The following is a 57,671-nucleotide window of genomic DNA, read 5'->3' as shown; positions in this document are numbered from 1 at the left end:
CAAAAAAGTTGCGGGAATTTCCGGGCTGATGTCGCCTTGAACAGTTCTTATTATGACATCGGCTTTATTTTGGCCCCAAGCCATCAAAATAATTCTTTTGGATTTAAGAATCGTAGAAACGCCCATCGTAATGGCTCTTTTAGGAACGTTTTCAATGCCATTAAAATCAGAAGAAGCATCGACTCTGGTAATATAATCCAGTGTAATTATTCGGGTTCCAGAATTAATGTGGGAACCTGGTTCATTGAACCCAACGTGACCCGTGCGACCAATTCCTAACAATTGAAAATCAAGTCCGCCAGCATTTTTTATTTTATTTTCATAATCAATACAATATTGTTTTAGTACATCAATAGGCACTGTTCCATCAGGAATATTAATGTTTTCTGGTTTAATATTTACATGATTGAACAAATGCTCGTGCATGAAATAATGATAGCTGTGGTGGTTCTCTTTTGTCATCGGATAATATTCATCCAGATTAAAAGTGACTACATTGCTAAAACTAAGTCCGTCTTCTTTATGCATTCGGACCAATTCTTCATATACTTTTATAGGTGACGAGCCCGTGGCCAAGCCAAGGATACAAACTTTGTTTTCAGCTTGTTTAGATAGAATCAATTGTGCGATTTCCCGAGCAACTAATAGAGACGGCTCTGAAGCATTTTTGAAAATTTTATTATGAATTTTTTCAAATCGTGTTTCTTCAAATTTACCGACACTTTCATAACTGATATCTTTTTTTCTTTCTAAATCACTTTTCATATCGTATTTTTTATACTGAATTATAAAGATAGTTTTTTTTAAAAGAGTAAGAAAAATAAAAAATAACATAAATTAGATTGCTCCGAGTATCCAAAAAAATGGAGATTATGAAAATCTTAAACTATTTCTATACATAAAGTACATTTAATCCCAATTTCAAAGTTACCGTCATTTTAGAATTAGCAAAAAGGTTGAAAAAAAAGCAGGTATTTTAAACAAAAAATGGTGATTCAATAATTTTAACAATATTTAGTCTAAATTATTTTTTTTTAATTTACTTAACAAATATATTTACGGTCTTACAGCTACAAAAGTATTTAGTTTTAATCATTAATCAATGTATACTTATGAATTCAGAACAAACAAAGTCTAACAATTCCGCGCTTTACACGCTCATAACCGTATTTTTCTTTTGGGGTTTTATTGGAGCATCAAACGGAATTTTTATTCCATTTTGCAAAGCTAAATTTGGCTTAGACCAATTTCAAAGTCAACTTATCGATTTTGCTTTTTATGGGGCTTATTATATCGGTGCATTATTGCTTTTTATTTTTAGCAGTATCGCCAAAAAAGATATTTTAAACGGTTGGGGATTCAAAAAAGGAATTATTTACGGATTATTGATAAGTACGTTTGGAGCTCTGCTTATGATTTTAGCGGTAACACAAGGAAGTTATTTGTTTATTCTTGGTGCATTATTCATTGTAGCACTTGGTTTCTCATTACAACAAACATCGGCACAGCCGTTTGCCGCTTCACTTGGTGAACCACATTCAGCATCAAGCAGACTAAATCTTGCCGGAGGGATTAACTCATTGGGTACCACAATAGGACCGATAGTGGTTTCTATCGCCTTGTTTGGTGTTATTGCAGGAGTTAATATCGAAGAATTTGCTCAAAAACCAGATTCATTAGATTCTATGAGAATCCTTTATGTATTTGTTGGAGGACTCTTTTTATTGGCAGCAGCCTTATTCCATTTTTCTAAAAAGTTACCGGCTGGAAAAAGTGATTCTACTTTTGAAACGGCGAATAAAGCAATGAAAACGCTAATTGCAATCACTGTAATTTTGGTTGCCATTTTTGCTTATATCTTTTCTCGTTATGAAGATGCTGAATTTATTACTCGTTTTATCGAGAACAAAGAAAAAGATTACTTAGGATTAGCCTTAACGGTTTCTACACTTTTAGTGGTTGTTATTGGATTGTTTTTCGCTAATACTACAGCACAAAAAAATCCTGAAGGATGGGGAGCCATGAAATACCCACAATTAGTTTTGGGAATGCTTGCCCTTTTCGCCTATGTAGGTGTCGAAGTAACCATTGGAAGTAACCTTGGTGAATTATTGGTGACTGCGGATTTTGGTTCTATAGCTGGACCTGCTTTAGCGCCATATATGTCTATGTATTGGGGAAGTTTAATGATTGGACGTTGGGCAGGAGCCATTACGGTTTTCAACCCGTCATCACAATTAAAGAAAATTTTACTTATCGTCGTTCCTTACATAGCTTTTGGAGTCGTATTAGCCGCTAACGCTATTTCCGGACAAGATGTAACACCTTTATATGCTTATGCATTTGTAATTTTGTTCCAAATCGCTGGTTTCTTTTTAGGTAAAGACCAACCATCAAGAACTCTTATGATTTTTGGTTTAATGGGAATGACAGCCATGCTTATTGGTTTATTCACTACAGGTACAATCGCTATTTTTGCTTTCATGAGCGGTGGTTTGTTCTTAAGTATCATGTGGCCATCTATCTTCTCATTAGCAATTGCAGGTCTAGGAAAATATACCTCTCAAGGTTCAGCCTTCTTGGTGATGATGATTTTAGGTGGTGGTATCATTCCACCATTACAAGGAAAACTAGCAGATATTATTGGCATTCATACTTCTTACTTCATTCCTGTTTTATGTTTCGCATTCATCGCATTCTACGGATGGAAAGTAATTGGAATTTTGGAAAAACAAGGAATCGGAAAAGAAGTAGAAGTTGGTGGCGGACACTAATCAAAAATATAATACCAAACCATATTGAAACCAAACCAATAAAAAAAATCCCATTTCAAATTTGAAATGGGATTTTTTTATTCAATTCGCTGAGACTCAAAATGGCTCACCGAGCATTTTTTATTTATTTCCTTTCTCGAAATCAGCCACAAACTGCGCCAATCCAATATCCGTCAATGGGTGTTTCAATAAGCCGTATATAGCAGATAATGGTCCGGTCATTACATCAGCACCAATTTTTGCACAGTTTACAATGTGCATCGTGTGACGTACTGAAGCAGCCAGAATTTGAGTTTCGTAGCCATAATTATCATAAATCAATCTGATTTCTTCAATCAAAGCCAAACCGTCTGTAGATACATCGTCTAAACGACCAATAAAAGGAGAAACGTAAGTAGCTCCCGCTTTTGCAGCCAATAAAGCCTGTCCAGCCGAGAATACTAATGTTACATTCGTTTTAATTCCTTTATCCGAAAAGTATTTAGCGGCCATAACTCCTTCTTTAGTCAAAGGAACTTTTACCACGATTTGCTCATGTAAATCCGCTAATTCTTCTCCTTCTTTAATCATTCCGTCGTAATCCAACGCATTTACTTCGGCACTTACATCGCCTTCAACTAGATTACAAATGTCAACATAATGCTTCAAAATGTTGTTTTTTCCTATAATTCCCTCTTTGGCCATCAATGATGGATTTGTTGTAACGCCATCCAAAACGCCTAATGCCTGTGCCTCCTTAATCTGAGCTAAATTAGCCGTGTCAATAAAAAATTTCATATTATATAATTTAATTGTGTGTTTTTAATTCTTTGGGCGTGACCCAAGGGTCGGGCTTTCCGCTTCAATCTTTCTAGTACTGAAACAAGTTCAGGACTAGAAAGGATTTTCACTGCAAATGAAATTCACTGAACTCCGATGAAGATAAACGATAAGTGAAGCAATCCCTCTCGCTAATAATTTCGGTGCAAAATTACAAATTATAATGGCTCATCAGCATTTTTTCATATACTTTATCTGGTAAAATTCTTTTCAAAACAATTGAAAATTTTTGCAAAAAAACGCCCACTTTATAATGAATTTTAGGTTCCGGAGTTTGGATAATCTGATAGACCGCTTCGGCCATTTTATTTGGATTACTGCCGCTATCCACATGTTCATCCATCGTTTTCAAGGTGTTTCCGTACTGAGCTTCGTAAGCGGAACCCCTTAGTACCGGGGCATGAAAACGTCCCGAAGCAATATTTGTCGCAAAATCTCCCGGAGCTACATTCGTAATATGAACGCCAAAGGATTTCACTTCCATTCGCAACGCTTCAGTGATGAGTTCAAGGGCACCCTTTGAAGCAGAATAAACACTTCGATACGGCAAACCCATATATCCCGCAATAGAAGTCACATTGATGATTAATCCTGATTGCTGTGTACGCATTTGTGGTAACACTGCTTTCATTACCTCAATTGGGCCAAAAAGATTAGTCTCAAAATTATTCTTAATTTCATGTGTCGGAATTTCTTCCAATGGTCCCGTAATCCCAACACCAGCGTTGTTAATGACAACATCAAGCCTTCCGGAGGTCGCAATCACTTTGGCTACAGCTGCCTGAATCGAATCCGAATCCCGAACATCTAAAGCAATTAGAGGAAAAATAGAATTTAAAATTCGTTCCGGATTTCTACTAGTTCCGTACACAACAAAACCTTTATGGTGTAAAAACTCGCCAATAGATTTCCCTATTCCTGAAGAACCGCCTGTTATTAAAACTACTTTATTCATGATTACTGATGTTTGCTGTACGAAAGGTTCAAAAATAAAAAAATCCTCCCGAAGGAAGACTACTTATCTGTGTGAATTTAGAAAAGAATCTGAAATAAATTCAGATTAAAAAAATGGCAAGCGACCTACATCGCACCGCTCAACCACGTACCCTTGCTATGTTCCCATCCTGGGGGAGTCTGCAGGAGCTGGTCGTGTAGGACTTGCCGGTGCAAAGATACAATCTTTTTATATTTTCACAAGAGCTTTAATCATTAAAAAATAACGTTATATTGGGGGTATCAAAAATTCAAACAATGAAAAATTATAACTTCCTATCTATCATTTTATTAGGAATCACTTTAGCAAGTTGCAACGAGGGAAAAAAAGGCGAAAACACTTTATTTACCTTTGATAATTCTAAATTTTCAGCATTATACACCCCACAAGAAGTCCTTTCTTTAGCGATTTTGAATCCCAATTCAAAAAAAGTAGATAGCATTATTTACTACGTCAATGATAAAAAAATTGCTTCTAAGAAAGGTCTTGATAAACTATCATTGGAATTAAAAGATCAAAAATTAGGAAACCAAGACCTGAAAGCTCTTGTTTATTATGAAGGACAAACCGCTGAGGCTACTGGAAGAGTAGAATTAGTTTCCGGCATTCAACCAAAACTATTAAAATATACCATTGTAAATACCTATCCGCACGACATTCAAGCCTACACGCAAGGATTAGAGTTTTACCGTGACACGCTGTATGAAGGAACTGGAAACGGTTCTGGAAACAGTTCTGGAATAAAAGGGATTTCGAGTTTAAGAAAAACAAACTATAAAACTGGAGAAGTATATAAAAAAGTAGAACTGGCTGACAATTATTTTGGGGAAGGAATTACGATTCTCAACAACAAAGTATACCAACTGACCTGGCAAAACAATGAAGGATATGTGTATAATGCTGATACTTTCAAAAAAGAAAAAACGTTCCCCTATTTCAAATCAATTGAAGGTTGGGGATTAACAAATGACGGAACTTATTTATACCAATCAGACGGAACCGAAAAAATTTGGATCATTGATCCAACCACATTCAAAGAAGTAGATTACTTGAACGTATATTCCTTTGAAACAAAAATAAAAGCAATCAATGAACTCGAATGGATTGATGGTAAAATTTATGGAAATGTGTACCAGAAAGATGCCATTGCAGTCATCAATCCTAAAAATGGAGCCGTTGAAGCAATTATCAATCTTGCTGATTTGAAGAAAAAAATTACCCAATTACCTGATACAGATGTCCTAAACGGAATTGCCTACAACCCAAAAACCAAAACCATTTTTGTGACCGGAAAAAACTGGGATAAAATGTTTGAAATCAAAGTTTCTGAATAATTTTATATAAAATGACAACGCTACTTATCAATATCAAAGAATTACTCCAGATTAGGGAAACTGCTATTGCTAAAGTTTCCGGTGCTGAAATGGCAATTCTTCCCACCATCAAAAATGCCTTTTTGGTCATTAGAGACAACCTGATTGCTGATTTTGGATCAATGGTTAATTTGCCGGAATTACATGCTGACAAAATAATTGATGCCACTGGCAAAATAGTTTTACCTTCATGGTGTGACAGTCACACGCACATTGTGTATGCGGGAAATAGAGAACAGGAATTTGTAGATCGGATTAATGGCTTGACGTATGAAGAAATCTCCAATTGTGGTGGTGGAATTTTAAATTCAGCTACAAAACTCAACGAAACTCCCGAAGATGAAATTTATAACCAATCCAAGTTGCGTCTGGAGGAAGTCATGCAACTGGGAACCGGAGCTGTAGAAATCAAATCAGGATATGGCTTGACGCTGGATGGAGAATTGAAAATGCTTCGAGTGGTTCAGCGGCTATCAAAAAATTATCCCATTACTATAAAAGCAACTTTTCTGGGTGCTCACGCTTTTCCATTGGAATATGCAACAAACCATCAAGGTTATATCGATTTAATTATCAACGATATGCTTCCTGAAATTGCCAAAAACAAACTGGCAGATTTCATCGATGTGTTTTGTGAAGCGGGTTATTTTACTGTTGAAGAAACCCGAAAAATTATGGAAGCCGGAATTAAATTTGGCTTAAAGCCAAAAATTCACGTCAATCAGTTCAACTCAATTGGCGGAATTCAAGCAGGAATTGAATACAACGCGTTATCAGTAGATCATTTAGAGGTTATGAAACCGGAAGATATCAAAGCGTTAAAAAATACCGACACAATGCCTGTTGCATTGCCTTCTTGCTCATATTTTTTAAGCATTCCCTACACTCCCGCACGAGCAATGATCGCGGCAGGACTTCCTATTGCCCTTGCAACGGATTACAATCCGGGCTCTACTCCTTCAGGAAATATGAATTTTGTTGTAGCAACGGCATGCATCAAAATGAAAATGACTCCCGAAGAAGCCATCAATGCTGCCACAATAAATGGAGCTTACGCCATGGGAATTTCTGAAACTCATGGAAGCATTACTATTGGCAAAAAAGCAAATCTAATTATTACAAAACCCATTACATCCTATTACCAGCTTCCATACGCTTTTGGCAGTACTCTAATTGAAACGGTACTGATTGAAGGTGAAATTATTTCATAAAAAAAGAGGAATAGCACGTTCCTCTTTCTTAATTATTTCAATTTTTGATTATCTCAACACAAAACTTGTTTTTGAAACTAAAACATCTTTATTAAAAATATTGATAAAATACGTTCCTTTAGCAAAATCTTTCCCTTTTAAATCCTCAGAAACTAGAATTGTTTTGTTTTCATATTTCACATTAGTTGCAAAACTGTATGTTAACGTATTTTCACCAAAATTTTCCGTTTTCTTGTCTCCTAATACATTATTTTTGCTGTCAATTACTTGTACGTAATACATTTTGTCACCGGACATAGCAATTTGATTTTCAGCAATCGTAAAATTAACTCTTAAAACATCGGCTCTACTTGCTTTGTCTGTCTCAATTTGTTTTCCAGAACTTCTTAATTTAAAAGCTGTTCCTCTAGTATTTAAAACCGTTAATTTAGATCCTTTTTCAACCGCTTTAGATAATTCTTCGTTTTGTCCAACTAATACTTCGTTGTATTTTTTAGATTCTCCCAAGACCACTACAGTACTGTCCCGTTGTGTAGTTAAGGTTGTGTTTTCTTTTTTCAACCCTTCATTTTCAGCCATTAAAACTTTCATATTTCCCTGCAAAGCATTGAATTGAGTTCTGTATTTAGATAATGAAGCTACATCCCCTTTGGATTTACTCAAATCATTCATCAAGTTTACTACTTTATCTCTTTCTTGAATTAACTCATCAGACATGGATGTGTTTTCAGCAATTGCGGCATCATACGTTGATTTTAATTCCTGCAAATCTTTCATAACCGATTCTTTTTCGGTCAATGTAGTTTTCAATTCTGTTTTAACGGTATCTGCGTCGGAAGTCATTTTAAAAATGTAAACCAAACTCCCCACTAATAAAATAGCCAACACTGCTATAACCGCCTTAAGACTTGAACTGCTTTTTTGATTTTCCATCTTTTAATTAATTTAATTTTTACAAATTTAACAATATATAACTAATGAATAACGCAAGTTGATACATTTATATTATTTTTGGGAAAAAATATTTTTTTTAATGGAAAAAATTATACGCTTTACAATTCATGATCTTGCAAAAATTACGAACCACAGAAGTGGCGAGATAAAGTTTGGAGAAAAAATGATAACCATCCCAAAAGATGTTGATTCAATTGATTTTCTAACAACCTGTGAGGCTAAATATGTATTATTTGGTATTCCCGAAGACATTGGAATAAGAGCTAATTTTGGCCGACCGGGGGCGGCTTCAGCTTGGGACAGTGCCATAAAAAGTATTGCTAATATTCAGCACAATCGTTTTTGTAAAGGAAGTCAGTTAATTATTTTAGGGCAATTAGACGTAAGTGACAAAATGCAGGAAGTAGAACACCTTGATTTTAATGATATTGATGATCGGTTTAAATTAAGCCAATTAGTTGAAAAAATAGACAAAGATGTCTCTCATATCATTTTTAACATTATAAAATCAGGTAAAACTCCAATAATCATTGGTGGCGGACACAATAATTCATACGGAAATATAAAAGGAACTGCACTCGCCAAAGGCAAACCTATTAATGCAATCAATTTTGATGCGCATTCTGATTTTAGGATTATAGAAGGACGTCACAGTGGCAATGGTTTTTCGTATGCTTATGAAGAAGGTTTTTTGAAAAAATATTTTATTTTTGGACTACATGAAAACTACACTTCAAAAAGTGTGTTGGATATCATTAAGAAAATAGAGGATCGAGTTCGTTTTAACACCTATGATAGTGTAAGTATTAGAAGAGAAAAAAACTTTGATCAGGAAATGGCGCTCGCTTCGGAATTTATAAATGACGATTTTTTTGGAATAGAGATCGACTTGGATGCGATTCCTAATATTGCCTGTAGTGCCATGACTATGAGTGGATACTCTGTGGAGCAACTTCGGCAATTTATATACTATTTTGCCAAAAATAAAAATGCTGCCTATTTACACATTTGTGAAGGCGCACCGGATTTAGGCGAAGAAAAAAACAATCATTTAATAGGTAAACTGATAGGCTATCTGGTGACTGATTTTATTAAATCGAACCAGCAGATTGTCTAACTGGTTAAATGATAAATTGCTTAAACGAATACCTATTAACCTAATCGATAAATAACACTACCTTTGCAGCACTATCTATGTACTTAATACATGATATTTAATATTTAAAATATGTTATTCGAAGATTTATCACTTTCAAAAAGTATACAAAAAGCCGTATTTGAACAAGGCTATTTAGAAGCAACTCCAATACAAGAACAAGCCATTCCAATCGTATTATCAGGTAGAGATATGATTGGTTGTGCCCAAACCGGTACCGGAAAAACGGCCGCATTTGCCATTCCTATTATTCATCAATTGCATAGAATAGTAGGGTCCTCTAAAAAAGCAAGTCCAATCCGTGCTTTAGTCATCACCCCAACCCGAGAATTGGCCGTTCAAATTGGACAAAATTTTGACCAATATGGAAAATACACAAACTTAGTGCAACTTACTATTTTTGGCGGCGTTTCTCAAGTGCCACAGGTAGAAATGCTAAAAAAAGGAATTGATATCCTGATTGCTACTCCAGGACGTTTGCTAGACTTAGTCAAACAAGGTTTCATCGATTTAGACCATTTGCATACTTTAGTCCTTGACGAAGCGGACCAGATGCTGGATATGGGATTTGTAAATGATGTCAAAAAAATTGTAAAACTGACCCCTAATAACAGACAAACCTTATTTTTCTCGGCTACAATGCCAATGGCCATAAGAGAATTAGCCGAAATGTTTCTGAAAGATCCTGCAACAGTTACCGTATCTCCTGTTTCTTCTACAGCTGAAAACGTAGAACAACGCGTATATTTTGTTGAAAAAGCAGAAAAAAGAAATTTGCTGTATCATTTAATTAAAAACGAAAAACTGTCTAATGTTTTGGTTTTTTCAAGAACAAAACACGGAGCTGACAACGTTGTAAAAGCATTGCGCAAACACGATATTGCTGCCGAAGCGATTCATGGTGACAAGTCTCAAAATGCCAGACAACGCGTTTTAGAAGGATTCAAGAATAAAGAAGTGAATGTTTTAGTGGCTACTGATATTGCAGCCAGAGGAATTGATATTGATCAATTACCATTTGTCATTAATTTTGATTTACCCAATATTCCCGAAACGTATGTACACCGAATTGGCAGAACCGGTCGTGCCGGAAATGAAGGTGTTGCAATTTCTTTTTGTAGCAAAGATGAGCACCAATATTGGAAAGACATTCAGAAATTAATAAAAGTAGATGTAAAGACCGTAAGTGATCACCCATACGGTTGGCATTCAGGAAGTCCTGAAACCGCTCCCGCCGGAACTCAAAAGAACTCAAACCGCAGTGGTGGAGCTCATAAATCAAGAAAATCAGAGGTTTCCAAACAAAATAAAAAACGCTGGTATTAAATTTGTTATACTGACTTACATCTGTAATAAATCACTTTTTAACTGTCGTTAAAAAGTGATTTATTGTTAACATGTTTTTTTAAGCGTTTTAATAAAAATATTATTTAAACTAAACGACCTTTATCTTATTGAATTTTAATACTATCTGTTTTTGTCATATACTGAAGAAATTACTAGGGAAAATTTATCCTTTTGAGTAATGACTTTGTACAAGGCAATTTTCGAAATTTTCAAGGATTTTTCGAAATTAGCATTCTTTAGGTATTGTGAAGTTTGATCCGTTAATTTTACGATCTCATTATTTGATGCCGTTTACGTTTATGCAAGTACATCTTCACTGAAAAAGTTAACTACAAACACTATTAACAACACAATATACACCTGATTCATAAGTGACTAAATTTAATCAAATATAAATTTATACGCCAATAAATAATAATTTATTTTAATCAATTAAGTGTTAAAAGTGAACTATTTTGAAGTCTGATGAATTTCAAATATATTAAATCCACTTCATGCTGTACAAGGAACTAATAGTTATAAAGTAATTTTTTTTGGTTTGTTTAATTTTCCGACAGATTTAGCAACAATAGTTGCTACCGTTGCATCACTTGTCACATTGACTACCGTTCTGCACATATCCAAAGGTCTGTCAATAGCAAAAATAAGCGCTAGACCAGCTTCTGGAATCCCAGCTTGACCAAGAACAATAACAAGCATCACCATTCCGGCACTAGGAACCGCTGCTGATCCTATAGAAGCTAGTGTTGCCGTCACAACTATCATCAATTGTGTACTGAGGTCTAAAGCTTCCGGAAGCATTGCTTGAGCTATAAATATCGCAGCTACTGCTTGATACAAGCTAGTTCCATCCATGTTTACTGTTGCTCCCAGAGGCAAAACAAAACTGGAAACCTCTTCATCAACTCCTAAACGCTCGGTAACACATTCCATGGTAACGGGCAGTGCAGCTGCACTTGAACTTGTTGAAAAAGCCAATAATTGGGCAGGCGCAATGGCGTTAAAAAACTGTATTGGATTTACTTTTGCAAAAATCATTAATAAGCTTGGATAAAATACAAACATCATCAAAAACAAGCCAAGCAAAACTGTTAATCCATAGATTCCCAGCGCTCCTAATGTTGAAAAATCTGGAATTTCGACCATCAGTGCGGCCATCAGTGCGAAAACACCAACTGGTGAAAAAAGCATGATAATGTCAATAATTTTCAGAATTACATCATTCAATCCCTTAAAGAAATCAACGACAGGTTTTGATTTTTTTTCTTCAATTAAAATCAGACCGATCCCAACTAAAATAACAAAAAAAATGACTTGCAACATACTTCCATTATCACTTAAAGCTTTAAAAAAATTATCTGGCACAATATCTATTAAAGGTTGCAGTGGCCCACTATTTTTAGCTTTTACCGCCAATTCAATTTTTTGAGAAGCATCAACCGAAAAATTTTCAAGTAAGCTTATTCTGGATTCTTCGTTAATGTAAGTTCCGGGCTTAATTAAATTGGCTAACAACAATCCAATAATGACTGCTATAACTGTGGAACATAAGTAAAAAAAGACTGTCCTTCCCCCTAATTTAGAAAGTTTAGAAATATCTTTTAAATCTGCTAATCCAACAATCAATGAAACCACAATTAAGGGAACAGCAATCATTTTGAGTAAGTTTATAAAAATAGTTCCAAAAGGTTTTATCCAGTCAATTACGATTCCTTTTTGTTCTAAGTTTTTCATTACTAATCCAAAAAGGAGTCCTAGAATCATTCCTAAAAGAATTTTCCAATGTAAAGCAAGTTTTTTCATAATTTTAAATTCATTTGAATCAGACAAACTGATATTTTACAAAAAAAACTCCTCATTATTTGAGGAGTTTTTTATTATTTAGTCTAATGAAACCGGTTCGGAATCCTCGTCTTTTTCCCAGCTTCCAACTACCGATGTTGCTAAAGCATTTCCTAACACATTGGTTGCGCTACGAAACATATCACAAAAATGGTCAATAGGCAAAATTAAAGCAATTCCTTCGATTGGAATGTCAAACATACCACAAGTTGCAGCAACAACCACTAAACTCGCTCTTGGTACTCCTGCAATTCCTTTACTGGTAAGCATCAAAACTAAAAGCATGGTCATTTGCGTACCCAAATCCAAATCAATTCCGTAGGCTTGCGCAATAAAAATACTGGCAAAAGTCATGTACATCATACTTCCATCCAAGTTAAAAGAATACCCGAGCGGCAACATGAAAGAAACAATTCTGTCCTTGACTCCAAAACGTTCTAATTCTTCGGTCAATTTTGGAAAAACAGCTTCACTGCTGGTTGTTCCAAAAGCAATTATTAATGGACTTACAATTCTTTTTAGCAAAACGGTCATTCTGCTTTTTAGAAATACATACCCCACAACAATCAACACGACCCAAAGTGAGGAAATTCCAATTAAGAAAGAACCAAAGAACTTGAAATAGGTAATTGCCAATTCCTGAAAATCTCTAACCGCAAATACACCTGCTATAGCACCAAATACTCCTATTGGGGCAAACTTCATAACGTAGTTTACCATTTTCAGAACAATATGAGATATTTTATCCAAAGCATTTGTCACTGGCTTCACATAATCACCTAATGCAGCCGCTGCCAGACCAAAGAAAATCGAAAATATTACAATTTGTAAAATTTCATTAGTAGCCATTGCTTCAAAAATACTTTTAGGTACTATATGCTCAATAAAGTTTTCAAAAGATATGTTTTGTGTTTTCGCTGTGACTTCTGAAACTGATCCCATATCAACATTTGATAAATTAAGGCCAACTCCCGGTTCTAGTATGTTTACAAAAAACATCCCCAATAACAAAGAGATAAATGAAGCTGTAAAAAACCATCCCATCGCTTTTCCTCCAATTCTCCCCACCGCTTTGATATCCCCAAGTTTCGCAATTCCTACCACCAACGTCGTAAATACCAATGGCGAAATAATCATTTGAACCAGTCGAATAAAAATAGTAGCCAGAATTTTGATTTTGTTACTAAAATTTTGAGCTGCTTCCGGTGAAATAGAATTATGAATGATAATGCCTAAAATAGCACCCAAAACCATAGCTATTAATATTTGCCCTGTTAATCCTGAAAAAAAGGACGGCTTTTTAGTTGTATTCATATTCATTAAATTGGTTATTAGATTGTAGGATCTACCCTGATTATAAAAAATAATTTTTTGCTCGCAGTCAGGTAAAAAATGGTATTGTAAAAAACATAAAAAGTATCAACAATTACTACTGATATGTTTTATTTATCAAATAAAAATCAGCTAATACAATGGCTGCCATTGCCTCAACAATAGGCACAGCACGCGGTACTACACAAGGATCATGACGCCCTTTTCCAGTCATTTCTGTAATATTGCCTTTATTGTCCAGTGATTCTTGTTTTTGCATAATGGTGGCCACAGGTTTGAAAGCCACGCGAAAATAAATATCCATTCCGTTACTGATTCCTCCTTGAATTCCACCTGAAAGATTGGTTTTTGTCGTTCCGTCAGCATTGTATAAATCATTATGCGCACTTCCTTTCATCTTAGCGCCTTCAAAACCACTTCCAAATTCAAATCCTTTTACGGCATTAATAGAAAGCATGGCTTTGCCAAGTTCTGCGTGAAGCTTATCAAAAACGGGTTCTCCTAAACCAATAGGTACATTTTGAATCACACAGGTTACGGTTCCGCCCACAGTATCCCCTTGTTTTCGGATATCACGAATATATTCTTCCATGATTACCGCTGCCTGTTCATCTGGGCAACGAACCGGATTATTTTCGGTTTTCGAAAAATCTAAATCTTGGTAGGGTTTGTCTAAAAAAATAGGTCCTACAGAAGAAACGTATGCATTAATTTTTATGTCTGGCAACATTTGTTTTGCTACAGCTCCCGCCACAACTCTACTGGCAGTTTCCCGCGCAGAACTGCGTCCACCGCCACGATAATCCCTAACCCCATATTTTTTTTCATACACATAATCCGCATGACTGGGTCTGTAATTGTCTTTTATATGAGAATAATCATCTGATTTTTGATTGGTATTAGGAATAATAAAACCTATGGGTGTACCGGTGGTTTTACCTTCAAAGATTCCGGAAAGAAATTGAACGTCATCCGGTTCTTTGCGTTGAGTAACTATTGCTGATTGGCCTGGCTTTCTGCGGGACATTTCAAATTGAATTGCTTCTAAATCTATTGTTATTCCGGGAGGACAACCGTCTATTATCCCTCCTAAAGCGTCACCGTGAGATTCTCCAAAAGTTGTTATTCTAAATAGTGTTCCGTAGCTATTTCCTGCCATACTGATTAGTTTTGAACAAAAGTAGTATTTTAGTTTAAAGTTCAAAATTTTAACCACTAAACTTTTGAATAGCAATATCTATTTATTGACTTTAAATTAATATTGAAAACTATTTATTAACCTTTAATCGCATTTCAATTCAGTAGAATTCCATTAATTTGATAAAATTCAAATTCAAACACCTTGAAAAAAAGAAAAGTCGAGTTAGTGGTGATTTCTGATGTACATCTGGGGACTTATGGAAGTCATGCTAAAGAACTTTATAATTATTTATCTGCAATTAAACCTAAAATTTTAGTCTTAAATGGAGATATTATTGATGTATGGCAATTTAGAAAATCCTATTTTCCCAAAGCGCATTTAAAGGTTATCCAAAAAATCATCAGTTTTGCTTCAAAGGGAACAAAAGTCTATTATATTACTGGAAATCATGATGAAATGCTCCGAAAGTTTAGCGATATGAGTATGGGTAATTTTGCATTGGTGGACAAGTTAGTCTTGGATCTTGATAACAAAAAAGCCTGGATATTTCACGGTGATGTCTTTGATGCTTCCGTACAACACTCAAAATGGATTGCAAAATTAGGCGGTTTAGGATATGATTATCTGATACTTTTGAATCGATTTGTAAATTGGTGCTTATCAAAAATAGGGAAAGAGCCCTACTCTTTTTCTAAACAAATAAAGGCTGGTGTAAAAAAGGCAGTAAAGCACATTTCGGATTTTGAAAAAACAGCCACGGAACTCGCCATCGAAAACAACTACGATTATGTAATTTGCGGTCATATTCACGAGCCAAAAATAATCAAAAAAGAGAATAAAAACGGAGCTACTTTGTATTTGAATTCCGGGGATTGGGTGGAGAATTTAACCGCATTGGAATACAATAAAAAACGTTGGAAATTATTTCACTACTCAGAAACTAATTATGCTGAAGATGAAAATCTTTTTGAGATGGAGGATTTAATCAGTACTCAGTATGTTACACCTGCTATTTTCTTTAAAAAAACTATTTTAGATTAATGGTGGTTTTATATCAAAAGTGTGAATTATGAAACATTTACAATTAATTTTGTAAATTTAATCTCAAAGTTAGTAATATCTTTGTATTTATAAAAATTTACTTATGAAAAAAATTATTTTATCGGTTATAATGCTAATTGGATTAGCATTCACCTCACAAGCACAAGAGATTTCAAAAAATGCACTCGGCCTTCGTTTTGGTGACAGTGGTGGTTTTGGTACTGAAATAACCTACCAAAGAGGTTTAGGCGATAACAATCGTTTAGAATTAGACTTAGGTTGGAGAAACAGAAATAATTATAGAAACGATAATTATGATGACAATGCGCTTAAATTAACTGCTTTGTACCAATGGGTATGGAATATTGATGGCGGATTCAACTGGTATGCAGGTGTTGGTGGTGGTGTAGGAACTTACAATAGAGATTATTATAATAATGATATAAATTATAATAATGGCGCTTTCGCATTTGTTGCCGGAGATATAGGTATCGAATATAATTTTGATATTCCTTTGTTAATCTCTTTAGATTTCAGACCAGAGTTTGGTGGTAGCGACTATTACAGAAACAATTACGGTTCTGATGTAGCTTTAGCTCTTAAATACCAATTCTAATATTTTAAAAAGAATAAAAAAATGCTACTAGAAATAGTGGCATTTTTTATTTTAAAAGAATCTCTTTCTTGGAATTTATTTTCACAACACAAAAAGGAGTCGTAAAGGCTTGTGTCACCATACTACCCGGCTCAGGATTTGTTTCTTGAACTGTTATAATTATATTTTTATCCGTTTCAATTACCTTATCAATTCCTATGGCATATCCGCCAGTGGTTTTCTCTCCCATATTCAAAACAACAAAATTAGCATTCAGAATATCATTAGCATTAATCTTATTTTTTAAGTTTTCATCATTCTGCAGCATTTTAATTTCCCTTGGTTCAGAAAGAATCTCAAAAAAACGGATACTAGCTCCACCATTAGTTTGCTGAGTCAAAACTTCATATAGCGCTGTAGTGGCATCTGTACTTTTTAAAGAAACGCTACCGCAGGAAACGACAGTTATAGCAAGGAACGACAGCATTACTTTTTTCATTTTTATGTTTTTACATTTAATAATTTCAAAAATAATTCCTGTGTGTCTATAAGTATTTATTAATGGCTTTTTGATATAACTCTTCGTAAAGGGGCAAAATATTTTTTATGTCAAATTGTTTGGCAACAGCTAATGCGTTTTCTTTAAATTTAGCAAGCGTCAAATCATCTTTTAGAATTTTCAATGCGTTTTGAGCCATTTCCTCTGTATTTCCTACATCACTTAAATAGCCGGAAATGCCTTCAAAATTAACTTCGGGTAAACCGCCTGAATTACTAGAGATAACAGGAACTTTACACGCCATAGCTTCAAGGGCTGCCAAACCAAAACTTTCTGTTTCAGATGGGAGTAAAAACAAGTCAGTTAAGCACAAAATCTTATCAATTTCGTTGCTGTTACCAAAAAAGATTACCTTGTCTAGTATACCCAATTCCTGACATAAATATTCTGCTTTTTCTTTTTCAGGGCCATCACCAACCATCATCAATTTAGCCGGAATCTCTTTTTGAATATTATAGAAAATTTTAATGACATCCGGAATTCGTTTTACTTTTCTAAAATTACTGATGTGCGTTATAATTCGTTCATTTTCCTTGGCCATGACTGAACGTTGACAAGGATTGTTCAGGTCATTTGTATTTTTATTTAATTCAATAAAATTAGGAATAACCTCAATTTCATTTTTTATATTGAATAATTTAAGCGTGTCGTCTTTTAAACTTTGGGATACTGAGGTAACAAAATCTGATTTATTGATACTAAAAGTGACTGCTGGCTTATAAAACGGATGATTCCCTACCAAGGTGATGTCTGTTCCGTGTAATGTTGTCACCATTGGAATATCAATGCCTTCGTCTTTCAGCATTTGTTTTGCCATATAGCCCGCATAGGCATGAGGAATAGCATAATGTACATGAAGCAATTCTATTTTATATAATTTTACCATATCGACTAATTTGCTCGATAAGGCCAATTCATACGGTTGGTAATGAAACAATGGATATTCAGGCACATTTACTTCGTGGTAATGCACATTTGGACTTAAAAGTGCCAAACGTACGGGCTGACTGTAAGTTATGAAATGTATTTCATGCCCGCGACGAGCCAATTCCAGTCCTAATTCTGTAGCGACAACACCACTACCTCCAAAGGTAGGATAACAAACTATTGCAATTTTCATGTATGTAATTTAATGAAACGAAATTAAGAAAAATAGGAATGTGTTTTATGGAATTTTAAGTTAAATGCAATACAAATTTAAAATTTCATTCGCTGAATTCGAACGGCATTTAAAATCGCCAATAAGGCCACCCCCACATCTGCAAAAACCGCCTCCCACATAGAGGCAAGTCCAGCAGCTCCCAGAATGAGAACTATTAGTTTTACGGAAAAAGCCAATCCAATATTTTGCCAAACGATTTGTTTTGTTTTTTTTCCAATGATGATAGCGGTAAAAATCTTAGTGGGCTGGTCATTTTGAATGACAATATCAGCCGTTTCAATAGTAGCATCGCTTCCTAAACCACCCATAGCAATTCCCGCATCTGCCAGAGCAATGACTGGAGCATCATTTACTCCGTCTCCAACAAATGCAACTTTTAATTTTTGGTTTAAAAGTGCGCTTACTTTATTGACTTTATCTTCCGGCAGCAAATTTCCGTAAGCTTCATCAATATTTAATTCTTTGGCTACAGCCAAAACTACCGCTTGATTGTCACCAGAAAGCAATATTGTTTTGATGTTTATTTTATGTAAACTTTCAATAGCCGCTTTTGCATCTTCTTTTATTTCATCGGCAACAAGAAAATAACCTGTATATTTTTGATTGATGGCAACTACAACAATAGTGTACGGAATAGCATCAAGATCCGTGTCATAATCAATATGGAATTTTTTCATCAGTTTAGGACTTCCCACCAAGATTTCATTTCCATCTACAACACATTGCAAGCCAAGGCCTGGAATCTCAGTGAAATTAGAAACAACAATTTCATTTTTAGGATTTTTGGCAAATTCTACTATTGCGGAACCAACCGGATGCGTCGATTTAGCTTCAATTGCTGCAGTATAGTTAACTAAATCAGACTCCAGAATTCCTATCGACACTACTTTCTGAACTTTAAAAACGCCTTTGGTTAAAGTCCCTGTTTTATCCATCACCACTACCTGAATAGCTGCCATAGTATCCAGAAATGTAGATCCTTTAAACAATATTCCGTTTTTACTTGCGGCGCCAATTCCGCCAAAATACCCTAACGGAATGGAAATCACCAAGGCACACGGACAGGAAACCACCAAGAACAGTAAGGCTCTGTAAAGCCATTCCTTAAATATATACGTTTCTGCAAATAAGATTGGCACTACACATATAGCAATAGCGAGATACACTATTATTGGCGTGTATATTTTAGCAAACTTCCTAATAAATAATTCTGTTGGTGCTTTTTTAGCAGTGGCATCCTGCGCCATCTGGAGGATTTTAGATAATTTGCTGTCCGTAAATGCAGTAGTCACTTCTACTTGAGCAATAGAAGTGCCATTGATCATTCCGGCAAGAATTGTATCTCCTTTTGACTTAGAATCCGGTTTGCTTTCGCCTGTTAATGCAGCAGTATTGAAAGTGGCATAATCCGAAAGCAACATTCCATCTAATGCTAATTTTTCTCCGGGTTTTAATTCTATGACAGCTCCAATAGTCACTTCCGACGCTTTAATTGCAATCACATTTTGTCCCATTACAACGTTTGCAACATCAGGTCTTTGATCCAGTAATAATTTTATATTTAATTTTGCTCTTTTAACGGCGAGCATTTGGAATAATTCACCAATGGAGTAAAATAACATGACAGCCACTCCTTCGGCATATTGACCAATTCCAAACGCACCTAATGTAGCTATTCCCATTAGAAAAAATTCAGAAAAAATAGCTCCTTTACCAATGCTAGCGTAAGCTTCTTTCAAAACTGGAAGCCCTACCGGAATGTAAGCTGCAACATACCAAACGATTCGAAACCAACCATTAAACCAAGATTGAGGAAAGTAATTATCAAACAATAAAGCAATCAGCAATCCTATAAAACTAATTATAGATGGTAAAAACATTCTGAGGGTGCTTTCATTTCCGTTAGAATGATCGTGATCATGGTCATGTCCAGTATCATTTTCAGTATCATTATCTGACGAACAACATCGGGTTTCTATATTAATTGTTTTATTTTTTTCTAATGAGCAGCAATCCGTTTGGTGACTAGTTTTATGTTTATGGGTCATAATTACAATCTATTTGAGATTTTAAAATTACAAATTATTGTTCAGAAAGGTCTCGGCTTCTATTTATTAAAAACCTAAATACGCTAAACTCATTTAGAATCTTAATCAATAATCGCTTCATAAATTACCCTTTGGATATCTTCCCGAATATTTTCTTTCGATAATCTATTTTCACTTGCAATTGGGAAAGTTCTATTAGATAAAAACACATAAACAATTTGCGTTTCAGGATCAGCCCAAGCCATTGTACCTGTATAACCAGTGTGACCAAAACTCGTCATTGAAGCACAACCGCACGTAGGTCCTACAGCACCTAATTGTGGTTTATCAAAGCCCACTCCTCTCCTATTTCCGGCGGCACAAAAATAGCACGTATTGAAATCATCAAATGTTTTTTCAGAAAAATATTGCCGGTTTCCATAATTTCCTTTTTGTAAATAAAGTTCCATTATTTTAGCCACATCCATAGCATTCGAAAAAACACCTGCGTGACCTGAAACCCCACCTTCTAAAGCAGCGGACAAATCATTGACATACCCTTGTAAAAGTTGACGACGGAAATAGGTATCTGTTTCCGTTGGCGGAATTCTGTTTTTATCAAATTTAGTCAATGGATTGAAACTTGAATTGTTCATCCCGAGTGAACGATAGAAATTTTCTTGAATTAAAACATCTAATGGTTTACCCGTTGTCTTTTCTAAATAATCCTTCAGAATCATAAAAGTAAGATCACTGTATTTGTATTCTTTTTTTAATGACAGTTTACTCTCAACAATCATTTTCATAATTGTGTCACTAAAATCATTTCGTATAAAAAGACTGTCTCCTAGTTTTTTCGAAAACTGCTCTTCAGCAATTTTTCTAAAATAAACATCAGAAGGAGATTGCGATTTATTCATTGTAGCCTTGTAAAATGGTATTCCTGCTGCTAAACCTGCATAATGAGACAATAAATCCTTGAAATTAATATTTGCCTTATTGGAATCTTTAAAAATAGGAGACATTGATCCTAATGGTGTTTCCAAATTTATTTTTTGCTGATCGTATTGCTGCATCACATTAGGCAATGTAGCTATAATTTTCGTTAATGAGGCAACATCATAAATATCGGAGTCTTGCACTTTAATCGTTCTATCATACGTATGATGACCGAATGATTTTTGATAAATAACTTTTCCTTTTCTGGCTACCAATACCTGAATTCCAGGAGTCATTTTAGCGTCAATTGCTTTAGTAGCAATACTGTCAATTTTTGATAAAATCGTTGAATTCATCCCAACATTTTCTGGCGTTGTGAATCCCAGCCGATTCAATTTTTCTGTTGGCAAACCATCATTTACATTAAAACTAGTATTGATAGAAACCGGTAATTTCCCTTTGGCCTCAATAGCCCCAAAAATTAGTTCTGCCGAAACGACCTGTGAAACTGCACTATTTTGATAAGAAACAACTAAACCTTCAATATCTTCAAAATTTATAATTGGTAATAAAGCGTATGGTTTTGCAAAAACATCCAGAATTACAGTATTATTTTGGGCTATAAATTTAATTTTTGCCAACTCATCCAATCTTAGATCATGATTACTAAAAGCAACATCTGATTTGTGATAACCAATGATTACGGTTGTAAAAGGGTGTAATTTCACTTGAAGACTATCCAAATTCACATCTGAAATCACAGTTACTTCAGTGTATTTTTTTAAAGTTGAAACAAAAACATCATTGTTGTCATCTCCCATTTTTACATAAGCGATTTTTTGTTTGTCCAAATTTTTAATCGGCAAAACAGCAGCCGTGTTTTTTAGAACGGTAATTGCATTTTCATACAACTCATAGTGTAAAGCTTCATTTTCAACTGAATTCAAATCGGTGTATAAATTTTCAGTGGCAATTGGTTTAAAATTATTCAAATTCGCTTTGTACTTGAATTTCAGAATTTTTTTTACGGAAAAAGCCAATCGTTCCTCCGTAAATAAATTTATAGAATACGCAAATTTAAATTTCTCAATAGCAGCAGGAACATTTTCAGGAAACAGCAGCACGTCATTACCGGCTATAAAAGCTTCAAAATTGATTTCACTGGGTAATTTAAATTCGCTTACACTTTTCATATTCAAAGCATCTGTAAAAATAAGTCCTTTGAAACCCAATTCTTTCTGAAGAATATCAGTAACCACATTATAGGAAATTGAGGAAGGAAAATCAGGTCTTGGTTCTATGCTGGGAACGTCTAAATGGGCTACCATAACGGACGAAAGTCCTTCATGAAACATTTTTTTGTAAGGATAAAACGCTAAGTCTTGTAATTGTTCTTTTGAGGAATTTATGGTCGGTAATTTTTTATGAGAATCCGTATCCGTATCGCCATGTCCCGGAAAATGCTTTCCTGTTGAAAATATGCCTTGACTTTGCACCCCTTTCATCAAAGCAATAGCATGTGCTGTAACCTTGAATTTATCTTCACCAAAAGAACGAAAACCTATGATAGGATTTTTAGGATTGGAGTTGATGTCAAGAATTGGAGCAAAGTTAAATTGCAATCCCAATCGCTTGCTTTGTTGTCCTATTTGAACACCTACTTTCTCCAATAATTTCATGTCTTGGATGGCTCCAAGAGTCATATTCCAGGGATAACTGTAGGTAGAGTCCAATCTCATACCCAAACCCCATTCCGCATCACTACCAATAAACAATGGAGTTTTTGACTTGGATTGAAAACGGTTGGTTAATTTTGCCTGACGAACAGGCCCACCTTGAAAGAAAATTAATCCTCCAATTTTATGATCTGTTATGAGTGTATCAATAGCTTTAATATGCGCCGAATCTTTATTGGAATAAGCGGCAACCATAAACAATTGTCCAAATTTTTCCTCTAAAGTCATTGCGCTGTAAACACTATCAACCCATTTGTTGCCTTGAGGAGACAACTTAAAAAGTGTGGGCGTATTACTTAAAGCAATACTGTCTAAATTTTCAATTTTGGACGGAATGTTGGTTACAATTACTTTATTCTTATTTGTTTTTGTACCAACACAACCAACAGCAATAAAAAGAAATAAAACATAAAAAAAACTATTTCTGATGCTTATCTTTTTCATCTGACTATTTTGTTTAAAAAAAACGACTGTGCCAGCTATCAATGGCAGGAACTTCCCAGGATTCATTGTATTCTTCTATATTATTAACTAAATTATTGAAAACGATGGTATTTTCAGTAACCGCTTTATCTTTTACCATTTTCTTGAAATCAATCAACGGCTTGTGTGCTATATGTTCTCCAAGTTTGAAGGTAACGTTCATTTTATCCAATAAATCTACGGTATATTTTTGTTCTAAATTTTGAATAAATTCTACAGAGGAATCTATAGAGCATCCTGTTGCAGCTTGTACATCCTGATTTACGGCAATAATGATAAACCGGTTGTATTTTAATTGGTACGAGGATTCTAGACTAGTACCATGCGCAGCCCAACCTTCCAGAAAAGATTGCAAGGCGCTTTCTATTTCAGAAAATTCGGAATCCGAAAATTTTCTGTTTGATTGATAAATCCAGATTTTAGATTCTTCGGGTAAATTTTCAAATGGAACGTACATACGATTTTAGATTTGTGATTTTAGATTGTAGATTTATGAAGTTAGGTGTAATAAATTATAGAGCATTGCTGATTCCTAAAACACTGAATACTAAAGATCCTGCGCATTAGCAATTAGTTCCGCAATATCCATCACTTTTACTTCGCCTTCTTTTTCTTTATTTTTAATACCGTCAGTCATCATGGTATTACAAAAAGGACAGCCTGCGGCAATAATTTCTGGTTTTGTTTCTAATGCCTCCTCGGTTCTTTCGATATTGACTTCCTTATTTCCAGGTTCAGCATCTTTAAACATTTGGGCTCCACCTGCACCGCAACATAAACCGTTAGCTTTAGAACGCTTCATTTCAACTAATTCAGCATCCAATTTAAGAATCAATTCTCTTGGTGCTTCATACACATTATTAGCTCTGCCTAAATAGCATGGATCGTGAAAAGTAATTCGTTTACCCTTGAATTGTCCACCTTCAATGGTCAGCCTTCCGTCATCTAACAAGGATTTCAAAAACTCCGTGTGGTGAACCACTTCATATTTTCCGCCTAATTCCGGATATTCATTTTTTAGTGTATTGAAACAATGTGGACAAGCGGTAACAATTTTTTTAGCTTCGTATGCATTCAAAACCTCAATATTCATCATGGCCTGCATTTGAAACAAAAACTCATTACCAGCTCTTTTGGCAGGATCACCTGTACAGCTTTCTTCAGTACCTAAAACGGCAAAAGGAACATTAGCCCGATTTAAAATCCGAACAAAAGCCTTCGTTATTTTCTTCGCTCTATCGTCAAAACTTCCTGCACAACCCACCCAAAATAAAACTTCTGGTTGTTTCCCTTGAGCTAACATTTCGGCCATGGTAGGCACTATTAAATTCTCTGACATACTATCTTGTTGATTCGGTTAATTGCTTATTTGGTTAATGACAAAATCTTCATTTGTAAATCGGTTATTCGTTAAACAAATAACCAATTAAACAGTGACGCGATTTAACACCTATTCGTTTTTCCAATTCAATCGGTCTTGCTGATTGTATTGCCATGGCGCACCGTTATTCTCTATATTAGTCATCATGGCGTTTATTGGCATTGGTGCCGCACTTTGTTCCATTACTAAATAGCGACGCATATCCATAATAATTGAAAGCGGGCTAATGTTTACAGGACATTCTTCCACGCACGCATTACAAGAAGTGCATGCCCAAAGCTCTTCTGGTGTGATGTAATCGTTTAATAATGTTTTGTTGTCCGGAATAAAAACACCTTTATTGGCATCAATATTTCTTCCTACTTCTTCCATTCGATCCCTGGTATCCATCATGATTTTACGTGGAGACAATTTTTTTCCTGTAATATTCGCTGGACAAGATGACGTACAACGACCACATTCCGTACAGGTATACGCATTCAATAATTGAACCCAGTTTAAGTCCTGAATATCGCTGGCACCAAATTTACTTGGAACTGCGTTGTCATCCACTGGTGCTGCCGCAAAAGGATCAGCATTAGGATCCATCATTAACTTCACTTCTTTAGTAACGGATTCTAAATTGTCAAATTGTCCTTGCGGATTTAGATTTGCAAAATACGTATTTGGGAATGCTAAGAGAATATGTAAATGTTTTGAAAAATACAAATAATTCATAAAAATTAAGATACCCACAATATGCACCCACCAGAATATCTCTGACAGCAACATTACCAATTCATTTGACATTCCGTTAAAGATAGGTTCAATAAATTGACTGATCGGAAACCAACCGGCTTTTATAAAATGAGAAAAACCTCCGGGGACATTTTGTAAATGCAAATCAGAAGCGTTCATCAATAAAAATAATGTCATAAGAACCACCTCAAAATACAAGATATAGTTTGCATCATTTTTTGGCCAGCCTTTTAAATCAGAGCTTACAAATCTTTTCAATTTGATGGCATTTCTTCTGCTCCAAAAAGCAAAAACTGCTACTAAAACTAAAAAAGCTAAAATTTCGAAAGAAGCAATCAGCACATCATACGTAGTTCCTAAAAAAGCAAAAACACGATGTGTCCCAAAAAGTCCGTCGATAATAATTTCTAGCAATTCAATATTTATAATTATAAAACCCACATAGACAATAATATGCAATGCTCCAGCGATAGGTTTTTTGACCATTTTTGATTGACCAAGAGCTATCATGGCCATATTAATCCAGCGCGCTTTTGGATTATCAAAGCGATTTACATCCGTTCCAAGATTGATATTTCGTCTGATTTTTTTAACACTGTTGAAAAAATAACCAAAACCAATTACCAATATAACGGCAAATAAAATGTTGTCTAAGTAGCTCATAATTGCTATTTTATTTCATTAGATATAGAATCATTTACAGGACCTACATACGGTTTATTTTTCTTTCCAAATAAAGAAATATTGACATATCGAGTGGGATAAAGTCTAATATCTTGCAATAATAATTCTAATTCTTTTGTGGCGTTTTTTATGTTTTGGTAGAAAGCCTCGTCGTTTAGCAATTTACCCATAGAACCTTTCCCAGATTCTAAACCACTCATAATACCATCAACTCTTCCTAGAGTTGCATTGAGATTTTTTACCGTTTTTCCAAGATCGGCTTTATTCAAGGAATCTGATATTTTAGAAAAATTACCCGATATTTTAGAAAAATTGCTAACGACTCCGTTGATTTGTGCTTTATTCGTTTCTAATAAAGTATTGACATTTAAGGACACTTTATGAAATTGTTCAATGGTTTTGCTCAATTCAGCTAGAGTGAGTTTTAAATCCTGCTGCCCTTTTTGATCCAGAACGTTATTAAAACCGGAAATTAATTTATCCGTGCTTAACAATAGTTTTTCTAGTTTTTCCTGAAGAGGTGCTAATTGATCGCCTACTTTATCAGTAAGTCCTAATTGCACTCCGCCTTGCAATTTCTGACCATCAAGTGCCAAGCTTTTATCTTTAAAATTAGGGATAATTGCAATTTGTTTTCCTCCAATAAATCCTGGCTCATAAATAGAAGCCCTACTGGATTTAGAAATAGGAAAATCAGTTTTCAATTGCAATTCAACTAATAATAGTCCTGTGTTTTCATTTATGGTAATACTATTTACTTTACCAACCACCAAACCGTTCAGGGTAACAGGTGAGGATGTGGCTAGGCCTTCAACACTTTTATATTCTACATAAAATGTTTTATAATTTGTGAAAAGATCTCTTCCTTTCAAAAAACTATAGCCCCAAATAAATAATAAAATAGAGGCAATTACTAAGATAGCCGTTTTAATTTCTCGTGTTATTTTCAAAATTCAAATATTTTTTACAAATTTAATGTAAAATATTTTAAGTTGTGGTTATTATTTAAGAGCTTATTCCACACTTATTTTTTCTCCAACATTAAATGCAATTAAGTGTCCGGACGTATCTTTTTAGGTTTAACCATATCGATTTTTTTTGCTAAATAATAATCTGATATTTAGATTTATAGCTAATACTAATGATCCTGTCATCAGCCAACAGTAGAAGCGCTTCAGACACTTTGAAATTAGATACGTAAAATTTTCTATTTTATAAAACCCGTTATAGTTTTACTAATACATTATTTTGCGATGAACTTCTTGAACATCGTACGCATTTTTAGATCTGTTTTTTTAACTTTAATATTGTCGTAAGCGCATTTGCTTTTCAACAAAACTATTGTGCAAATTTACTGGGTTTTTACCGCCGTGACCGCATTAAAATAAAATAAATCGGTCTGAGAAAAAAAGTTCAACAAGACCAACAAAAATTCTTTTAGAATTGCGAATTTGCTCGTATTATTTTCGAAATAAAACTTATTTTTTTAATCAATACTACTATAGCACTTGTTATTTAATCGCTTCTTGAATGCTTACTTTTTCTCCATTTTTAAAAGCGATCAAAAAAGCAGTATCATATCCTTTCTCTTTTGCCTCTGTTAATTGCTTTCTTGCTTCATCGTAATCCGTTGTTTCTCCATACATATATTTGTAGACTCTATTTTCATAGGCAACAGAGATATTTTTTAATCCTTTAAAATTTCTAGGCAGGAGCGCTACTTTTTTGATACTAGCCAAAAGTTGCACTTTGAATGAGATTTTAGTATTATCGATTGCTTTTTTAGTTTCAATAACTTGAAGGTTTGTTTTTGATTTTAAAGGCGTTGCAGTATCCTTAACTTGTTTTTCAATAATTTTTTGCGAAGGCTTTACTTCAAATGCTTCCGATTCTCCACTTCCAAAATATTCTTTTTTATAATCGATTATGGCTCCTGCAATGGCTTTGGCAATTTCGTTCTGGCCTTCTTCTGAATTCAATCTATTTCCTTCAGTCGGATTAGAAATAAACCCCATTTCTATCAATACTCGTGGCATGTAGGCTTTATGAAGCACCATAAATGGCGCTTGTTTAACTCCTCCTCCACGTATTTTTTTTCCTAAATCTGCAAAAGCATCTTCTACCTTACTGGCCAGTGAGATACTGTTGTCTAAATATTCTTCCTGCATCAAGGTCATCCCAATCATAGTTTCCGGAGAGTTTGGATCAAATCCTTCATATTTTTGTTTGTAATCTTTTTCTAGAGTAATTACAGAATTCTCTTTTTTAGCCGCTTCTAGGTTAGAGGCTATTTTACTTAAACCCATCACGTAGGTTTCTGTGCCATCGGCAGCGGTATTTCTGTTGGCATTACAATGAATTGACACAAAAATATTAGCATTAAATCTGTTAGCAATATTGGCTCTTTCAATTAAGTCAATAAAAACATCTGTTTTTCGTGTAAAATTCACATCAATTTGTGGAGTAGCTTCTAATAACTTACCAACTTTTAGAACGACAGCCAAAGCTATGTTTTTTTCTATTCGTCCTTCATATACAGCACCAAAATCATGATCGCCATGCCCCGCATCAAGTGTTACCTTAAAAACATTAGATTGACAAAAGGCTGATAGCGATACTACCGTCATCAAAAAAGTTATTATAATTTTAATTTTATAGGTGTTGTGCATAAAGCTATAAGTTAATTTAATTAGAAGACTAAGGGTATAAATTTATTTATTTGACTATTTTTGACAAAAATTTATATGTAAGTTTGACATCTCAAAAAACAGGCCATAATTTTACAAAAATAGCATTTAAACCTTTGCATACAAACTTATTTAATATCGTTTTATTATCAATCTTCCTATCCTTAGGGTCTGGAAAATTATATTCTCAAGATATATCAAAAAAAAAGACGGCCATTTCCGTTATTAAACAAATAGATAGTACTACTTTAGAAACTATCAAAAAGGTTCCTACTGTTACAACTATTACAAAAGAGAAGGATTCAATACAAAAAGACAGTATAAAGCCTAAAAAAGCATTTCTGGACGGAAAGGTAAAATACAAAGCCGATCAATATGCAAAAATTGATCAAAAGAAAAAGCTCATTACTTTGTATGATAATGCAGAATTGTATTATCAAGACATTGAATTGAAGTCTGGTATAATTGTAATGAATTATGAAAAAAATGAAGTTTATGCCGGTCGCATCAAGGATTCTACAGGAGCATATACACAGTTTCCAAATTTCAAACAGGGCACTAATGTTATTGAACCTGATTCTATCCGATTTAATTTTAAAACAAAAAAAGCTTTAATTTGGAACTCACGATCAGATCAAGGCGAATTCAAAATAAAAGCAACGCAGACCAAAAAAGAAAATGATTCTGTTTATTTTTTAAAAGGAGCCCGTTTTACTACTTCAAAAGATGTAGACAATCCTGAATATTATTTTCAAACCAGCAAAGTAAAATTTATTCCAGGCAAAAAAGTAGTTACGGGATTGACCAATATGGTTATTGCAAATGTTCCTACTCCAATTGCATTACCTTTTGCTTTTTTTCCAATGAGCCAAGAAACCAGCATTTCAGGATTAATTTTACCGAGCTATAACGACTCCAACAACCGAGGGTTTTCCTTGCAAAATTTAGGGTATTATTTTGCCTTGAGTGATAATTATGATTTAACCGTATTAGGCGATTATTATACTAATGGTAGTTACGGGTTGCGTTTTGAATCCAGTTATGCCAAAAGATACAACTATAGAGGGAACTTAAACATTCGATTTGAAAACTTAATTACCAGCGAAAGAGGCTACCCTGATTACTTAAAACAAAATATTTACAACATCCAATGGTCCCATTCCAAAGACACTAAATCGAATCCTAATTCTAGTTTTTCGGCCTCTGTAAATCTTGGAAGTAGTAAATATTTTCAACAATCTATCAATCAGATAAATATTGGTTCAAATCTAAACAATACTTTAAGTTCTTCTGTGTCGTATTCAAAAACATTCACTTCAATTCCACAAGTTAGAATGTCATTGACAGCAACCCACTCGCAAAATACACAAACCGAAGAAATCAATATGACACTACCTACACTACAACTGAGTGTGGATCGGATTTATCCTTTTGTAGGCAAAGACGGCATAAAAAAAGGTTTTTTCAAGAACATCAATTTACAATATAATCTGAATGGCCGAAACAGCATAGTTACTACCGATTCTTTATTCTTCAAGCCACAAATGTTCCGGGATGCAAAAATTGGTTTCCAACACAGTATTCCGTTAAGCACCAATTTTAAATTATTTAAATATTTCAGTGCGTCTACATCCGTAAATTATGACGAAATTTGGTATACCAAAACAATTGAAAGAAGTTTTGACCAAGACCAAAGCGCCGTAGTCGATAAAACGGTCAATGGCTTTGATGCCTTTAGAACCTATTCCTTCTCCTCTAGTCTAGGAACCACTATTTATGGAACTTTTAACTTTGGTGAAAACAAAAAGATAAAATCGATTCGGCACGTAATGAGACCATCTGTTTCGTATGGATACACCCCTAGTTTCGAAAAATATTATGACACCTACGCATCCGATGCAACCGGGACAATGACAAAACAATATTCCAGATTTGAAAGTGGGATCTTTGGAGCCCCCGGATTGAATAATTCGAATTCGTTAGGATTTGATTTGAGCAACACTTTTGAGGCAAAGGTCACTGATAGCGATAGCACCAAGGTTGAACCTAAAAAAATAATGCTGCTGAATAACTTAAATCTATCTACCAGCTATAATTTAGATGCAGATGGTGTCAACTCATTAGCTTTTGCGCCGATACGAGTTAGTGGAGGTACCCAACTTTTTCAAAATAAAATGAATGTCAATTTTGGCGCAACGTTAGATCCCTACGCGATTGATAACTCCGGAAACCGAATTAATGTCTTTAATATTAACAACGGTGGCAGCCTTTTTAGAATGACAAGTTCTAATATGACTTTAAATTACTCTATTTCCAGTAAAGGAAATGATAAAAAAGAAAAAGACACAAATGAACAAAGTCGAAGAAATGGGGGGCGTGGAGATGATCTTTTTGGTACCAATACGGACTTAGGAGACAACCGAAGAAGTCAGTTTGACGAAGAAGAGGAAGATGATGGAGAAGATAAAATTTCTGAGTTTTTTAATTCGAAATTACCGTGGGATATGACCTTTGCCTATTCTTTGACCTATGGAAACAATAATAGAGAGAATCAAATCATTGGTAACTCAATAATGATTTCAGCTAATGCTGATATCACTCCAAAATGGAAAGCAGGAATATCAACAGGGTACGATTTTGTTCAAAAAGGAGTTACCTTTACCCAGCTTCGTTTTGAAAGGGATTTATTAAGCTGGAGAATGGATTTTAACTGGTCTCCATTTGGTGATAATGCAAACTGGGGATTCTTCATTGGAATAAAATCAGGCGTGCTCAGCGACATCAAATGGGACAAACGAAGTACTATAAACCGGTAATTAGGCCAAGAGACTTTTAAATTAAATTGAATTACATTAAATAGAACGTATGAAAAAGATAATTTTTACAGAAAATGCTCCTGCACCAATTGGCCCGTACAACCAAGCAGTACTAAAAGGAAATACACTGTATGCATCAGGTCAAATTGCAATAAATCCAGTAACTGGAACGCTAGTTCTTGATTCAATCGAAGCCGAAACGGAACAAGTCATGCAAAATATGAAAGCAGTTCTGGAAGCCGCCGGAATGACATTTGAAAACATAGTGAAAACCACAATCTTTATTATGGATATGACCGATTTCGGGAAAATAAATACGGTTTATGGTTCCTATTTTAACGAACAAACTGCTCCGGCACGGGAAACAGTTCAAGTGGCCTGTTTGCCAAAAAATGTTAATATTGAAATCTCAATGATCGCTATTCTTTAGTACTTGTTTTCCGCTTTCATTATTAATGCAAGAATAACCGTTTGAAACGATTTCAGAATGCCCGTTATCAGTTGATTACAAATTAAAAAACCACTGTTAATTTACTTTAGAACAAGTAAATTAATAGTGGTTTTTTAATAAAATTGAATTCTGAAAAACTATTTATTTGCAATATGATATGCAATTAAACCATCTATAGGTCGTCGCAATACATTGCCTAATTGCAACTCATATTTGTCAAATATTTCTTGCAGCTCTTCTTTGAGATAAAAGGCTATGGACCCCACAAAATGAACTGGAATTTCTTTGCAGTTATCGTATTGTTTTATGTAATTTTTCACAAAAGATTTCATTCCTTTGAAAATAATTTTTCTGCAGAACTCCGTTTCTTTGTGCTGAATCAGGAACTTCGCAAAAGTCGCTAAATACGCATTTGGATTGGCTTCTTTGTACAATTTGCTTTTTATAGCATCTGGATCAAGGTTGTATTCTTTCTCGAATTCAACTTCCAGTTCTTTTGGCATTTTATTAAAATAATACTTTCTAATAAGCTCTTTTCCAAAAACATTTCCACTGCAATCATCCATGGCGATATATCCCAATGACTGTACTTTTTGATGGAGTTCTTTGCCATCAAAATAACTGCAGTTTGATCCGGTCCCCAGGATAGAAACAATTGCTTTTTCTCCCTTTGGAGTCGTTGCATAAACGGCTGCATAGGTATCTTCTTTGACATCTATAATAGCATTAGGAAAATACTTTTGAAAAACCTGAGACAGTGCAATTTTCATTCTTTCAGTGCCACAACCTGCTCCATAAAAAAACAAATGGGTTGCATTTTTCTTGTTTTGCAAAATATCAAAACGATCATTTAAGCGTTCAATAATTTCATCTTCTTCAAGTACTTCAGGATTCAATCCTAAGGTTTGAGTTGTAAACAATATTTTACCATTTGTATCTATTGCAATCCAATCGGCTTTGGTAGAACCACTATCAACTATTAATCTCATTTTTTTCTGGTTTTTGGTTTTGTTGTTATATTTCCTAATACTTTCATAAAGGAGGGTATTAAAAAAATATAAATGAAAAAGGGAATAAAAAATAAAGTCCCGTTACTAAAAAGATAACGGGACTTCGCAAATATAATTAATTATTTTAAACCTGCAATATGTACTGATAAATCGATCAATTTGCTTGAATAACCATACTCATTATCATACCAAGATACAATTTTGAAAAAAGTAGAATTCAAACCAATTCCTGCATTAGCATCCACAATTGAAGTACGGGGATCCGAAACGAAATCTTGTGATACTACAGCATCTTCGGTATATCCTAAAACACCTTTCATAGTGGTTTCAGAAGCTGTTTTTAGAACAGCCATGATTTCTTCGTAGGTTGTTTCTTTTGCTAATTTAACGGTCAAATCTACTACTGAAACATCTACAGTAGGAACACGCATAGACATCCCTGTTAGTTTTCCGTTCAATTCCGGAATCACTTTACCTACTGCTTTTGCAGCACCTGTACTAGATGGAATCATGTTGACTAATGCTGATCTACCGCCACGGAAATCTTTTCTTGATGGTCCGTCATTTGTCATTTGAGTTGAAGTTGTTGCATGAATAGTAGTCATCAAACCTTCAACAATTCCAAAATTATCATTGATTACTTTGGCCAAAGGAGCCAAACAATTTGTAGTACAAGAAGCATTAGAAACCACTGTATCTGAAGCTAACGCTTTATCATGGTTTACACCCATTACAAACATTGGCGCATCAGCAGAAGGTGCAGAAATGATTACTTTTTTGGCACCACCTTTGATGTGCTCGTTTGCAGTTTCAATAGTTGTAAAAAAACCAGTACATTCAGCAACTACATCTACATCAACTTCATTCCATTTTAAATCCGCTGGATTTCTTTCAGCTGTAATACGAATGTTTTTTCCGTTTACAAAAAGTTTTCCTTCTTTTACTTCTACAGTTCCATTGAAACGACCGTGTACTGAATCATATTTTAATAAGTAAGCTAAATGATCTACATCTAATAAATCGTTAATTGCAACTACTTCTACATTATCTCTATTATAAGATTCTCTAAAAACTATTCTTCCTATTCTCCCAAAACCGTTTATTCCTAATTTTACTTTTGACATTTTACTTTAATTTTTATTTATTTAAATATTAACGGTTTCTAAAGTCTACTTTACTCGCTGTAAACTTTAATCCCTCTATGTAGACATTATGTCTGAAACTCTTAATAATTCTCTATCAATTTCTGTTTTACCTTTAATAGCTTGTTCCAGAGGTGTCAATATAACAGTATCGTTCTGTAATCCTACCATGAACTTTGACTTGCCTTCCAGCAAAGATTCAACTGCTTTTACACCTAATCTACTAGCAAGAACCCGATCAAAACAAGAAGGGGAACCACCACGTTGCATGTGACCCAGAACAGAAACTCTAACATCATATTCTGGTAAATTAGCTTCTACGTAATCTTTTAATTCAAATACGTTTTTTCCTATTTTATCTCCTTCTGCTATTACAACAATGCTGGATGATTTACCAGAAGCCTTACTTTTTTGCAGGGATTCTAACAATCGCTCTAATCCTAAATCTTCTTCTGGAATCAGAATTTCTTCGGCACCGGCACCAATACCGGCATTCAAAGCGATGTGACCGGCATCTCTACCCATCACTTCTACAAAGAATAAACGATTGTGTGAACTTGCGGTATCTCTAATTTTATCAATGACATCCACAACGGTATTCAAAGCGGTATCATATCCTAAAGTATGGGTGGTCCCAAAAATATCGTTATCAATAGTTCCCGGAATTCCCATTACTGGAAAATCAAATTCATTATTGAACAACAAACCACCGGTAAAAGTACCGTCGCCCCCTATTACTACTAGAGCATCTATTCCTGCTTTAATCAGGTTATCGTGTGCTTTTTTTCTTCCTTCTGGAGTTTTAAATTCTAAAGAACGTGCTGACTTCAAAATTGTCCCTCCTTTGTTAACAATGTTGTTTACGCTACGAGGTCCCATTTCTTTGAAGTCGCCTTCAATCATTCCCTGATATCCTCTGTATATTCCTATACATTCAATAGCATGATACGCACATGTCCGAACAACGGATCTAATTGCTGCATTCATACCTGGTGAGTCTCCTCCCGAAGTAAGAACACCAACTTTTTTTATTGTTTTTGGCATTATTTAAGTATTAAAGTGTAAAATTAGCAAACATTCAGCACTTACAGAGCCGTGTTTTTTATAAATTAGTTTAGCAACCAAAATTCAAACGTTTTCGTTAATAAGTTTTCGAAAAATCAAAATAAAACGAATTTTATTTAACAAAATAAAAAAATAATGAATTTTTATTTGATAATTAACAATTTAAGCGTTTTTATGATTGTTTTATGACAATGATCCATTACGTATTTACAAATGAGGAATTAAAAAAAAACGCCTTTGTGGTAAGTCTGAAATTTCTTTAATTAGTACTGAATCAGATACCGTAAAACTCCTATCCGGATTCTCATGTGTCTGAATTCTTGGTTCCGATTCCTCACTGATTAAAAAAAAATTAGTTTTCCTCCGGGATCAAACCTTCTTGATTTTTTTTTATTTTTTCTGTTTTGTTTTTTTTAGATTTCAAAAAATTAATATAATCAGGAGATAAGTCAGAATCTTGATCTTCAGCGACGGGTACTGTCACTCTGTCTATTTTTAGATTCGTAAAAATTTTATTGACTAACTCCTTGAACGTATCAAAATCTACTTCGTAAGAAACTCCTAAACCTTGGGTATAACCAATCCCTTGCCCAATATAATTGATATCATTTTCTTTATTAAACAATCGTAAATTAAGTGTTCCATCCTCATTAACCCTATATAACACTTCAACGTCTCCCACGATAGCGGATTCATTAATCCCACCAAAAGGAACTCCTAGTTTTCCATTGATCGTTATTCTTTCGTTTATTTTGGATGAAATTGTTGCAACAAACCGTCCATCTGTTTCTCTTCCTATTCTTCTGTCGGCTCCAATGAAATTCAGACCCACTTTGAATTTTTCATCGTCAGATTGTATTATTCCTCCTAAAAGACTAGAGGCGGTCTCAAACAAACTTCCTGAAAAATCAGATTGACTTACTCCTTCCGGACTTAAAAATCCACCGGAAGATAATAAGTACAATGCTTGAGTTTGCCTCACGTCCTTATCATTTAACTTATATTGAATTTCCGATTTTAACACCGTGCTGACTGTTGGAAATTCAATATTAAAATCGGGTTCCGGACTAGTCAAATCGCCTCTAATTCCTATAACTACTTCCACGGGGACTTTCGTATTAAAAGAAGCATTTTCTAACAAAATTGCAGGATTTGCAGTAGTTTTGTATACTGCTTCAAGATTTAACTGTGCGCGCATCGGATTCCCTTCCCAGGAAATTGACCCTCCTTTTTTGACCTCAAACTTCTTGTCTATCAGTCCTCCATATTTAAAATTATAAGTCCCTTCATACGCTTGAAAATCACCCCACATATTGAATTTCCCCGTCGTGTTTATTTTAAACAACAAAGAGCCAAAACCTTTTCCCTTCATTCCGTGACCTGTGTTTCGGTCTAGAATTACCTCTACTTCGGCATCCGGTGTAATATCAAAATCAAACTCCAATTCAAGGCCATTATAATTCCGAGTGTTTTCCACAATACCATTCCTTACATTGTATTTTTCCTTAGCAGTCAGAAAATGAAGAAAAATATTATCACTTACACTTTCGGCATTATTAATAGGAATTTTTATGGCTGTTCCTTTCTCTGATTTTGCAGCTACTTTTATAAACAATGAATTAGTTGGTCCTTTTATAGTGGCAACTCCATCGATAAATGCAGAACCATAATAAGCTGAATCTTCAGTATCCTTAGTGTCTAACGCTAAAAGCCTTTTTGAATTAACGGTTAAATCTAATTTCCAATCCGAAAAATTAGTATGCCCAATACTTCCGTTTAACTTCCCTACAGTACCAAATTTTGTGTCGGTCAAAGTATTGTTTCTAAACAAAAATCGTTCATCGGTCAGGTCTATAATTGTGTTGTCACTTAAACCGTAATCCACATTCAGGTAGGGTATGGTTATTCCTGCTTGGTCAAGATACAATCTGCCATTTATACTAGGTTTCTTAAGATTTCCTTCTATGGTAGCATTCCCGGCTATTGAACCTCGTATATTAGACAATACTTCACCACCCAAAGAGTTCAAGGTTGCGATATTAAATTTATCAAATTTTAGCCTCAAATCAAGAATGGTTTCTTTATTGACAATTTCAAAACTACCATCCGCATTAAATGATTCAAAATTTTTGTTCTCTAAATTAGAATTTATGGTAAACTTGCTAAGATTTTCATCACCTTCAATTTCAAAATTTAAAGTTCCTAAATCTATTTTATTTAAATTCAAATTATCAATAACTATAGAAGATGTAGGCTGAAAAACATCTTTGTTTTGCTTGAAATTTACTTCGCCATTGATATTTCCATTTGCAATAAACTTATCATTAGCGGGTGTTATTTTGTTTAGATCCACATCTTTAAAACTCAGTTGTAAATCCTTGATTGTAGTATTTTTAAAAAGTCCCACTAAAGAAATTTCCTGTTCTTCATGTGACAACACAATATTATCAATGTTGAAATTTTGAAATGATTTATCAAAAACAATTTTGTTAGTAGTTGCTTCTTTTTCGTTCAAAAACCACAAATAGTCTTTGAATTTCACCTCTGATTTACTAATTCCAACTACATTATTGTTATCCTCATTTATAGTATGGTATAAATTCAGATTAAAATAATCCTCTGCCTTTGGTCCCCCTTTAAACTCCGAACGAAAATACAGCGTGTCTTTCATTGTGACATTTATAAGACTAAAATCACGTATTTTATAGTGTTTTGTTTTTATGCTGTCCAGTTCTATGTAGGCATTATACAGCGGATTTTTATTGTCGACCGAAACTCTTATATTATCAAGTGTATTGTTTGAAGCTATAATTTGAGGCGAATTAAAATTGAGTTTAAATTCCTGATTATCAGAGTTTATATTTCCTTTAATAATGGTGTTGGGAGCAATAGAAATATCAGGGTAAAATATTTCAATTATTTTATTATAGATAGAGAAATTAAACTTAAGAAACTGTCCTTTTTTTACCTTGTTAGGTTTGAAATTCGTATACAGACTTCCCAAAGAATTCTTTGCCAGGTTTTCCAATTGGTTGAATTCATATTTACCTACAATTTCACCCTGAACAATATCCGGTGAATTTACAGTTATGGTTCTCACTCTTTTTTCATCAAAAGTTGAAATTATGGTAAAATCATCAAAAATATACGTGTCTTTTGCATTTTTATAGGACGTTTCGTTGATATAAACATTTCCTTGAAAATTTTCTACAGTATTTCCTGATGCCTGAACTACCACATCGCCTTTAAATACCGCAATAGAATCCTTAATTAATTTTAATTTATTCAAATCGGCGGTTTCAACATTAATGTGAAAATCGTATCTATTGTCTTTTTTGCTTAAATCCAATAAACCGTCAAAATTCATCCTTAAATTAGGATCCCTTATGGCAATTTGCCCTTTGTAATTGGGGTTTTTAAGGGTTCCATTGACATCAATATTTGTGTAATTGTATGTTTTATACTCTATTTGGCTAATGATCCCTTTGATGGCCGTGTCTAGGTATTTTTCCTTGAATCCTTTACCATCAATAGCCATATTCAAACTTACCTTTCCTAGTTCTTTTTGGTCCAATAAAGTTCCAATATCAAAATTTTCTAAAATAACGTTCCCTACATAAGAAGCCTTATCAATAAAATTTATATTTTCTATTTCTAAATTAGAGATTACTTTACCTAACGCTGTTACCATAGAAAAATCAGCTTTAACGACAGTTGTAGAAACATTTGAAACTCCGGAAGCTGAAAATCGTCCTAATTTTTTTAGAGAACTGGGTAATTTATTTCCCAAAATATTAGGTAATATAACTATCAAATCATCATAGCTAGAGATTAATTTGTCAAATCTGGCATACATCGAAAATTTTTGCCCTTTTTTGGCAAACAAGTTTTTAAAATTAATAGCACCGTTGATCTGTGTTTTCCGATCATCAACTAATTTTAAGTTTTTGAATTTCAAATCATTAAGCGTTCCTTTAATAAATGCTTTAATATAAAAATGTTGATTTTTCCCTATTTCTTTATAAAAGTAACGAATGTCATTTGAAGCAATTGAGGCAGCATCTAGTTTAATATCAAAGAGCACTTTATCGGTAAAATTAGAAAAATCTTCAATTTTATAATTTAACAATACAGTCCCTTTTAAGGTGGATTCTTTGGTCAACAAATTCAGATTTTCTAGTTTTAAGTTTTTTCTGGAATAACTGAATTTTGAGTTTAGATTTTTAACATACAAACCCCGAAAATCTAAAAATGACATTTTATCAATCATAGTCGTCAAATCCTGACCATGAATTTTAAAATTCGTTACGGAAGCATTCAGTTTAGTAAAATCCAGGTCTTTTGGAATTTCACGATTTAAATTTGTCAAAATAAAATGACTATCGTAAATTTTCAATTCCTTTACGGTGAGCAGAAACTTTTTTGTTGATGGTCTTCCGGTTTCAAAAGCGGCTATAAATTTATTGAGATTGGACTCTTTTTCATTTTTATACGTTTTTAAATTAAAGACTAAACCACTCAAACGTAAATCCCCAAAAATCAGATCACCGTCTAGCAATTTTTTACCTTCTAAAATAGTCGTTGCAATTCTATCTGAATAAATTAAAGTGTCTTTATGGTGATCCAGAATCAATACTTTTTTGAATTTTATGCCTCCAAAAACAGATATAACAACTCCGTCAATAGCAATATTAGTTCCAAAGTCTTTATTGAGACTTCGGGTGAAATACTGTGCTATTTTAGTTTGAACAAATGGCAGGGTAAGAGCAATACCAAGTACAAGTAAAAGTAGGATTAGTCCAACTAGAGACCGAAATACTATTTTTTTTATTTTTTTGATACTTACTATATATTTAAATTTTTTAAAATTTCATTTTACCTCTGGAAACTCCTGCGCCTTAAATAAAAATTCTTTAATTTTGGCCTTTACAAAATTGTTGTTTTTTGTAAACTAATCATCAAATGTAACTCCAAATTTATGCCTTTTTATGCAAAATCCCGAGGTTTTTATTCTTGCCATTGAAAGTTCTTGTGATGATACTGCAGCGGCCATTTTACACAACGATAAAGTATTGTCAAATGTTGTTGCAAATCAGCTAATTCATAATCAATATGGTGGCGTAGTTCCTGAGCTCGCCTCACGTGCACACCAACAAAACATAGTTCCGGTAGTCGATGCGGCGCTTCGAAAGGCAAATATACAAAAAGAACAGTTATCTGCAATTGCATTTACACAAGGTCCGGGACTCATGGGTTCGCTACTGGTAGGGAGTTCGTTTGCAAAATCACTTGCCCTGGCCTTACAAATTCCTTTGATTGCTGTAAATCACATGCAAGCTCATGTCCTGGCACATTATATAGAGGAGAAGGGCTATGAAAAACCCACTTTCCCGTTCTTGGCCTTAACTATAAGCGGTGGACACACACAAATCATCAAAGTAGATCATTTTTTTGACATGACCGTAATTGGTCAAACCACTGATGACGCAGTTGGAGAAGCTTTTGACAAAAGCGCTAAAATTTTAGGACTTCCCTACCCTGGTGGCCCCTTAATTGATAAATATGCGCAATTAGGAAACCCAAAAGCATTTGCATTTACAAAACCTAAAGTTCCAGGATTAAATTTTAGCTTCTCCGGTTTGAAAACGGCTATTTTATATTTTATTCAAAAGAAAAAATTAGAAAATCCAAACTTTGTTGCTGAGAATCTAAATGATATTTGCGCATCAATCCAACATACTATTATTGAAATTTTAATGGACAAATTAAAATTAGCCGTAAAAGAAACCGGGATCAAACAAATAGCCATCGGCGGAGGCGTTTCTGCTAATTCCGGAATCCGAAATACATTAAAGGAAACAGAAAACATATATGGTTGGAAAACCTTTATTCCTAAATTTGAATACACCACTGATAATGCTGCAATGATAGGAATTGTAGGATATCAAAAATTTTTAACCCAAACATTTGAAACTTCATCTGTTGTTTCTAAAGCAAGAATACAATTATAAATTATGCAATTATTCTTTAACCCTACTATTACAGAATCTACAGAAATTTTTTCTTTTGATAAAGAAGAGAGCAAACATATTATTAAAGTATTACGTAAGAAAGATACCGATATCTTGTTTGTAACCAATGGTTCAGGCTACTTATTTAAAACAGAAATAACACTGGCATCTGACAGTAAATGCACCGTCAAAATCCTTTCGTTCGAAAAAGCCCCAGTTGCAAAATTTCACATACATCTGGCTGTAGCGCCAACTAAAATGAATGATCGTTACGAATGGTTTTTGGAAAAAGCAACCGAAATAGGCATTCACGAAATAACACCAATTATTTGTGACCACTCAGAACGAAAAGTTATCAATAATGAGCGATTTGATAAAATTTTATTGACTGCCATGAAGCAATCTAATGAATTATACCTGCCAAAATTGAATCCTGCCATCACCTTTAAAGAATTTGTCAAACTAAAAAATAAAGGTTTAAAACTGATTGCACATTGCGAAGAAACAGATAAAAGATCACTGAAATCCGTTTTGAAACCTAATGAAGATATTACAATACTGATAGGTCCTGAAGGCGATTTTTCGGAAAAAGAAATTGTATTGGCTCTTGAAAATGATTTTACTGCTGTTTCATTAGGAAATACAAGGCTACGAACAGAAACGGCAGCAATAGTGGCTTGTCAAAGTGTAGTATTTATTAATGAAGGCTAACACTAATAATCACTGATTTTATTAATTATGAGGTACCTATTTTATCTACTGTTAATCTTCTCTATACCATTGTTTTCGCAGGAAATTGCATTACTAAAATATAGTGGCGGTGGTGATTGGTATGCAAATCCAACTTCACTACCCAATTTGATAAAATACTGCAATGCAACTATAAATACCCAAATAAAAATAAAGCCAGCCACGGTTGAGCCCAATAGTACTGATTTATTTTCATACCCTTATGTGCATATGACTGGCCATGGAAATGTAGTTTTTAGCGCTGCTGATAGTGACAATCTTAAAAATTATTTGCTGGCAGGAGGATTTCTTCATATTGATGATAATTATGGAATGGACCAATACATCCGAAAAGAAATCAAAAAAATATTTCCAAATAATAGTCTAGTGGAGATTCCTGCGAATCATGCCATTTTTCAAAAACCATTCTCATTCCCAAACGGATTACCCAAAATACACGAACATGACGGTAAACGACCTCAGGCTTTTGGACTTTTTATAAAAAATAAATTAGTACTGCTTTATACCTATGAATCCGATTTAGGAGATGGATGGGAAGATCCGGAAGTCAATAATGATCCAGTAGCGATTCGAGAAAAAGCATTAAAAATGGGGGTAAATATTATCAATTATATTTTTAATAATTAACACGGCTTACCAATAATTTATTTTGACTAACAATCATCGTATAATGCCTTGTTTTTCAATTAGATAAAATGACGTAACAAATTGATTTCAAGATACTATTTTACAATTATTTTGACTTTATGACTTTTAAACTTTCGAGTTCTGTAGCTTTATAATTCTTAATATCCTTCTTTGAAAGATGCCATCGCTAACGATCAAATAAAAAATATAGATTAGTATTAATTGTTAAAATAAATAGTTGAAAAATCCACCATTACTTTCTTTTTACAGAGGCAAAATTAGCATTAAAGAATCATTTAATAAGAATAATATTAATTATAATCTTTCTAAATATATTTTATTAAGACCAGAGGTAAATCAAGAACACGACAGCAGAAAGAGGCTACTAAAAAGTCATAATTGATATTTATTTTTTAAAAATAATAGATATTTATTTTTTTTATGAAAAAATTGTTATAAAATTGTGAAATAGTTAACCAAATCTATTAATTTATAACAAACCCGATTATGAAAAAAATTTTTTTACCTGTTGCAGCATTTTTAATGCTTTTCTCTTGTCAAAATGATACAGCAGAAACAACTTCGGAAGCAAGCGCTGTATCTCAACGCGGTTGTGCCACTCAAGAAGTTCTTGCTGCACAAATGAAAGCTGATCCATCATTAGCTTTGAGAATGAATAAAATTGAAGCTTTTACTGAAAAAGCAATGTTAGCTGGTCGCTTAGTTAACGGTAAAGTAGAAATTCCTGTAGTTGTAAACGTTTTATACAGAACTGCGGCAGAAAACATAACTGATGCTCAAATTCAATCTCAAATAGATGTATTAAACGAAGATTTTAATGCTACTAATTCAGATTTCAGCAGTACACCTGCTTTATTCTCTCCAATTGCTGCAAATGTTGGAATTACTTTCATTTTAGAAACAATAAACAGAAAATCTACTACTAAAACTTCATGGGGCACAAGAGATGCTATGAAAAAAACAAAACAAGGCGGTTTAGACCCTACTTCACCAACAACATCACTTAATATATGGGCTTGTACTATTGGTGGCGGTATCTTAGGTTATGCGCAATTTCCTGGCGGATCAACGGCTACTGATGGTGTTGTAGTTGATTCAAAATATTTTGGATTATCTGGATCAGGGGCTTATCCTTATAACTTAGGAAGAACAGCAACTCACGAAGTAGGACACTGGATGAATTTACGTCATATCTGGGGTGATGCAACTTGTGGAAGTGATTTAGTTTCTGACACACCTACACACAATACTGCTAATTATGGCGTTCCTGCTTATCCTCATTACAGCACATGCTCTGGAACTCCTGTAGAAATGACTATGAATTACATGGATTACACAGATGATAGGGGTATGTATATGTTCTCTAATGGCCAAAAATCAAGAATGGCTGCAATTTTTGTTGCAGGCGGAGCAAGAGCAGGTTTTGGAGTATAATTCCTAAATAAATTTATAAAATAAGCGACCTAAAAAGTCGCCTATTTTATTTATAAGCATTACGTGTTTATATTTCTTCATTACGATAAGTAACCTATTAACAGCATAAATTTTATTTAAATAGTCTTTACTGTTCTTATCCAAAAAGCAAGATTTAAATTATTTTATAAATAAGTAATCATAAAAATTTTTTTTAAATAAAAATTGTTATAAAATTGTGATATAATAAACCAAATCTATTAATTTATAACAAATTCATTATGAAAAAAATTCTTTTATCTGCTGTAGCATTATTAATGCTTTTTTCTTGTCAAAATGACACAACAGAAATTACTCCATCAGCTGATGCAGTTACAAAACGTGGTTGCGCATCTCAAGAGGTGTTAGCTGCCCAAATGAAAGCTGATCCGTCATTAGTTTTGCGAATGAATAAAATTGAAGCTTTTACTGACAAAGCAATGTTATCTGGTCGCTTAGTTAACGGTAAAGTAGAAATCCCAGTGGTCGTAAACGTTTTATACAGAACTACAGCTGAAAATATTTCGCTGGCACAAATCCAATCCCAAATTGACGTATTGAATAAAGATTTTAATGCTGCAAATTCTGATTATAATTCAGTTCCCGCAGCATTTTCAGGAGTAAAAGCAAATGTTGGAATTACATTCGTCTTACAAAGTGTAAAGAGAAGATCTACTACTATAACATCTTGGTCTACAGATGATTCTATGAAAAAATCAACAAATGGAATCGTTCCAACTACACCAACAACTGTATTAAACATGTGGTCTTGTAATCTTGGTGGCGGTATTCTAGGCTACGCACAATTTCCTGGAGGTGCATCGTCTACCGATGGAGTAGTAATGGATAACAATGCATTCGGTACTACCGGGACAGTAACAGCGCCATTTAATCTAGGAAGAACAGCAACTCACGAAGTAGGACACTGGATGAATTTACGTCACATTTGGGGTGATGCAACTTGTGGAAGCGATTTAGTTTCTGACACGCCTACGCACAATACTGCTAATTATGGTGTTCCTACCTACCCTCATTACAGTACATGCTCTGGTACTCCTGTAGAAATGACTATGAATTACATGGATTATACAGATGATAGAGGTATGTACATGTTCTCTAACGGCCAAAAATCAAGAATGGATGCAATTTTTGTTTCTGGTGGAGCAAGAGCGAGTTTCGGAATATAATTTTTAGTTTTTTAGAATTTAAAACTCGCTACTTGTTAGCGAGTTTTTTTTATCTTTAGCCCTTAATATAAAGATATGATTACGTCAAAAACCATTTCTAGCGGCATTATCCGTGCGCTACTTACCTTAGTGCTAGGTGCTTTAGTGCTGTTCTTTTTCTACCAAATTCAATCGGTGATAATTTATCTTGTAGTATCCTTTATATTCACAATGATTGGAAATCCTATTTTAGATTTTTTTAAACGGAGATTAAAATTTAATCATCTCTTTGCTACTATTACCACTTTGTTTATTTTTATACTGATTATATTTGGTTTCATAATGATGTTTATTCCTTTGATTTTATCCCAAGGACAAAATTTATCACTGCTCAACACAGCAGAAATTGAAAAAAATATAATTGAGTTAGCCAATCAGATCAGTGTGTTTTTGGAAAGTCATCAAATTGATTCCTCACAAATACTTAAGGAAGCCAACATTTCCTCTAAAATAAATTTTAATATCATTCCAAATTTTCTAAATGCTATTTTGGGAACAATCAGTAGTTTTGTTGTGGGACTGGCTTCGGTACTGTTTATTACTTTTTTCTTTTTAAAAGACCGATTAATGTTTCTTTTAGGAGTAAAAAAATTAATTCCCAATAGCCACGAATTTCAAATTTTAAATTCACTGGAAAAGATCAACCATTTACTATCCCGTTATTTTATTGGATTATTGCTTCAATTATTTATTGTGTTCCTTTTATACCTGATAGTCTTAGTCATTTTTGGTATTCCTGATGCAATTGTTATTGCTTTTTTATGTGCTGTATTAAATATTATCCCCTACATAGGTCCATTAATTGCATCGGTGTTAGCCGCAATTTTGACTATGATCAGCAATTTAGGCGGTGACTTCCAATCCGATATTTTACCAACGACAATTTACGTTCTTATTGGTTTTTGGATTGTTCAGATTATTGACAACAATTTATCCCAACCTATTATTTTTTCAAAAAGTGTTAGTTCACATCCCTTAGAAATATTTCTGGTTATCTTAATTGCCGGTTTTCTTTTTGGAATATTGGGAATGATTGTAGCCGTTCCATTGTATACAATAATTAAGGTGATAGGAAAAGAATTTTTTCCGGAAAATAAGATCATTCAATCATTAACTAAAGACCTTTAATTTTGGATTTAATGATTTTAAATCCTAAAGTACAAGTATTTATCAATGCTAACATTGGTGCACACGTAGCAACATTAGCATTACAAAAAAATCCATTTCCTAATGTGGATTGGATCACCATTTTGAACCAAATAGACGCAAAGACAAAAGCAAAAGATAAATTGCCACATTGGTTCTTGTCCCAAAACATCATTTATCCGAGCAAACTTTCAGTAGAACAAACGTCCTCTGAAAAAACAGCTTCTTATAAAGCTTCTATTGTTACTGGCGACCGATTAATCGATTTGACTGGAGGTTTTGGTGTGGATGATTTTTATTTTGCACAAAAAATAAAAGAAGTGGTTCATTGCGAAATTAATCCCGATTTATCTCAACTTGTAAAACACAATTTTGAGCAATTACATGTTTCTAATATTAGTTGTTATACCGGAGATAGTCTGGCAACCTTAACCGCTTTAAAAACAAACTGGGACTGGATTTATATTGATCCTTCCAGAAGAAATGGTACCAAAGGAAAGGTATTCATGCTTAAAGATTGTTTGCCAAATGTTCCTGAAAATCTAACTTTTTATTTTAAAAATACAAATGCTATTCTCATAAAAACGGCTCCTATTCTTGATATTACTGCCGGACTAACGGAATTACAACACGTAAAACAAATTCATATTATAGCCGTTGAGAACGAAGTTAAAGAATTGTTATGGGAACTTCGTGCGGCATATTCCGGACCAATACGCATTAAAACTGTCAATATCCTCAAGGATAAAAATGAAACTTTTGATTTTATTTGGAATGAAGTTGCTAGTTTTTCAAATTTCAGCTTACCTCAAACCTATTTATACGAACCCAATAGTGCTATTATGAAATCAGGTGGATTTGATGAAGTCGGATCCTTTTATAAGGTCGATAAACTACACAAGCATTCTCACTTATACACTTCCATGGACTTAATTCCCTTTCCGGGTCGTGTTTTTGAAATTCAAAATACATTTTCCTATAACAAAACAGCGATGAAAACTTTTTTAGAAAACAGTAAAGCCAATATCACAACTCGGAATTTTCCGGACAGTGTAGAAAGTATTCGGAAAAAATGGAAAATAAAAGACGGAGGAAATATATATAGTTTTTTTACAACTGATGAAAATAACCATAAAATAGTTTTAATTTGCACCAAAATATCATAAAAATGAAATTCATAATTACAATAACTTTCTTTTTCTTCAGTTTGAGTCTTTTTGCACAAAAACCATGTGATTACAGTGAAAACGTTACTGATTCAATAGGAACCTATAAATCAACTAAAGAATATATGATTAGTGAAAAAAAATTTGCCGGAAACTCCAGCTATATTTTCTATTCACTGGCTTTAACGGATGGATTACCAACCTTAAACATACAATTTATCCAAAAAAGCAAGGGATTTATAAAAGCGAATTGTTTTGATAAAAATTCAAAATTGTTTTTACAACTCAACAACGGAAAAATAATTACGTTAATACACACTGATCAAGAAGATTGTGGCACTTTGATTCGTGATGACAATGGATATGATAACCGGATCAATTCAGCAGTATTTATGTTTATGAAAGATAGTTTTGAAGAATTAAAAAGTTCTCCAGTTTCTATGATGCGGATCAAATATTTGACTGATACAGAGGATTTTATTATAAAAAAGGAATTTAAATCGGAATTAAATAACGAAATTTACTATCCGGAAACCTACTTTATAAATACGATAAAGTGTATCGAATAATAGTTTATTTACATTCCCATTTAGTATTAGAAATAGTGTCATTCAACCCTGATTTTACATTATAATGCCACCATTCCGAATCAAATGAATTAAAACCACTACTAATCATTGTTGTTTTCAGCAGGTTTCTATTTGCCTTTACTGTGTGCGAAACTGTAGGATAATCATGACTCGCTTCGACTCCAAAAAAATCAAAACCAGTACCCATATCTAATTCTTTTCCACTGCCGTTCACTAAAGTAAGGTCTACAGCTCCCCCTCTATTATGAATTGATCCCTTCGAAGGATTAGCCACGTACTTAGGATTAGGTACAATTTCCCACATTTTTTTTTGAATATCCAAAGGGCGATAGCAATCAAAAATTTTAATCTTATAGCCCTTTTCCATAAACTTCTCATTGGCTTCAACAAGTGCACGAATGGTTTTTAACCGCAAAAAACATTCTGCGCAATCATATACTTTTGCGTTCAGGAAATTGTCTGTTGTAGCGTATTTCATATCATACAGAAAATCTTGACTGTATTCTTTCAAATTTACAAATAGCGTATCATTGCTAATTGAATTCTTTTTTTCATCCGTTTTAGAAATCAAATTTTGGGATTGACAACTAACAATACAAAAAAGAAAACTAACAAATACAAGTGGTTTGATAATAAAAATCATGCGTTTATTTTTTATAAAAATAAGGTAAAAAATGGCGGTATCAATTATTACCTATGAATTAATCCGTTCAGTAATCGTTTCAATTTTGATAAAACAATTGCATTTCCTTCAATTTCATTGTATAAAAAAGACAAATAAGATATCCTCTAAAACAAATAAGTCCTCTAAAATTACTTTTAGCGGACTTATTTGTTTTTCCTAATATTGATTTAAATGCATAGTAAGACCCTGACTGTTTTAGAATTTTTTCGTGTTCTTAATTTAATTTGCTGTTTTTTCGGCTAAAGCCAAAATAAATGACCAATCCAATCAAAAGCCATATTCCAAAATAAATCCAGTTCCAAACACTCAATTCAGCCATCATGTACAAACAACAAATCAATCCCAATAGCGGTATCAAAGACAAATTTGATTTAAAAGACCAAACGGATAATCCAGCTAAAACAATCAAGAAAATCCACATTGGAATTTTGTGTTTAAATAAACTAAAACCGCTTTCATATTTCACTGCATCAGCAATTGGCAAACCCGCTATAACAGCAGCATATTTTGCATCATCTTGTTGGTATTGGCGCAATAAATGCTCTAAATCCGGCGTTTCATCAGTGCTGTTTTTAGCATCAATAGTGACTAAATAATTGTATACTTTTTGGGTTTCTTCTTTGTTTAACGAGGTGATGATAGCGGATGAACTGTTGATTTGAGTTTTATTGGTAATAAAATCCATTGTTCCTTTTTTATTGTAACCAAAAGCAAACACCAATCCCATAATAATCAAAACTGGCAATATGAATTTTGAATTTACATAAGGAGTTTTAAATTTTCCACGAGGTATATCGGTTCTGTTTTGTAACACTAAAACTCCGGCACAAACCAATACAAAAGCGAATAACGTTCCAATACTGCACAAATCTGTAACCAATGTTAAATTCAAAAATAAAGCGGGAACTGCTACTACAAACCCGGTAACAACTGTCGCATACGATGGTGTTTTGTATTTTGGATGTACTTTTGAGAAACGTTTTGGCAACAAACCATCACGACTCATACTCATCCAGATACGCGGTTGTCCCATTTGAAAAACCAATAAAACACTTGCCATAGCCACAACCGCACTGACGGCAATGATTCCGGACATCCATTTTAGGTCTAATTTTTCAAATACAAAAGCCAAGGGATCACCTACATTCAACTGGTCATAACGCACCATTCCGGTAAGTACCAGAGCAATGGCAATATATAAAACGGTACATATTATTATGGCCCACATCATTCCTTTAGGCAAATCACGTTGTGGATCTTTGCATTCCTCAGCCGTTGTCGAGATAGCATCAAACCCAATGTAAGCAAAAAACACTGCTGAAACTCCTTTTAAAACTCCTGTAACACCATTAGGTGCAAAAGGATCCCAATTTGCAGTATCCACATAGAAAACACCAACCGCTATGACTAAAAGAACAATACATAATTTGACAACCACCATGATATTACTCGCATTTCGAGATTCTTTCATTCCGCGGTAAATCAATGCCGTAATCAAAACAATAATCAGTAGTGCAGGAAGATCTGCCACAAAATGAAACGATCCAATAACCGGCGAAGTCGTCCAGGCTGTATAAGCATCCTGTAAAGCAGGACTTAAGTTTGCAAATTCTTTGCCTCCTTGCATTAGCGCAATGGCATCGTCAAAACCTCTGGAAGCGGACAAAAAATCCATTTGAACCCATTGTGGTAAGTGAAGCCCGCCACTTTCAAGTAAACCCGTAAAATAGTCACTCCACGATATGGCGACCGTTATATTCCCCACAGAATATTCCATTATCAGCGCCCAACCAATAATCCAGGCTATTATTTCTCCAAAAGCCACATACGAATACGTATAAGCACTTCCGGAAACGGGAACCATCGATGCAAATTCAGCATACGCAAAAGCAGCAAAACTACAGGCTATAGCAGTAAACAAGAACAAAAAGATAACTGCAGGCCCTCCATCAGAACTAGCTTTACCAATCGTACTGAAAATTCCGGCTCCTACAATTGCGGCGATACCAAAAGCTGTTAAATCACGCGCCGTTAAATGTTTTCCTAATGCATTATGGCCATCGGCATCTCTTTTTTCAACCTGTTTTAAAATATCTTGTACTGTTTTTTTTCTAAATAAACTTGAAGATGCCATAAACTAAACTTTATCATTAAAAATTAATAAACTGTAAATTGTATGCTATAATTATGAAAATAGTTCAAATTATCTTCAAAATTCAAAAGTATAAAACAATTTTAATTAATGGAGTTTCTCTAACTATTTTTTTATTTATTTTTTATAAAAGTTAAATCACTTGTTTTTATTCATTAATAAGTCAAATTTGACTATTCACCAAAAAAAAAACAATTCAAAAAGACTATTGTGTTTCCTATTTCAAACAGCTTTTTAGAATCGTGACCGGATGCAAGGCCTTTCTACTGGTACCGTCAAAAATCTGATGGCGACAACTGGTTCCCGCTGCTGCAATTGTCACTGTTGCATCAGTAGTTCTTATTTTAGGAAACAGGGTATCTTCTCCCATTTGCATGCTGATTTCATAATGTTCTTTTTCATATCCAAAAGAACCTGCCATACCGCAACATCCCGAATTATAAATCGTAACTGAACTGTTTTTAGGAACGTTCAACATCGCAAAAGTCGCTTCCATCGTACTTAATGACTTTTGGTGGCAATGTCCGTGAATTTTTATAGTTTTTTCCTCTTCAGAAAATTGCTCCGAATGAATTTTACCTGAAGTAATCTCATTTTTGAAAAATTCTTCAATCGTAAAAACATTTTTGGCTAATTTTTCAGCACCTTCTTCATCATCTGCCAGTCTAATGTATTCATCTCTAAAGGTTAATATCGCCGATGGTTCTATTCCTATCAACGGAAAATCAGCGGTAATATAATCTGAAAAAATATCAACATTTGTGTTTGCGATTGCTTTGGCTTCTTCCAGAAAACCTTTAGAGATAAAAGCCCTTCCGCTTTCCTCATGATCCACCATAATTACTTCATATCCTAATGCTGTCAATAATTCGTACGCATCAATGCCTACTGAAACATCATAAAAATTAGTAAATTCATCACAAAACAAACATACTTTTCCGTTTACAAAAGAATCACTTGGTGCTTGATTCCAATTTTTCTCATACCATTTTCTAAAGGTTTGCTGAGCCAGAGGCGGTACTTCTCTTTTTGAGGCAATTCCCATGGTTTTTTTTACCAAAGGCAAGTTCAGCATGAAATTCGTAAACTTTGGAGTGATACTCCCCAGTCCATTCAATTTCGCATTAAAAGCAAATACTTTATTGCGCCATGAAAATCCATTCGCTTTTTGATAGTGGTACAGAAACTCTGATTTCATTGCTGCCACATCCACATTACTGGGACATTCACTGGCACAAGCCTTGCAGCTCACACACAACTCAAATACCTTATATAATTCTTCATGATCGAACTTATTGTCTTTTTCTGAATGCGTCAAATATTCCCGCAGCGCATTGGCTCTGGCGCGCGTCGTATCTTTTTCATTCCGCGTGGCGCGATAGCTAGGACACAAGGTTCCTCCAGCCGAAGGTAATTTTCTGCAATCACCAGAACCATTACATTTTTCCGCAGCACGCAAAATCCCCATACTATCAGAGAAATCCTGAATAGTTTGTATTTCCGGTTCTACTCTCCCCGCTTCCATCCGAAGATTTTCGTCCATTTTGAAAGCGTTTACAATTTTTCCCACATTCAAAATGGTGTTGGGGTCAAAAGCATGTTTGATTCTTTTCAATAATTCATAATTCTGTTCTCCAATCATAAAAGGTAAAAACTCTCCACGAACAATACCATCCCCATGTTCCCCGCTCAAGGAACCTCTATATTTTTTGACTAAAACAGCCACTTCGGTTGCGATGTTTCTAAATTGGTGAATCCCTTCTTTTGTTTTCAAATTCAAAACCGGACGCAAATGCAATTCTCCTGCACCGGCATGCGCATAATAAATAGCACTTTGACCATGACGCTCCATCATTGCGGAGAATTCAGCAATATAATTAGGTAAATCACTCAATTCAACAGCGGTATCTTCAATAGAATCTGCCGCTTTATTGTCGCCAACAATACTGCCTAAAAGTCCAAGACCTGCTTTTCTCAGCTCATTTACTTTATCAATATCTGCTCCGTAAATTTTTGGTAAAGCATACCCAAAATTATTTCGTTCTAAATCGGAAATCAAAGCATTGGCCTGTAATTCAGCATCTTCCATACTGTGATACGAGGCTACTTCAAGCATGATAACCGCTTTTGGTTCTCCTTGAATGAAAAATCTATTTTTAGCCTGTTCCCGGTTGGTTTTGGTACAATCTAATATTGTGTCATCCATCATTTCACAAGTGTACAAATGGTGTTTCATTGCGGTAACCACAGCTTCTAAACTTTCCTGAATAGAATGAAAATGGGCCACTACCATCACATTATTTGTTGGCGGTAGCGGATCTACTTTCAGCGTAATTTCAGTGGTAAATGCTAAAGTTCCTTCGCTTCCACAAAGGAGTTTTCCCAGATTTATAGTACTTTCGGTTCCTCCAAAAAGTTCCGATTTCAATACTAAATCAACTGCATATCCGGTGTTTCTTCTGTGAATTTCAGGTTTCGGAAATTCTTTTGTAATCTCTTTTTGGTTTTCTGTGTTCGAAAGTTCCTCATAAATAGTCTTGTAAATAGAACTTTCAAGCGTTTTCCCTTTTGTTTTTTCAATGAATTCAGCAGAAGTCATTTCTTTAAATACTGCCGAACTTCCATCACTCAAAACTGCTTTAATTTCGACAATTTTATCTCGGGTAACTCCGTACCGAATTGATGTAGTTCCAGATGAATTATTGCCTACCATTCCGCCTATCATACAACGATTGGAAGTCGAAGTATTGGGACCAAAAAACAATCCGTGCGGTTTTAAATATAAATTCAGTTCATCCCGAATTACTCCTGGTTGCACGGTAACGGTTTTTTTAATAGAATCAAAAGCAACAATCTTTGTAAAATGTTTCGAAACATCCACGATTATTCCACTACCTACAGTTTGACCTGCCAATGAAGTTCCGGCAGTTCTAGGCGTAATTGAAATTTTATTTTTTGCTGCAAAGCGAATAATTTTTACAATATCTTCCTTTGATTTTGGAATTGCAACAGCAAGCGGACGAATCCTATAGGTCGATGCGTCAGTGGCATATAATGTTATATTAAGGTCATCATTTAAAAGGTTGCCTTCTAATGATTGAGATAGTTCTTGTAATTGAAGCGTTATTGACATATTGTGGAGTGAATTGCTGTTATTTTCACAAATATAAATATATAGTGGTGTATACTTTAAAAACTAATAAGAAATATTCAAATCCTTTTATTATTTAAGGTAAAATATTCTTTAATGTTATTTTGAAAAAACGGCAAAGAAATTGCACTGATAAAAAAAGTCTAATTTTAAACCCATTTTATCGGGTAAATTTCACTAAAAAAACTATTTTTGAATACTTTATAAACAATACTCTAATGAAAAATCGCAAGCACACTCTTTTGCATATTTTATTCTTTTTACTATCTTTTTCGATTGGTAACGCACAAACATCCACTACAAATCCCAAAAATGAATTTAGAGCCGTTTGGATTGCTACAGTGGTGAATATTGACTGGCCAAAAATGAGTACTGATGATGTTGCCAAACAAAAAGCAGACTATATTGAGATTTTAGAGGCTTATAAAAAATTAAATTATAATGCAGTCATTGTTCAGATTCGAAGTGTTGGTGATGCTTTTTATCCAACCCAATTAGCACCTTGGTCCCGATTTTTGACCGGTAAAGAAGGACAGGCACCAAAACCTTATTTTGACACCTTAGCGTGGATGATTGCTGAAACGCATGCCAGAGGTTTTGAATTTCATGCTTGGATGAATCCATACCGTGCCACAATGGATTACAATACTGCACTTTTAAGTCCACAACACGATTTTTTTAAATATCCCGATTGGATGATAAAATATGGTGGTAAATACTATTACAATCCTGCTTTGCCCGAAGTTCAAAATCATTTGACAGCTGTCGTGGAAGAAGTCGTTACAAATTATGACATTGATGCTATTCATTTTGATGATTATTTTTATCCGTATAAAATAAAAGGAGAATTATTTGACGACACTGATTCTTTCAAAAAATATGGAGATGGATTGGATTTAGCGGATTGGAGACGTAAAAATGTGAATGATTTTGTAAAAAGTGTTTCAATATCGATCAAAAACATCAAACCGTGGGTACAATTTGGTATTAGCCCGTTTGGCGTCTGGAGAAATAAATCAGTGGATCCAAGAGGTTCAGAAACGGAATCAGGGCAAACTAATTACGATGATTTATTTGCTGATCCGTTAGCATGGATGGAAAACAAGTGGATTGATTACCTTGTTCCGCAGCTATACTGGAGTATGGATCACCCTAAAGCTTCCTATTCGAAATTGTTGCGTTGGTGGTCTGAAAATTCAACAAATACGGCAATCTATATTGGTAACGGATCATACAAAATCAATACCGACTCAGACAAAAGATGGAATAATCCATACGAAATCCCCAACCAAATAGACATTACCAGATCATATAAAAATATTCAGGGTAATGCTTTTTTTAGTGCCAAATCATTTTTAAACAAAAATCAAAGTGTGACTCGATTACTGGAAAACAACCAATACAAATATCCCGCACTTCCTCACGTTGTTCCAAATTTTGTCAAAAAAGTAATCGCTGTTCCAAGGGCAAACGCACTGGTTAAAAATTCGATTTCTTCTAGTTTTTATGTTCCTTATCCTGAAAACAGTCAAGTGCGTTATGTGATGGTTTATGGATCTACATCTGAAACACAAATTGATGTGAATGATCCGAGCCAAATCATCAACAAAATTGCTTTCAATGAGAAAAACCCAGTTGAAATAGTAATTCCTACTTATAAATTAGATAAAAATAATTCCTGCGCCATTACATTCATCGATTTTTATGGTAATGAAAGTGAAGCCACTTTTGTTAACTTTATGCAATAATTTTAATTGAATACAATTTGCCTTAAATGAAAACAGACAATAGACCCTGGTATTGGATTCCCGTTTTAAACTTTGCTTCAGGCTTGCCGTATGCTATTATTATTTCGGTTTCGGTAATAATGTATAAAAACCTAGGAATCAACAATGAGGATATTGGTATATATACCAGTTTACTATATTTACCATGGGTAATCAAACCGCTGTGGAGCCCTTTTATTGACCTCTATTCGACTAAAAGAAAATGGTTTTTGAGCATGCAATTACTGATTGCAGTTGCATTTTTGATTGTGGGTTTGACCATTCCTATGAATAATTTTTTCATGCTAAGTCTAGCTGTTTTTTGGATGGCGGCATTTGCATCAGCCTCTAATGATGTGGCCAGTGATGGCTTTTACATGTTGGCTTTAGAGAAAGACCAACAATCCTTTTTCCTTGGTATACGGAGTACATTTTACAGACTTTCGATGCTTACCGGAAACGGATTAATTGTGGTTATTGCTGGTTATCTGGAACAGGAATATGGAGACAAACAAAAAGCATGGTCCTACACCATGGTAATTATAGGATTAATTATGGCGGTAATTACCATTTACAATTATTTTTCGACTCCAAAAATTGAAACAAAAATTGCAGAGGCAAAAACGGAATCAGTCCCAAATAAAAGCTTCGGAGTTGTTTTTGCTACTTTTTTTCAAAAGAAACAAATTGGTTTAGTTTTGGCTTTCATTTTATTATTCAGATTAGGAGAATCTCAGTTATTAAAAATGTTAACTCCTTTTTTAATAGATCCTATAACTGCAGGAGGCATGGGCTTAACCACACAGGATGTTGGCGTTATCTATGGGACTTTTGGCGTGATTTCGCTTACTTTGGGCGGCATCTTAGGCGGTATTGCCATTTCCAGAGATGGATTAGGAAAATGGATGTTACCCATGATTTTAGCCATGCACTTACCTATAATAGGATTCATACTATTATCCCATTTTCATCCTGGTTCCGTTTTCTATATTTATGCGACGGTGATAGCGGAACAATTTGGTTATGGTTTTGGTTTTGCGGCTTTCATGATGTACTTGATTTATGTCGCTGATGGCGAATCAAAAACCTCTCACTACTCTATTGCAACCGGATTTATGGCGTTAGGAATGATGCTTCCGGGAATGTTGAGCGGATTTATTCAAGACTATTTGGGCTATGGTAATTTCTTTATTTGGGTGTTTTTGGCAACCATCCCTGGATTAATTTTATCCCGCTTTTTGATTTTTCCTGCCGATTTCGGTAAGAAAACAGAACAAGAATAAACAAACTAGCTTTTTTTTAAACATATAAGTCATATAAGTTTATTTAAGAAAGTAAGACTCTCTTAAAAATAACTGTTTTTTCACAACCCTTTTATATAATTATTTATTCTGTGTAACTTGACTTACGTGACTTATTTGTTTAAAATTAACATCATATTCATTTTATAATGACAATAGAACAAAAAA

General features: G+C 34.2%; 43 protein-coding genes and 1 other RNA gene (2 of these 44 cut by a window edge). 20 read left to right on the top strand and 24 right to left on the bottom strand.

The genetic code is table 11. The features are described 5' to 3' along the window. On the bottom strand, positions 1-765 hold the beginning of the coding sequence (gene nagB / locus EKM02_RS06515; RefSeq protein WP_126453410.1) for a glucosamine-6-phosphate deaminase. Its footprint begins 1,173 nt before the window's first position; the window shows 765 of its 1,938 coding nt (coding positions 1-765); the start codon lies at positions 763-765; the stop codon falls past the left edge of the window. 347 nt (positions 766-1,112) lie between these two features. On the opposite strand from nagB, the gene EKM02_RS06510 reads away from it, so the two are divergent. Beyond that, positions 1,113-2,774 carry an MFS transporter gene (locus EKM02_RS06510; RefSeq protein WP_126453407.1) on the top strand — a complete coding sequence of 554 codons (1,662 nt, stop codon included), beginning with the start codon at positions 1,113-1,115 and terminating at the stop codon, positions 2,772-2,774. Positions 2,775-2,894: 120 nt separating this feature from the next. Here EKM02_RS06510 and fsa read toward each other — a convergent pair whose 3' ends face one another. The 3 genes from fsa to ffs form a co-directional block, all read right to left on the bottom strand. Further along, positions 2,895-3,551: a fructose-6-phosphate aldolase gene (gene fsa, locus EKM02_RS06505; RefSeq protein WP_126453404.1), complete on the bottom strand. Its 657-nt coding sequence runs from the start codon at positions 3,549-3,551 to the stop codon at positions 2,895-2,897. A 193-nt stretch (positions 3,552-3,744) separates the two neighbouring features. Then, positions 3,745-4,548 (bottom strand): SDR family oxidoreductase, encoded by an 804-nt coding sequence (locus EKM02_RS06500; protein WP_126453401.1) that lies wholly within the window; start codon positions 4,546-4,548, stop codon positions 3,745-3,747. A gap of 111 nt (positions 4,549-4,659) precedes the next feature. After that, positions 4,660-4,757, bottom strand: an RNA gene (gene ffs / locus EKM02_RS06495) — signal recognition particle sRNA small type. 87 nt (positions 4,758-4,844) lie between these two features. Here ffs and EKM02_RS06490 point away from each other — a divergent pair. Together EKM02_RS06490 and hutI are read left to right on the top strand one after the other, a co-directional pair. Then, entirely contained in the window at positions 4,845-5,921 is a 1,077-nt protein-coding gene (locus EKM02_RS06490) for a glutaminyl-peptide cyclotransferase (protein WP_126453398.1), read from the top strand. Between the two features lie 11 nt (positions 5,922-5,932). Further along, a complete protein-coding gene (gene hutI / locus EKM02_RS06485) occupies positions 5,933-7,171 on the top strand; it encodes an imidazolonepropionase (RefSeq protein ID WP_126453396.1) in 1,239 nt (412 codons plus the stop codon). 48 nt (positions 7,172-7,219) lie between these two features. Here hutI and EKM02_RS06480 read toward each other — a convergent pair whose 3' ends face one another. Then, a complete protein-coding gene (locus EKM02_RS06480) occupies positions 7,220-8,104 on the bottom strand; it encodes a hypothetical protein (RefSeq protein ID WP_126453393.1) in 885 nt (294 codons plus the stop codon). 100 nt (positions 8,105-8,204) lie between these two features. On the opposite strand from EKM02_RS06480, the gene EKM02_RS06475 reads away from it, so the two are divergent. Beyond that, positions 8,205-9,242 carry a formimidoylglutamase gene (locus tag EKM02_RS06475; RefSeq protein ID WP_126453390.1) on the top strand — a complete coding sequence of 346 codons (1,038 nt, stop codon included), beginning with the start codon at positions 8,205-8,207 and terminating at the stop codon, positions 9,240-9,242. A 111-nt stretch (positions 9,243-9,353) separates the two neighbouring features. Beyond that, positions 9,354-10,607 carry a DEAD/DEAH box helicase gene (locus tag EKM02_RS06470; protein WP_126453388.1) on the top strand — a complete coding sequence of 418 codons (1,254 nt, stop codon included), beginning with the start codon at positions 9,354-9,356 and terminating at the stop codon, positions 10,605-10,607. A 537-nt stretch (positions 10,608-11,144) separates the two neighbouring features. On the opposite strand, the gene EKM02_RS06465 is transcribed toward EKM02_RS06470, so the two are convergent. The 3 genes from EKM02_RS06465 to aroC form a co-directional block, all read right to left on the bottom strand. After that, positions 11,145-12,431: a dicarboxylate/amino acid:cation symporter gene (locus EKM02_RS06465; protein ID WP_126453385.1), complete on the bottom strand. Its 1,287-nt coding sequence runs from the start codon at positions 12,429-12,431 to the stop codon at positions 11,145-11,147. Positions 12,432-12,509: 78 nt separating this feature from the next. Next, on the bottom strand, positions 12,510-13,790 hold the full coding sequence (locus EKM02_RS06460) for a dicarboxylate/amino acid:cation symporter (RefSeq protein WP_197037191.1): 1,281 nt from the start codon (positions 13,788-13,790) through the stop codon (positions 12,510-12,512). A 109-nt stretch (positions 13,791-13,899) separates the two neighbouring features. Beyond that, positions 13,900-14,961 carry a chorismate synthase gene (gene aroC / locus EKM02_RS06455; RefSeq protein ID WP_126453382.1) on the bottom strand — a complete coding sequence of 354 codons (1,062 nt, stop codon included), beginning with the start codon at positions 14,959-14,961 and terminating at the stop codon, positions 13,900-13,902. A gap of 183 nt (positions 14,962-15,144) precedes the next feature. On the opposite strand from aroC, the gene EKM02_RS06450 reads away from it, so the two are divergent. Next, complete coding sequence (locus EKM02_RS06450) at positions 15,145-15,984, top strand: UDP-2,3-diacylglucosamine diphosphatase (RefSeq protein ID WP_126453379.1); 840 nt, start codon at positions 15,145-15,147, stop codon at positions 15,982-15,984. A 103-nt stretch (positions 15,985-16,087) separates the two neighbouring features. Next, positions 16,088-16,600: a hypothetical protein gene (locus EKM02_RS06445; protein ID WP_126453376.1), complete on the top strand. Its 513-nt coding sequence runs from the start codon at positions 16,088-16,090 to the stop codon at positions 16,598-16,600. A 46-nt stretch (positions 16,601-16,646) separates the two neighbouring features. Here the strand turns inward: EKM02_RS06445 and EKM02_RS06440 are convergent, their stop codons facing one another. The 9 genes from EKM02_RS06440 to EKM02_RS06400 all read right to left on the bottom strand — a co-directional run bounded on the left by EKM02_RS06440 (position 16,647) and on the right by EKM02_RS06400 (position 28,957). Further along, positions 16,647-17,078 (bottom strand): protease complex subunit PrcB family protein, encoded by a 432-nt coding sequence (locus EKM02_RS06440; protein WP_126453373.1) that lies wholly within the window; start codon positions 17,076-17,078, stop codon positions 16,647-16,649. 46 nt (positions 17,079-17,124) lie between these two features. Further along, on the bottom strand, positions 17,125-18,258 hold the full coding sequence (bshA, locus tag EKM02_RS06435) for an N-acetyl-alpha-D-glucosaminyl L-malate synthase BshA (protein ID WP_126453370.1): 1,134 nt from the start codon (positions 18,256-18,258) through the stop codon (positions 17,125-17,127). A gap of 77 nt (positions 18,259-18,335) precedes the next feature. Then, on the bottom strand, positions 18,336-20,348 hold the full coding sequence (locus EKM02_RS06430; protein ID WP_126453367.1) for a heavy metal translocating P-type ATPase: 2,013 nt from the start codon (positions 20,346-20,348) through the stop codon (positions 18,336-18,338). A 101-nt stretch (positions 20,349-20,449) separates the two neighbouring features. Beyond that, positions 20,450-23,446, bottom strand: a complete 2,997-nt coding sequence (locus EKM02_RS06425; RefSeq protein ID WP_126453364.1) for a glycoside hydrolase family 3 N-terminal domain-containing protein — start codon at positions 23,444-23,446, stop codon at positions 20,450-20,452. A 13-nt stretch (positions 23,447-23,459) separates the two neighbouring features. After that, entirely contained in the window at positions 23,460-23,942 is a 483-nt protein-coding gene (locus tag EKM02_RS06420) for an ABC transporter ATPase (protein WP_126453360.1), read from the bottom strand. Positions 23,943-24,032: 90 nt separating this feature from the next. Continuing rightward, positions 24,033-24,824 (bottom strand): (Fe-S)-binding protein, encoded by a 792-nt coding sequence (locus EKM02_RS06415; protein WP_126453357.1) that lies wholly within the window; start codon positions 24,822-24,824, stop codon positions 24,033-24,035. 111 nt (positions 24,825-24,935) lie between these two features. Next, the gene (locus tag EKM02_RS06410; protein WP_126453354.1) at positions 24,936-26,267 is read right to left on the bottom strand and encodes a (Fe-S)-binding protein; all 1,332 of its coding nucleotides are present in this window, start codon (positions 26,265-26,267) and stop codon (positions 24,936-24,938) included. Positions 26,268-26,272: 5 nt separating this feature from the next. Further along, a complete protein-coding gene (locus EKM02_RS06405; RefSeq protein ID WP_126453351.1) occupies positions 26,273-27,238 on the bottom strand; it encodes an MlaD family protein in 966 nt (321 codons plus the stop codon). A 561-nt stretch (positions 27,239-27,799) separates the two neighbouring features. After that, positions 27,800-28,957, bottom strand: coding sequence for an N-acetylmuramoyl-L-alanine amidase (locus EKM02_RS06400; protein ID WP_126453349.1), 1,158 nt, complete (start codon positions 28,955-28,957; stop codon positions 27,800-27,802). Between the two features lie 83 nt (positions 28,958-29,040). On the opposite strand from EKM02_RS06400, the gene EKM02_RS06395 reads away from it, so the two are divergent. Together EKM02_RS06395 and EKM02_RS06390 are read left to right on the top strand one after the other, a co-directional pair. Then, positions 29,041-31,791, top strand: a complete 2,751-nt coding sequence (locus EKM02_RS06395; protein ID WP_126453346.1) for a putative LPS assembly protein LptD — start codon at positions 29,041-29,043, stop codon at positions 31,789-31,791. A 49-nt stretch (positions 31,792-31,840) separates the two neighbouring features. Next, complete coding sequence (locus tag EKM02_RS06390; protein WP_126453343.1) at positions 31,841-32,221, top strand: RidA family protein; 381 nt, start codon at positions 31,841-31,843, stop codon at positions 32,219-32,221. A gap of 158 nt (positions 32,222-32,379) precedes the next feature. Here EKM02_RS06390 and EKM02_RS06385 read toward each other — a convergent pair whose 3' ends face one another. The 4 genes from EKM02_RS06385 to EKM02_RS06370 all read right to left on the bottom strand — a co-directional run bounded on the left by EKM02_RS06385 (position 32,380) and on the right by EKM02_RS06370 (position 40,254). Further along, positions 32,380-33,231 (bottom strand): N-acetylglucosamine kinase, encoded by an 852-nt coding sequence (locus EKM02_RS06385; RefSeq protein ID WP_126453340.1) that lies wholly within the window; start codon positions 33,229-33,231, stop codon positions 32,380-32,382. Positions 33,232-33,371: 140 nt separating this feature from the next. After that, the gene (gene gap, locus EKM02_RS06380) at positions 33,372-34,376 is read right to left on the bottom strand and encodes a type I glyceraldehyde-3-phosphate dehydrogenase (RefSeq protein ID WP_126453337.1); all 1,005 of its coding nucleotides are present in this window, start codon (positions 34,374-34,376) and stop codon (positions 33,372-33,374) included. A gap of 75 nt (positions 34,377-34,451) precedes the next feature. Further along, complete coding sequence (gene pfkA / locus EKM02_RS06375; protein WP_126453334.1) at positions 34,452-35,438, bottom strand: 6-phosphofructokinase; 987 nt, start codon at positions 35,436-35,438, stop codon at positions 34,452-34,454. Positions 35,439-35,811: 373 nt separating this feature from the next. Continuing rightward, a complete protein-coding gene (locus EKM02_RS06370) occupies positions 35,812-40,254 on the bottom strand; it encodes a translocation/assembly module TamB domain-containing protein (protein WP_126453331.1) in 4,443 nt (1,480 codons plus the stop codon). Positions 40,255-40,447: 193 nt separating this feature from the next. On the opposite strand from EKM02_RS06370, the gene tsaD reads away from it, so the two are divergent. The 8 genes from tsaD to EKM02_RS06330 all read left to right on the top strand — a co-directional run bounded on the left by tsaD (position 40,448) and on the right by EKM02_RS06330 (position 48,427). Continuing rightward, positions 40,448-41,470: a tRNA (adenosine(37)-N6)-threonylcarbamoyltransferase complex transferase subunit TsaD gene (gene tsaD / locus EKM02_RS06365; RefSeq protein WP_126453328.1), complete on the top strand. Its 1,023-nt coding sequence runs from the start codon at positions 40,448-40,450 to the stop codon at positions 41,468-41,470. A 3-nt stretch (positions 41,471-41,473) separates the two neighbouring features. Continuing rightward, positions 41,474-42,181 carry a 16S rRNA (uracil(1498)-N(3))-methyltransferase gene (locus tag EKM02_RS06360; RefSeq protein WP_126453326.1) on the top strand — a complete coding sequence of 236 codons (708 nt, stop codon included), beginning with the start codon at positions 41,474-41,476 and terminating at the stop codon, positions 42,179-42,181. 27 nt (positions 42,182-42,208) lie between these two features. Beyond that, positions 42,209-42,847: a DUF4159 domain-containing protein gene (locus tag EKM02_RS06355; RefSeq protein WP_126453323.1), complete on the top strand. Its 639-nt coding sequence runs from the start codon at positions 42,209-42,211 to the stop codon at positions 42,845-42,847. Between the two features lie 507 nt (positions 42,848-43,354). Beyond that, positions 43,355-44,302, top strand: a complete 948-nt coding sequence (locus EKM02_RS06350; protein ID WP_126453320.1) for a zinc metalloprotease — start codon at positions 43,355-43,357, stop codon at positions 44,300-44,302. A gap of 260 nt (positions 44,303-44,562) precedes the next feature. Next, entirely contained in the window at positions 44,563-45,507 is a 945-nt protein-coding gene (locus tag EKM02_RS06345; RefSeq protein WP_126453317.1) for a zinc metalloprotease, read from the top strand. A gap of 75 nt (positions 45,508-45,582) precedes the next feature. Continuing rightward, complete coding sequence (locus EKM02_RS06340; RefSeq protein WP_126453314.1) at positions 45,583-46,674, top strand: AI-2E family transporter; 1,092 nt, start codon at positions 45,583-45,585, stop codon at positions 46,672-46,674. Between the two features lie 2 nt (positions 46,675-46,676). Then, a complete protein-coding gene (locus EKM02_RS06335) occupies positions 46,677-47,858 on the top strand; it encodes a THUMP-like domain-containing protein (protein ID WP_126453311.1) in 1,182 nt (393 codons plus the stop codon). A 2-nt stretch (positions 47,859-47,860) separates the two neighbouring features. Further along, a complete protein-coding gene (locus EKM02_RS06330) occupies positions 47,861-48,427 on the top strand; it encodes a hypothetical protein (protein WP_126453308.1) in 567 nt (188 codons plus the stop codon). A 4-nt stretch (positions 48,428-48,431) separates the two neighbouring features. Here the strand turns inward: EKM02_RS06330 and EKM02_RS06325 are convergent, their stop codons facing one another. From EKM02_RS06325 to EKM02_RS06315, 3 genes are all read right to left on the bottom strand, one after another. Next, positions 48,432-49,091, bottom strand: coding sequence for a M15 family metallopeptidase (locus EKM02_RS06325; RefSeq protein ID WP_126453306.1), 660 nt, complete (start codon positions 49,089-49,091; stop codon positions 48,432-48,434). A gap of 256 nt (positions 49,092-49,347) precedes the next feature. Then, on the bottom strand, positions 49,348-51,267 hold the full coding sequence (locus EKM02_RS06320; RefSeq protein WP_126453303.1) for an amino acid permease: 1,920 nt from the start codon (positions 51,265-51,267) through the stop codon (positions 49,348-49,350). Positions 51,268-51,502: 235 nt separating this feature from the next. Further along, positions 51,503-54,418 (bottom strand): FAD-binding and (Fe-S)-binding domain-containing protein, encoded by a 2,916-nt coding sequence (locus EKM02_RS06315; RefSeq protein WP_126453300.1) that lies wholly within the window; start codon positions 54,416-54,418, stop codon positions 51,503-51,505. A gap of 236 nt (positions 54,419-54,654) precedes the next feature. On the opposite strand from EKM02_RS06315, the gene EKM02_RS06310 reads away from it, so the two are divergent. The 3 genes from EKM02_RS06310 to EKM02_RS06300 all read left to right on the top strand — a co-directional run. After that, complete coding sequence (locus EKM02_RS06310; protein ID WP_126453297.1) at positions 54,655-56,184, top strand: glycoside hydrolase family 10 protein; 1,530 nt, start codon at positions 54,655-54,657, stop codon at positions 56,182-56,184. A gap of 26 nt (positions 56,185-56,210) precedes the next feature. Continuing rightward, on the top strand, positions 56,211-57,485 hold the full coding sequence (locus EKM02_RS06305) for an AmpG family muropeptide MFS transporter (protein WP_126453294.1): 1,275 nt from the start codon (positions 56,211-56,213) through the stop codon (positions 57,483-57,485). Positions 57,486-57,652: 167 nt separating this feature from the next. Next, positions 57,653-57,671: the 5' portion of a glycoside hydrolase family 3 protein gene (locus tag EKM02_RS06300; RefSeq protein WP_126453291.1), read on the top strand. 1,595 nt of this gene lie beyond the right edge of the window; 19 of the gene's 1,614 nt are visible here — the first part of the coding sequence; the start codon lies at positions 57,653-57,655; its stop codon lies beyond the right edge, outside the window.

The sequence above is a fragment of the Flavobacterium sp. RSP49 genome, from assembly GCF_003968735.1.
Taxonomy (GTDB): Bacteria; Bacteroidota; Bacteroidia; order Flavobacteriales; family Flavobacteriaceae; genus Flavobacterium.
This window is presented reverse-complemented; position numbering and strand designations above follow the sequence as displayed.

What these genes read in the sequence shown, in the direction of transcription:
- EKM02_RS06445 (WP_126453376.1), top strand. Translation starts at nt 16,088, where the DNA reads ATGAAAAAAATTATTTTATCGGTTATAATGCTAATTGGATTAGCATTC.
- EKM02_RS06325 (WP_126453306.1), bottom strand. Translation starts at nt 49,091, where the DNA reads ATGATTTTTATTATCAAACCACTTGTATTTGTTAGTTTTCTTTTTTGT.
- EKM02_RS06340 (WP_126453314.1), top strand. Translation starts at nt 45,583, where the DNA reads ATGATTACGTCAAAAACCATTTCTAGCGGCATTATCCGTGCGCTACTT.
- tsaD (WP_126453328.1), top strand. Translation starts at nt 40,448, where the DNA reads ATGCAAAATCCCGAGGTTTTTATTCTTGCCATTGAAAGTTCTTGTGAT.
- EKM02_RS06360 (WP_126453326.1), top strand. Translation starts at nt 41,474, where the DNA reads ATGCAATTATTCTTTAACCCTACTATTACAGAATCTACAGAAATTTTT.
- EKM02_RS06465 (WP_126453385.1), bottom strand. Translation starts at nt 12,431, where the DNA reads ATGAAAAAACTTGCTTTACATTGGAAAATTCTTTTAGGAATGATTCTA.
- EKM02_RS06500 (WP_126453401.1), bottom strand. Translation starts at nt 4,548, where the DNA reads ATGAATAAAGTAGTTTTAATAACAGGCGGTTCTTCAGGAATAGGGAAA.
- EKM02_RS06385 (WP_126453340.1), bottom strand. Translation starts at nt 33,231, where the DNA reads ATGAGATTAATAGTTGATAGTGGTTCTACCAAAGCCGATTGGATTGCA.
- EKM02_RS06430 (WP_126453367.1), bottom strand. Translation starts at nt 20,348, where the DNA reads ATGACCCATAAACATAAAACTAGTCACCAAACGGATTGCTGCTCATTA.
- EKM02_RS06425 (WP_126453364.1), bottom strand. Translation starts at nt 23,446, where the DNA reads ATGAAAAAGATAAGCATCAGAAATAGTTTTTTTTATGTTTTATTTCTT.
- fsa (WP_126453404.1), bottom strand. Translation starts at nt 3,551, where the DNA reads ATGAAATTTTTTATTGACACGGCTAATTTAGCTCAGATTAAGGAGGCA.
- EKM02_RS06400 (WP_126453349.1), bottom strand. Translation starts at nt 28,957, where the DNA reads ATGCACAACACCTATAAAATTAAAATTATAATAACTTTTTTGATGACG.
- bshA (WP_126453370.1), bottom strand. Translation starts at nt 18,258, where the DNA reads ATGAAAATTGCAATAGTTTGTTATCCTACCTTTGGAGGTAGTGGTGTT.
- EKM02_RS06410 (WP_126453354.1), bottom strand. Translation starts at nt 26,267, where the DNA reads ATGAGCTACTTAGACAACATTTTATTTGCCGTTATATTGGTAATTGGT.
- aroC (WP_126453382.1), bottom strand. Translation starts at nt 14,961, where the DNA reads ATGGCAGGAAATAGCTACGGAACACTATTTAGAATAACAACTTTTGGA.
- EKM02_RS06355 (WP_126453323.1), top strand. Translation starts at nt 42,209, where the DNA reads ATGAGGTACCTATTTTATCTACTGTTAATCTTCTCTATACCATTGTTT.
- EKM02_RS06330 (WP_126453308.1), top strand. Translation starts at nt 47,861, where the DNA reads ATGAAATTCATAATTACAATAACTTTCTTTTTCTTCAGTTTGAGTCTT.
- EKM02_RS06475 (WP_126453390.1), top strand. Translation starts at nt 8,205, where the DNA reads ATGGAAAAAATTATACGCTTTACAATTCATGATCTTGCAAAAATTACG.
- EKM02_RS06320 (WP_126453303.1), bottom strand. Translation starts at nt 51,267, where the DNA reads ATGGCATCTTCAAGTTTATTTAGAAAAAAAACAGTACAAGATATTTTA.
- EKM02_RS06310 (WP_126453297.1), top strand. Translation starts at nt 54,655, where the DNA reads ATGAAAAATCGCAAGCACACTCTTTTGCATATTTTATTCTTTTTACTA.
- EKM02_RS06490 (WP_126453398.1), top strand. Translation starts at nt 4,845, where the DNA reads ATGAAAAATTATAACTTCCTATCTATCATTTTATTAGGAATCACTTTA.
- EKM02_RS06350 (WP_126453320.1), top strand. Translation starts at nt 43,355, where the DNA reads ATGAAAAAAATTTTTTTACCTGTTGCAGCATTTTTAATGCTTTTCTCT.
- EKM02_RS06470 (WP_126453388.1), top strand. Translation starts at nt 9,354, where the DNA reads ATGTTATTCGAAGATTTATCACTTTCAAAAAGTATACAAAAAGCCGTA.
- hutI (WP_126453396.1), top strand. Translation starts at nt 5,933, where the DNA reads ATGACAACGCTACTTATCAATATCAAAGAATTACTCCAGATTAGGGAA.
- EKM02_RS06345 (WP_126453317.1), top strand. Translation starts at nt 44,563, where the DNA reads ATGAAAAAAATTCTTTTATCTGCTGTAGCATTATTAATGCTTTTTTCT.
- pfkA (WP_126453334.1), bottom strand. Translation starts at nt 35,438, where the DNA reads ATGCCAAAAACAATAAAAAAAGTTGGTGTTCTTACTTCGGGAGGAGAC.
- EKM02_RS06305 (WP_126453294.1), top strand. Translation starts at nt 56,211, where the DNA reads ATGAAAACAGACAATAGACCCTGGTATTGGATTCCCGTTTTAAACTTT.
- EKM02_RS06510 (WP_126453407.1), top strand. Translation starts at nt 1,113, where the DNA reads ATGAATTCAGAACAAACAAAGTCTAACAATTCCGCGCTTTACACGCTC.
- gap (WP_126453337.1), bottom strand. Translation starts at nt 34,376, where the DNA reads ATGTCAAAAGTAAAATTAGGAATAAACGGTTTTGGGAGAATAGGAAGA.
- EKM02_RS06440 (WP_126453373.1), bottom strand. Translation starts at nt 17,078, where the DNA reads ATGAAAAAAGTAATGCTGTCGTTCCTTGCTATAACTGTCGTTTCCTGC.
- EKM02_RS06415 (WP_126453357.1), bottom strand. Translation starts at nt 24,824, where the DNA reads ATGTCAGAGAATTTAATAGTGCCTACCATGGCCGAAATGTTAGCTCAA.
- EKM02_RS06420 (WP_126453360.1), bottom strand. Translation starts at nt 23,942, where the DNA reads ATGTACGTTCCATTTGAAAATTTACCCGAAGAATCTAAAATCTGGATT.
- EKM02_RS06390 (WP_126453343.1), top strand. Translation starts at nt 31,841, where the DNA reads ATGAAAAAGATAATTTTTACAGAAAATGCTCCTGCACCAATTGGCCCG.
- EKM02_RS06480 (WP_126453393.1), bottom strand. Translation starts at nt 8,104, where the DNA reads ATGGAAAATCAAAAAAGCAGTTCAAGTCTTAAGGCGGTTATAGCAGTG.
- EKM02_RS06460 (WP_197037191.1), bottom strand. Translation starts at nt 13,790, where the DNA reads ATGAATATGAATACAACTAAAAAGCCGTCCTTTTTTTCAGGATTAACA.
- EKM02_RS06315 (WP_126453300.1), bottom strand. Translation starts at nt 54,418, where the DNA reads ATGTCAATAACGCTTCAATTACAAGAACTATCTCAATCATTAGAAGGC.